A 53,073-nucleotide genomic window follows, 5' to 3' on the forward strand; every position below is an offset into this window, starting at 1 on the left:
ACGGCAATCATCCGTTGGCGGGACGGGATCTGGTGTTCGACGTCGAGCTGGTCGAGATCGTTCAGGCGGCGTAGCGTACGGCAAAGGCCGTGGTGGCTATGACTTCGGGTGACGCACTTCCGCCGGGCGGTTTCGGCGGTGCGTCACCTGTCGGAGGCAAAGACCGCAACGGCGGAAATCGTGTAGCTTGCAGCAACCCATAGAGACATTCGGCATCTGGAATGTCCAAGTCAGCGTCGCAGTTTCGAGGACCTGTAGGCTCACGCCAACGCGGTCGCCCTCCACTTCATGTATTACAACTTTGTCCGCATTCATGCTTCACTGCGCATGACGCCGGCGATGGCCGCTGGCGTGACTGGCAAGCTTTGGGAGATCGGCGATATCGTTGCGCTAATCGGAGCCAATGAAGCCGAGAAGCCAATAGTGCGCGGACCGTACCAGAAGAAAGGCGTCTCAATTGATTGATCCTAAACCCATCACGAACGAAAATGTTCTGATGGCGCTTGGCATCGTTCTCGTCGAAATTCGCGCGACCGATGATCTATCCAAAGCACGGATGCTCGCTGACTCATTTCACAACGCACCGGCCATGATCGCGTCTGGCGCCAGTCCTCAGGATACCTGGGCAAGTGTACTTGGAACCGCTCGCAGGCTTGATATGGAACGATATGTCGTCTGGCTATTAAGACACGTTCAGGCGAGACAGATTTCAAACTGACCCACTACCTGTGGAAGACCTCGCTTGACAGCCGACTTCTCGTGACCGCAAAGTCTCGTGATGCGGGCAATTGGTTGGAATAGAATTGCGCGTGCCGGGGTAATCGTGCTGATGATCGGCACAAATGTTCCTGTGCCGGCACGTTCCGACTCACTCCTTCTCACAAGCCCGTCCCAGCCAGCCAATGTCGGCGATGCGATGCTGGCGGCTGCCAATTATCATGATTCCGGCGACTATGATCGCGACCTTGCCGCAGTAGCGAAGCAGGCCGGCGACTGGGTCGTAAAGCGCGCGACGGAGGTGCCTCGCCCCGCACTGGTGCTCGATATCGACGAGACGGCTTTGGCCAACTGGGAAGTGATCACACGTGACAATTTCGGCCGCCCGATCGGCGGCGCCTGCGACATCGCAATCGACGGTCCCTGTGGCTGGGCCGCCTGGGACCAGCTTGCGAAGGATCCGGCCATCGACCCGGTGCTGGAGGTCTTCCGGCAGGCACGAACGGCGAAAGTCGCGGTGTTCTTCATCACCGGACGTCCGGAGGACCAGCGTCAGGCAACCGAACAGAACCTGCAGTCGGCCGGCTATGCCGGCTATGAGCAACTTTACATGGTCCAGCCTGGGGCCAAATATGGTTCCGCCGCAGATTTCAAGGCACCCATAAGGGCCGAAATCGAAAAGGCCGGCTACACGATAATTGCCAATGTGGGTGACCAGCCATCCGACCTGTTCGGGGGGCATGCCGAGAAGCTGTTCCTGCTGCCAAATCCATTCTACCGGGTTCGCTGACGGCCTGCACGGCACAAGCCCGGATCCTCGGCTCTTGCCGAGCACCTACTAAGGTATCAAGACGACTTTGCCGGTCGCGCCGCGCTCCTCCAGCAGGCGATGCGCGTGGCTGGCCTGGTCGAACGGGAAGCGACCGCCGTTGATCACTTTAAGCTCACCACTTGCCGCCAGATTGAAGAGCTCCGACAGGCCATCACGGAGCATGTCTGCAGAGAGCAACGGAAGCAGGGCAAAACCTCTCAACGACTGGTTGCGGCCGATCATCGCCTCCATCTGCGGGGCGCCGAGCGCATATCTGCCAAGTGCGGCAAAGACCAACTCTCCGCAAGGCGCCAGAGCCTCCAGCGCAACCGCCGTCAACGGGCCGCCGACAATGTCGTAGACGATGTCGACGCCAGCGCCGCCTGTCGCTGCCCGGACGCGCTCCGGCCAATCCGTCTTGCTATAATCGACGGCAGCGTCGGCCCCCAGCGACAAAGCATGATCGAGCTTGGTCTTGCTGCCGGCAGCCGCGACGACACGGCCCGCGCCGGCGCGCTTGGCAAGCTGGACAAGCAGGGAGCCGACGCCGCCCGCGGCAGCGGCGACCAGCACCGATTTGCCGCCGGGCGGGCTTTGCCGCGATAGATGCAGCGCCGTCAGTCCTTGCACCATCAATGCCGTCGCGTCTTCGAACGAGAGCGCGTCCGGCAAAGGCACGGCCAGGCTTGCGTCGATCGTCACATACTCGGCATAGCCGCCAAAAGGCAGGCTCGAGGCGAACAACGGCGCGGCGACGCGCGTGCCGAGCAAGGAAGCGTCCACCCCCTGCCCAAGCGCCTCCACGATCCCGGCAGCCTCGACGCCAGGGATCATCGGCAGTTGCGGCGTCACCGCATAGCGATCCGCGCGCATCAGCACTTCGAAGAAATTCACCCCGGCCGCATGAACGCGGACCAGGACCTCGCAGGCTTGCGGCTCGGGCTTCGGCACCGCGACTATGTCGAGAACGTCGGGCCCGCCGAAACGATTCAGTTGAATGGCTCTCATCGCATGCACCGTTCGTTATTGGCATCGGCCGCTGTTTGCCACTATCTGCCTGGCTTCGACTACACACCGATTTGTCGGCTGCTGACCGGGAGGTGACCATGGCCAAGCTGATCAAGAGGCTGCCGATGCTGCCGGCGGAGCGCGCGCTGAAAGTGATTTCGGGCCGCTGGAAGGCGGTCATCCTGTACCATCTCTTCGACGGGCCGCGGCGGCTGTCGGCGCTGCAGGCGCTGATGCCCGGCATTACCCAGAAAGTGCTGATCCAGCAGCTTCGCGAAATGGAAGAGCACGGCCTCGTGCGCCGCGAGATCTTTGCCGAGATCCCCTCGCGCGTCGAATATTCGGCGACGCGGCTCGGCCTCAGCCTCGAGCCGATCCTGCTGGCACTTTGCCAGTGGGGCCAGCATCACGCCGACGAGCTGAATGAGATGGACCGCCTTGCCGATTGCATCATCAGGCCACGGCAGGCGCAGGACGCGCATGCCGTGTGAACAAAAAGGGCGGCGCATGCGCCGCCCCAATGCTTGGGAGAATTAATCCTTGGGAGGACTGTTCGACCTGCTCAGGCCGCCTTGACTTCGTCGGCGACGGCATCGGCCTGACGCGCCGTCTTCAGCACCCTGGCCCACCATGCAATGTCGTTGACCAGCGCGGTTGCCGCCTGGTTGAGGTGCTCGAACTCGTCGAGCTTCTTGTCGCCTTGCTTGACGGCAAGGAAATCGGCCCAGGCGATGTGTACGGCGGACTTTACCGGCGCCATCTGCAACTCGACCGCATGCAGCCTCAGCTGCTCGACCGCGCGCGCGCCACCGACGCTGCCATAGCCGACGAAGCCGGCCGGCTTCTTGTTCCACTCGTTGGCGGCGTAGTCGATGGCGTTCTTCAGCACGGCCGTCGGGCCATGATTGTATTCCGCGGCGGTGAAGATGAAGCCGTCGAATCCGGCGACCTTCTTTTGCCAGCGCTGCGCCTCTTCGTTCTGCGACGGCACCCAGGCGGAGGATGCGACCTCATCGAAGAACGGCAGCGGGAAATCGCGCAGGTCGACGACTTCGACGTCGATGTCGGCGTGCGACTTGGCGATCTTGGCAATCCATTGGGTTGGGACGTCGGCAAAGCGCGCCGCGCGGGTCGAACCAATGATGATGGCGATCTTGGGTTTTGACATAGAGGGGGCTCTCCTTACGGGAATACTGGTATCGTTTAGATACCTGAGCTATATGAGTAACTGGCTGCTCAATGTGCAAGGAGGCACTTTTTTGTTACCAAGGCACCCGCACCGCACCGAGGACTGCCGCGCCATCTCGGAAATCCTGCAGCGCGTCGGCGACAAATGGACCGTGCTCGTCGTTGGCAAGCTCGGCAACGGGCCGCTGCGTTTCAACGAGCTGCGCAGCGCCGTCGGCGGCATTTCGCAAAAGATGCTGACCACCACTTTGCGCGGGCTCGAGCGCGACGGCTTCGTCACCCGCACCGTGTTCCCGACCATCCCGCCGCGGGTCGACTACGAATTGACCGATCTTGGCTACGAGCTGCTGGTGCCGGTCGATGCGCTCGGCGAATGGGCACGCAAGAACACCGAGCGCGTCAAGGCCGCGCGCGAAAAATTCGACGCCATGCACAGTTGATCCCTTGCGCTGCAAGGGTTTGAACCTGTCGGGAATCCTCCGGATGAGCCCTACTGCTGTAACTGCATCTTGCTCTTCGGCAGCTTCTCGATCCGGTTCCATTTCGGGTTGGGACTGACCACCTTGCCGCCAATCGTGCAGGTCGTGGTCGTCTCCTTGCGGCAATTGCTCACCGTCGTGCCGCTGGTGTCGCATTTCGTCGCCGAGCAGATCTCGCACTTGGCCGCTTGCCCGTTGATGGTGCGGTTTTCCGACGTGCAAGTGGCGCCTGGATCGCCTTTTTTGACCTCGGCAAAAGCACTTGCGGACGACAGGCAGAGCAAGGCTGCAAAGGCACCGGCCAGGGCAGCGTTCAGCATGTGTTGACGCATTGTCTTTCCTCCCAATATCCCGCCGGTCGCGCTGCAGGCGCATGCGGGAACCCGTTGGCCAAAAACCACGCGGGATCGCTGCCCGCATCCCCCGCGCGGGAGAGACGGCTGTTTAAATCCGTCTATGGAATCAGCCGATCAGCCTTCGGCCGGAACCGCTTTCGGCTTGCCTTCGCCGTCCAGCGCCACCATGACGAAGTCGGCATGGGTGACCTTCTCCATCAGGTCGGAGAGATAGCGCTGCGCCCAGGCCTCGACCTTGAGCGTCATCGAGGTGCGGCCGACCCGTTCGACATGCGTATAGATGCACAGCGTGTCGCCGATCTTCATCGGCTTGGCGAAGGACATTTCCTTCACCGCCGCCGTCACCACGCGGCCCTTGGCGCGCTCGGCGGCGCGGATGCCGCAGGCGAGATCCATCTGCGCCATCACCCAGCCGCCGAAAATATCGCCCGCCGCATTGGCGTCGGAAGGCATGGCCAGCGTCCTGAGCGTCAGATCGCCGATCGGCCGCCCGTCCGCGTAATGCACCATTTGGCCAATCCTCTCGAAGCCGATCGCCCGATCCCGTATCGTCATGGCACGGACAGGTCAACGCCGCTGAATGGTGGCAACTAGTAGGATTGCGTTCCATGGCCGAGGTGAGAAAGCTGGCGCGCCCGAGAGCTTACCTAGGCGCGCTTCACAAAGCGGGCCAGGGCGTCGGCACGTAGGCGTAGGCGTTGCCTTCGCGGATGACATGACCGATGCCTGGGAAGGGCAGGTGCATGCCTGCGACGAGCAGGCCATCCGCTGACACCATGTCGAGCACCTTCTTGCGTGTGGCGATTGCGGCCTCCTGGTCCACGTCGAAGGCGATTGCCCATTCCGGATGTGCAAATTGCAGCGCGGAGGCGTGGATTACGTCAGTCAAGAGCAGCAGGTTGGCGTCACCAGAACCAATTCGAAGCGCGAGATGCCCCGGCGTGTGTCCAGGCGCAGGCAACGCGCTGATCCCGGGTGCGATCTCGACCTCGCCTTCGATCTTCCGGACCTTGCCATAGTAAGGCACCAGCGATTTGCGCGCTATTTCGAAGTACGGCTTCATCTGGTCGGGCGCCTTGGATAGGATCGCGTCATCGTGCCAGAAAGCGAATTCCGGCGCGGCAACCACGACCTCCGCTGCCGGGAAGGCGGCATTGCCGCCAATACCGACAAGGCCGTTGGCATGGTCGGGATGGAGGTGGGTGATGATTACCGTGTCGATTTCTTCCGGCCTGACGCCGGCGGCGGCGAGCGCGTCAGGTATATGTCCCAGTATGGGCCCCATCGCCGATGCCGAGCCGGTATCGATCAGCACCCGTCTGTCGCCCCTGGTGACAAGGTAAGCATTGACCGAGGTCGGGAGTGGTTTTGGCAGGAATGCCTTTGCCAGCAGCGCTTCAGCGGCAGCCGGATCTGCGGAAGGGAAGAGTTCGAGGCCGAGATTGAGATAGCCGTCGCTCAGTGCAGTAACCTCGAGGTCGCCGAGCATGAACCTGTGGGCGCTCGCAAGCGAAGCCGGAGACGGGGCGGCGATAGCCGCAGCGTTGCTCCCAAAGAGGCTGATCGGAGAAAGTAGTAAGGCGCCGGCACTAAAGGTGCCGATGCCGAACGTTCGACGGTCGATATTCATGGTCTTGTCCTTCGAGTTGCGGATGAAGCTGGGCGCAGGCTACGGGATCGCCGCCAGGGCGGATGCCGACCGTTGGACTGCCCCGCGGGAAGTGGAAATCTTCGGGCGGGTCGGCGCGGTTCACGGCGAACTCCTTGCGACATCAATAATCCGCCTCATAAACAGCGGAAATAGCGACGGGATGCAGTTCACTGCTGCAGATTATGCAGCAATCAATTCAAGCGGGTAAGGCCGCTGGTTTGGCCGTCCGCTGAACGGCCTCCGCCTACTGGATAGGTTGCCGAGGTTCGAGCGCTCGGCGCAACGTCGGCGCCTCTTGCTCGATATAGTCCCACAGACGGTTCGAGATCGGCCCGTGCGGCCGGTCGCGGCGGCGCGCAACCACCAACTCCTCAGTACGGCCTGGCAGATGACGACCGGCAATGGATTGCAGGCGTCCGTCGCGCAGCTCTTCCTCGACCAGGAAGCGGGGCATGTGGCCCCATCCGAGGCCCTGCAGGATGATTTCCTTCTTCATGCCCTGATCGGCCACCATGCATTGAGGCGCACCCTCGATCATGAAGTAGTCTTGTTGTGGTGAATGGCGGGCCGTGTCGTGCATGACACATTGGGTGAACGCGTGCATTTGATCCGGCGTGATTGGGTGCTTGATGCGCTCCGGCAGAAAGCCCGACGCCACTACCGGAACGAATTGCACCTTGCACAGATCGATCCATTCCACCCGTGGGTCGCTCTTGTCGATCCAGTGCAGGATCAAATCGGCTTCGTCGTCGAAGAGGCGCTCCCACGGGCCGCCCACCGCCTCGAAATGCAGATGCAGGCGTGTGCCCGGACACTGGGCGAAGAACCGTCCGAGCATGCCCAGTGCCTGCGGGCGCGGGCACAGGTCGCCGATCACCACATGGATCTCGGTTTCTTCGCCCATTGACAGCTGAGCAGCATGAAGCCGCAAGCCCTCGAGCTCGCGCAGCAGCGATTGTGCCCTGCGATGGAACGACAGCCCTGCCTCGGTGGGGCGCACGCGATAGCCGCCGCGATCCAAAAGAACGAGGTCGAGTTGCCGCTCCAGCTTTGCCACGGCGGCGAACACAGCCGGGTGCGAGCGATGCAGCATTGCCGCCGCAGGCTGAAAGCCGCCGCAGCGGACCACGGCATCGAAGCATTGCAGGTCGTGTAGGGTGAATTCGGCCATGTCAGCTTCTATTACAGAGATAGTCCTATCTTTGTAATATCGTCAAAAGCGCGCCGCAGCTAGGCTTTGCCACATTCAGCGCTTCAAAAAGGAAGGTGTATTCACCATGAATGAGCTGGATTTCGTGACCGTCGGCGATGGCACACGCATCGCCTACCGCATCGACGGCGACGCCGGCAAGCCTGTGCTGATGCTGTCGAATTCCATCGGCACCACGCTGCGGATGTGGGACATGCAGATCGACGAGCTGTCGAAGCATTTCCGTGTTCTGCGCTATGATTTTCGCGGCCACGGAGGGTCGAGCGTTCCGGCCGGTGCTTATTCGCTCGACCGGCTTGGCCGCGACGTGATCGAGTTGCTCAATGCCCTGGGCATTGAACGCGTACACTTCCTCGGTCTGTCGTTGGGCGGCTTCGTCGGGCAGTGGCTCGGCATTCATGCGCCCGAGCGGATCGAGCGCTTGATCCTGAGCAACACCTCATCCTACCTCGGACCGGCAAAGCAGTTTGATGAGCGCATTGCCGCCGTGCTGCAGGCGCCGGACATGTCGGAAACCGCCGAGATGTTCCTGGGCAACTGGTTTCCTGCGCGTATGCTGGCGGCCAACGAGCCCGTCATCGAAGAATTTCGCGCCATGCTGCTGGCCATCGACCGGCAAGGCCTGGCTGGTTTATTTGCGGCGGTTCGCGATGCGGACCTTCGCCGAACCATAGCGCTGATTTCCACGCCGACGCTGGTGATCGCCGGCCGCCACGACACGGTGACAGCCGCCAGCCACAGCGAGCTGATCGCGGCGACGGTGCCCGGCGCGAAACTGGTTGTCCTGCCCGCGGTCCACTTGTCGAATGTCGAGTACTCCGCCGAATTCATAGAGGCCGTGCTCGGTTTTCTGCGCTGAGCCGGAGCACGGCGGGGATGCTGAGTGAAGGCCGTTTCGAACATCACCGCATGGACCGCAACCTATGATGCACTAACGCGTAGCTCGGGCTAGACTGGGCAACACAGGTAGCGGATGACGGCTGACATGGAACTTGGCTTTCGCCCACTGACGCCCGATCTGTGGCCGGCGCTCGAGGACCTGTTCGGCGACAGCGCCGTCTGCAGTCGTTGTTGGTGTATGTACGGGCGGATCGGTCGTTCTTATCGAAAGCGGCCCGACGAGGAAAACAAGGCAGCGTTCCGGCAAGCCGTCCAGCATGGTCCGCCTCCAGGTTTGCTTGCTTTCGACGGCGATGTGGCTGTCGGCTGGTGCCAGGTGACGCCGCGAGACGCCCTGCCCTGGCTCGATCGGCTATGGCAGCTCAAGCGCGTGGACGACAGGCCGGTCTGGTCCGTGTCCTGCCTCTACGTGCGAAAACAATACCGCCGGCGGGGCGTAACATCCCAGCTGATTGCATAGGCCCTGGAAGTCGCAAGGCGCGCAAATGCTCCGGCACTCGAAGCCTATCCTTTCGACGCCGACGTATCGCCGAGCGCTTCCGGCAGCGGATATGCCTCCACCTTCGCGCGCGCCGGGTTCAGGGTCGTTGCCCGCAGGACGCCGGCCCGCCCGATCATGCGCTATGATTTCAAGCAGATTGCCGATCATCGCCTGTGATCGCAGCTTGAAGTTTCGGCTATGGGTGGAAAGTTGTCATCCAACCGCTATTGCGCCCGCTTCGCTTCTCGCTTTTGCGAGGATGGTCGTCTCCGGGGCAACGGCAAATTGCTCACAAAATGCATCGATGTGATGCTGGCCCCGATCCGCGTCTCCAACGGCAACAAGGGCCAAGCCCCAGGCGAGGTCTGTTTGCACATAGTTTTCCAACGAAAAACGTCGAAATTTCATCTTGGACCGTCGTTCGAAACTAGCAGCAACGTCCTTTAGTGCGGTGATTCTGGACCAGTCCTGCTGGGCAGCATTGAGCGCCGCCAAAGCGGCGCGTTCAACCTGATCGGCGCTATCGTTACTATAGAATGAGCACCAGTTGGGAATCCGGCCCGATGAATCAATCGGGTCAATGCAAAGATCAAAATTCGCCGACTTCGCCGTTCTTTTCCACCGGAGGCTTCCGCCTCTGAAAATTGGTACAAAGTCGATCGAGACGCCCCAACAGGCGGAGAAGGTCATGCCTTTCAACGCCTGAAATTTCAGCAGATAGCGTATGTGATCTGTTGGACGGCCAACCCAGAACAAATCCCCTACTCGCTGAAAATCGGATGCCAAGCCGCCTTCCAATGCTGCAGCGGCAATGTCGCCCAAGGCTTTACCACGCTGAGGCGCACGACCGAGGTCTGGTTGCCGACGAAATCTTTCGATCAAGCTGGAGAACATCTAACCTCTTCAACGGCAATCGTGAGGGTCGTCAGCAAACATTACTGATCGCACGGATCAATTCAATGACCGAGCGCGAACGGCAGCCTTCGGTCATCCCTGCTCGAACACATCGGCATTGATTGCTAAAACGCGTATGATTGTTGCCGTAGCAAAACTAACTCCGGCAACAAGCGGCCATTCAAACCGAATATCACCAGTCGCTTTTTTCACATCGGATGCCGGAAGACCCGGCGACGCCGCGTCGCGCCGAAGCCTAGGTTAGAGCCGAATTCCGGAGCCAGCCGCAGCCACCATGCAAACCTATGACTTCATCATCGTCGGTTCCGGCTCGGCCGGCTCGGTCCTGGCCGAAAGGCTGTCGGCTTCCGGCCGCTTCTCGGTGCTGGTGCTCGAGGCCGGCGGCAGCGACCGCCGCTTCTACGTGCAGATGCCGCTCGGCTACGGCAAGACCTTCTTCGACCCGGCGGTAAACTGGAACTACAAGGCCGATCCGGACCCCGGCCTCGCCGGCAATGTCGACCACTGGCCGCGCGGCAAGCTGCTCGGCGGCTCGAGTTCAATCAATGCCATGGTCTGGATCAGGGGCGCGCGCGAGGATTTCGACGCCTGGCGGGATGCCGGCAATCCCGGCTGGGGCTTCGACGACCTGCTGCCCGCGTTCAAGGCGCTCGAGGACAACCAGGCCGGCGCCGACCAATGGCGCGGCGTCGGCGGGCCGCTGCATATCACCGACTGCTCGACCTCCGTCCATCCGCTCACCAAGCGCTATCTCGCGGCCGCCAATCAAGCCGGCCTGCCGCTCAACCCGGATTTCAACGGCGTTTCGCAGGAAGGCGTCGGCGTCTATCAGATCACCACCAAAAACGGCCGCCGCATGTCGGCGGCGCGCGCCTTCCTGCGCCCGGCAATGAAGCGCAAAAACGTCCGCGTCGAGACCAACGCGCTGGCGACAAAAATCCTGTTCGAGGGCAAGCGCGCCGTCGGTATCGAGTATCTCCAGAATGGCGAGACGAAAACCGCCCGCGCCGGCCGTGAGATCATCCTGTCGGGCGGCTCGGTCAATTCGCCCCAATTGCTGCAGCTTTCAGGCATCGGCCCGTCGGCGTCGCTTGGTGCGCTCGGCATTCCCGTCATTTGCGCCAACGAGAATGTCGGGGCAAACCTGCAGGACCATGTCGGCATCAACTACACCTTCAAGGGCAGGCAGCCGACGCTCAACCAGATCCTGCGCCCGTGGTGGGGCAAGCTGCTGGTCGGCATGCAATATGTCCTCCTGCGGTCGGGTCCGCTGTCGCTGTCGATGAACAATGCCGGCGGCTTCTTCCGCACCGACCCGGCCGCGGCACGGCCCAACATGCAGCTCTATTTCCAGGCGTTTTCGACCGTCATTCCGAAGAGCGGCGAACGCCCGATTCTGACGCCCGACCCATGGCCGGGTTTTTCCATCGGCCTGTCCAATTGCCGCCCGTCGAGCCGTGGCGAGATCATGATCCGCTCCAGCAATCCGCGCGATTATCCGAAAATCGTCGCCAACGCGTTGTCGACCGAAGCAGACGTCGCCGAAATGCTGGCGGCGGTGAAATTCGTCAGGAAGATCGCATCGATGCCGGCGATGGCCGAGATCATCGAAGAGGAGGTTTTGCCCGGTCCGTCGATCACCTCCGATGCGGATCTCGTTCAGGATTTCAGGAAGCGCTCGGGCACCGTCTATCACCCGGTCTCGACCTGCCGCATGGGGCCGAACCCGGCGCGCGCCGTCGTCGATCCGCGCCTCAGGGTGCATGGCCTCGACGCCTTGCGCGTCATCGATGCCTCGATCTTTCCCGACAACATCACCGGCAACACCAACGCCGCCGCGATCATGACCGGATGGACGGGCGCCGAACTGGTTCTGGAGGATCAGAAATGAAAATCACCGACGTCAAGACCTGGGTTGTCGGCAATCCGCCACCCGGCATCGGCGGCAAGTATTTCATTTTCGTCAAGCTCACCACCGATGGCGGCGTGGTCGGCTATGGCGAGGCCTACAACGCCACCTTCTCCGCCCATGTCACGGCGAAAATGGTCGAGGACATGGCCGAGCGTTATCTGATCGGCCGCGATCCGCACGACGTCGAAAATTTCTTCCGCCGCGCCTATTCGTCCGGCTTCACCCAGCGCCCCGACGTGTCGGGCATGGGCTGTTTCTCGGCGCTCGAAATCGCCTGCTGGGACATCATCGGCAAAGAGGCGGGCAAGCCGGTCTACAAGCTGCTCGGCGGCCAGGTGCACGAAACGTTGCGTTCCTATACCTACCTTTATCCGCACAGCGGCAGCGTCCACTCGGAGGATGCGCGCGGCAAGAACGTCTACAACGATCCAGATCTGGCTGCAGCCTGCGCGCTCGAATATGTCGAGCAGGGTTTTAATGCGGTCAAGCTCGACCCGGCCGGTCCCTACACCGCCTTCGACGGCCACCAGCCGCGCCTCGTCGACATCGACCTCTCCGCCCGCATGGTCAAGGCGATCCGCGAGGCGGTCGGCACCAGAGCCGACATCCTGTTCGGCACGCACGGCCAGTTCACCGCATCGGGCGCGCTGCGCCTCGCCCGCGCCATCGAGCCCTATGATCCGCTGTGGTTCGAGGAGCCGGTGCCGCCCGACATGCCCGAAGTGATGGCTCAGGTCGCAAGGGGCACTTCTATCCCGATCGCAACGGGGGAAAGATTGACCACGAAATTCGAATTTGCCCGGGTCATCGAGAACCGTGCCGCGACCATTCTTCAGCCCGACCTTGGCCGCTCCGGCGGCATTCTCGAAACCAAGAAGATCGCCGCCATGGCCGAGGCCTATCACATCCAGGTCGCGCCGCATTGCTATTGCGGGCCGATCGTCGGCGCCGCCAACATCCAGCTTGCGGTGACGCTGCCCAACTTCCTCATTCTGGAATCGCTGAAGCAGTGGGACGGTTTTCACGAGAAGCTGCTCAAGAAGAAGATCGAATGGCAGGACGGTAACGTCATCCCGTCGAAGGAGCCCGGCCTCGGCGTCGAGCTCGACGAAGCCGTCTGTGACGCGCATCCCTGGACCGGCAAGGACCTACATTTGCAAATGATGCAGACGCCACTGATGCCGTGACCTGTCGAGCGGGCGACAATGTCACGCGATTTCAACGTGTTGGACGTAGGACCGGAATTACCGCCGAAAGAACTTTAATCAAGCCCTCAACGCCTTGATTCAATATCTCAGCGTCAAGGCGCCGGGCAGGATCTCGAAGGTCGCCGGTATGCGACCCGGCGATTCGCCGTCTATGTCGATCAGCGCGGCGTTCTTTTGCAGATCGCCGAGCGGCTCGACAACCACTTTCTTGCCGCGCAGGATGGTGATCGCCGGATGGTTGCGGTGCCGCCCGCCATAGAGCAGGCGGATGTCCCAGATCAGCTTCAGCTTGCCGGCGGCGCGCAGGATGACGATGTCGAACTCGCCGTCGTTAAGCTCGGCGTCGGGCGCGATCATCATGCCGCCGCCGAAGAATTTTCCGTTAGCCACCGCCACCAGTGCCATGCGCGCCTCGACCGGGGCACCGTCGTCGATGGTGATCGCAACGTCCTGGAAGCGGTAACGGAGGAATTCCCAGACCGTGCGCCAGTAGAACAGCGCCTTGGCCGAAACCTTGCCCTTGCGCTTGTCGGCGTTGACGGCACGGTCGGTAGCGCCGGAAAGCCCGAGGCTGGCGATATTGATGAAATGGCGGCTGGCCAGCGCGCCGTGGTCGTCGACATAGCTGATGCAGCCGGCATCGACCTTGCGCGGCTTGGCCTCGGCAATCCGCTTCAGCGTCAGGTCGACATCGTTCGACAGGCCGAGCCCGCGGGCGAAGTCGATGCCGGTGCCGCAAGGCAGCAGCCCGAGTTCGGCCGTCCGGCCGCTTTCCCGGAAAGCCTTCAGCAGCCCGTCGGCAACCTCGCTGGCGGTGCCGTCGCCGCCGGCCGCGATCACCAGCTCGAAGCCGATGGCGGCAAGGTCGAGCGCCAGCCGTTCGGCATCCCCCTCGGCCTGCGTTTCACGCAGCTCGAAATCGCCGAAATGTCTTTTCAGCGAAGCCGCAACCTCGGGCCAATGCCGCTTGAGCCTGCCGCCGCCGGCGATCGGATTGAGAATCACCGCGACCTTCAAGCCTGCCTCCCCAAGGCCATCGAACACGCCTTCCAATCATTTGCCGGCATTGAAGCCTGCGCCGGCCCGCGGGGCAAGATCGAATGTCCGACAATGCGGTTTCGGCATCGACGGCAAATCCCGGCTGCCGGTAGGCGGCCGGCGACGAAGATCGGAATTCGCTCCATCGCTGGGTTCAGTCCCCGATAATCCCGCTATCCACAGGCTCGCGGCGGTTTCGCCAAACGCTTATCCGGCGTACGTTAAACCCATCTCAGGCGGCTACCGATCGCCACGCCGAAAGGCAAAGCGGAACGGCGGATTTCCTGAGGCCCGTACGGCCCTGAACGAGAACAGGCTTGCTTGTTGGAGGGATGGAAGCCGAGACCTACGGGGCCGCGGAAAGCGTGCGAACGCCAACGGCGGACCGATGCTGCCATGAAGGACGGCAAAAACCTTCGATGGCGCGCTGGGCAAAGCTCGCAAGAGCGGAGACCGGCGTGGTCCGGAACGGACGCTGCCCTCGGGTGGCGACTGGCAGGACCGTCAAAATCAAGGCCGGAATGGCGCGACATCTTTCGGGAGTTGCTGCCGCGACCGTGTCCTGATCTGACAGGGAGGCGCTGGGAGAAATCCCGGCGCCGACTGTCTTTGTGGCCCCGCCTGACGATTTTGCCGGCGACGCTTCACGCTGCGCCAAAATCAGCTACTATCCATTTGCCGTCGGGGACCGTTTAAAAGGGCTAACGGCAGGGGGACATTTCATGACGCTCATCCAGAAGCTTGCTGTTGCCTATGCTTTCCTGTTCTTCGGTGTTGTTGCGATCGGCTATGTGCCGGCCTTCAACGATGCCGGCGGCAATCTGTTCGGCCTGTTCTCGCTGCAATGGTATGACGATTTGCTGCACGCCTTCTCCGGCGTCTGGGCGCTGGCGGCCGCCTTCATCTCGCACCGCCAGGCGGTGTTCTATTTCAAGCTGTTCGGCTCGGTCTATCTGTTTGACGGCGTGCTCGGCCTGGTCACCGGTTCCGGCTGCCTCGACGGCGGCATTTTCATCAACGGCTTCCGCTCCTTGAACGACATCGAATTCCCGGCCCGCTTCTTCGCCAACCTGCCGCACATCGTCATCGGCGGCTTCGCCGTCTATGTCGGGTTCTGGCTGTCGAAACGTGTGTACGACCATTTCGCTACGGCCTGACCGGCCATGTTCCTGTTCCGCTGGCTGAAGCGCATCATCAAGGCGATCCTCTGGCTCGTCGTCATTGTCGTGTTGATCCCGATCGCCGGGCTGGCCTACGGCTTTCTCACGACGCCGTCGCTGGACACAACACCATTGCCGGGCGTCACTGAGGGTGCCCCGCCGAAGGCGCTGGCCGACAAGGTCCGTGCCGAGATCCCCGGCTACCAGCGGCCGGAGGAATCGACCTTTCTCACCTATCCAGAATGGGCCATCGTCTACGCCGCCCGCGAATATGCCGGCTTCGTCGACAAGAACCAGCCGAGCGGTTTTCCCTATCTCTCCTATATTGGCCGCTTCTGGCAGGACTATGCGATGGTCATCCGCGCCAGTTCCACCTACAAGTTCAACCTCGACAACCACCAGATGCTGGTGGTCATCGGCACCAGCCACACGATCGAGCACGCTATCCAGTGGGCCTATGAAAATACGGTCGGCCGCGTCACCGAAGCGACAGCCGGCAAGCGCACCGCGGTCGACATCTACCAGGCCAAGGTGGTGGCGGACTATGCCGGTTTTCTCGACCAGGTGCCGTGGTACCAGTTTCCCTATGCCGAAAAGCGTGCCGGCCTGTTTGCCGTCCAGCCGGCGGCGGACGACAGCGCCGTCCGCACCAGCGAACGCAAGCTCGCCTTCGGCCTCGCCGACACCATCAAGCAGGGCTACGCCGATCTGATCAAGTCGGCGCTCGCCGCCACCACCGACCCGGCCTTGCTCGACATTCACGTCTGGGCCAAGGGTCCGGTCAGCGAGGTGACGCGCAACGAGCCCGACACCTTGCTGGAGCGCGATCTCGGCGCCGACGGCACGGTCTTCGTCACCAGGCGCTATCAGGTGTTCACCGACATGATCCCGCGCCTGATCGACAAGGGCGTCTCCTTCGTCGAGATCGGCGGCAATGACGAGATCATGGTCACCATGCTTTCCAATGACGAGATCAATGTTCCCGAAGGCGCACGCACCTTGTTCAGCTACCCGCTTCCGGCGGAACCTTCGACGCGCCGCACCGGCCTGACCGTCGCCGTGCGCAAACTGCACCTCGTGCTGCCGGCGCTGATGACGGCGGGCGCCAGGCTCGAGCACGTCTACGATTACTGAGGCCTTTCGGTCACAGCCGGCCTCGGCAAGACGTTGCGTGATGCTCCGCCACGCTCATTCCACAATCGCGGCCAAATCCCGCCTTGTTCCGCAACGATTGATGATGCCGTAGCACTTTGTCTTGCGCACATCGCCAGGCAACTCGGAGGGACAAGACCGTGATCAAGACCGCCCTTGTCGCCATGACCATCGTCGGCTGCGATTGCGACGCCAGGCTTTGCGAATATATCGGCGAGACGCCCGCCAAATGGTCGACCATCGCCGAATGCGAAGCGGCGATGAAAAGCCAGATGCTGCACGAGCGCAATTTCGATTATCCGCTGGTCTCGGGCATCTGCCGGACACAGAACTCGTCTTCGTCATCGCAGCTCGTGGCGACCACTTCGGAGCCCGAATTGACGACGGCCAGTACGGCAGCGACAGACCCGCTGCCACCGGAGCTGAGCCATCGGCCCAGTCCTGCCGTCGGAACGCAGGCCACGGCGACGGAAACGGAAGCCGTCAGGCCGGTCGCCTATGAAGCGGCGGTCGATGGCGGCCGCGCCGTGCTCTACCGCACGAAGACCGGCTACGCCGTGGTCAAGACCGATCTCGGCCGCGCCGCAGCGGCAACGATCGGCATCGCCAGGCGTTCGGCGAACTGGCTGGCGGCGAAGCTGCCTGACGGTCTGTAGCCGCCGCTCAGGCCGTGCCGATCAGTGCCTTGACGGCGCGATAAAACGTCGACGAAAACAGCTCGTCCGGATCGTATTGCCGCTTCTTCGCCAGGAAGGACGGCAGTTCCGGATAGGAGGCAAGCAGTTCCTTGCCCGTATAATGAAGCTGGTAGGGCAGGAAAAAACGCCCGCCATGCTTGATCGTCACGTCGATCAGCGCCCTTGTCAGCGCCCGCATCCTGGCATTGCCGTCGGCGTCGGTCGGCTGATTGATGTAGAGCACCAGCGAATAGGCCGGCTCCGGCGCATAATTCAGCGCCACATCCTCCTTGTGGACGATGCGCACCGACGCGTTGAGCACCGGCAGGCTCTGGTTGCGCAGGATCTCGCGCGCTTCCGCGATGAACGGGTTATACGCCGCCCGCGGGATGAAATATTCGTGCAGTATGTCGGTCTCATCGAGCAGATCGTTGAACAGATAGGGCACTGAATCGTGCATCGGATTGTTGCGGGTGACGAGGCAGGCCTCGCCCTCGGCCATTGCCATTGTCCGCGCCACTGTGCAGCTCTCGAATTGCGGCTCCAGCGTCTTTTCGGTGAACCATTTCAGCTCCTGGAACAGGCTGCCCCACTTCGCCAGGTTGATGATCACCCGCTTCAGCCCAACCGAACCCGGCTCGCCGATTGCCGGCTGGTCGGCCGGCGGCTGGTCGGCCACCTTGTCATAGCGGTAGACGATCATATCCTCGAGGAAATTGCCCGGCGCAGTCGACAGATGCCCATAAAACAGACCGATCGCCCTGTTTGGCTCCAGCACCTCGGCGAAGAACTTTGGAAAGTCGTCCGATTTGATGATCTCGCGCGAGGTCCGGTAGACGGCGTTGTCGACGATGTCGAGCGTCGCCTCCAGCACCACGCCGAACAGGCCGTAGCCGCCGACGACGTGGCGGAATAGCTCGGTGTTTTCAGCCGGTGAGCAGGTTGTCACCGAACCGTCCGCCAGCATCACCCGCATCGAACGGATCGAGCCGGCAACGGAGCCGGCCTGGTGGTCCATGCCATGCGCGTTGACCGACAGCGAGCCGCCGACCGAAAAGATGTCAGTCGACTGCATAGCCTTCACCGCAAAGCGCGGGTGCAAAAGGTTCTGGATGTCGTGCCAGCGCGCGCCCGGCTGCAAGGTCATCGTCTTCGCCGCCGCATCGACGCTGACCTTGTTGAATTTGCGCATGTCGAGGACCAGTGCGTTGTCGTCGAAAGCGTGGCCGCCCATCGAATGGCGCACCGCCGCGATCGAGACCTTCAGGCCATTGGTGCGGGCAAAGGCCAACGCGCTCGCAATGTGGTCTTCCTCGCTGACTTCGATGACGCCGTAGACTGGCGTCATCGACAGGCCGCTGGCATCGTTGATGTCGCCGCCCTTGGTCAGCCATGGCAGCGACGTATCGTAGGCTGGCAGGCCCTCCAGCGGCTTCTGAGCCAGGTCGATCCCGTCAATGTCGGCAATGCGCCCGGAATTCTTCTGCCCGGACGGACCGCGCGCCAGCCGCGCCACGGTCGTGCCGCCCCACAGCATCGCGCCGCCCACCACCGCCGCACCCAGCAGCAGCCGCCGCGACAGGCGAAACCCCTTGCGTTCTCCGATCATGAACCCCTCGCTGCCTCAGAGATAGCGCGAGCTTCCGGCAAAAACCATAGCCGGAGTGCGTAGCAGAACTACAGCGGCAGTTCAGGAGCATTTTCTTATGGTTGCAATGAAGGTATTTTTCGCGCTATGATTGAAAAAACGAACGGATCCATGATGATGCTGACCATTGTAAGGGCGCCCATTCCATGAAGCACGTGTCCCGCGCGATACTGTCCCTGATGCTAGCGCTTGCTCCGATATCCGCCGAGGCTCAGGACTCCAGTCAGGGCGACGACAGCGTCGTCGCAGTCGCGCCTGACGATCCAGATATGGCGGCGACGACTGCACAGGCACGTGCCGGCCTGGATGAATTCCTAGCATTATCCCAGACACCGCCACCTGGAACGGACACATTCAAACTGAAGGTGATGATCAAGGACGGAAATGTGACCGAACACTTCTGGGTCATCCCGTTCCAGCGGAACGAAACCGGATTCGTGGGGATATTGGCGAATGAGCCACATAGTGTCCACAACGTCGTGGCTGGCCAGTATATCGAATTCAACCGGGACGATATTTCCGACTGGGGATACACCAGAAACGGTCACCAGGTTGGCAGTTTCACCGTTTGTGTGATGTTCAGGTCGATGTCGAAGGAAGAAGTCGACTACATGCGAAGCGAACGCGGCTTCGATTGCTGACCGCCCAGCCGGACTAACCCGCCTCCTCGTCCCTCGCCCCGATCTTGCGCACCAGCGCCGCTGTCGCCAGCATCGCGCCCATGTCGGCGATCATCGGCGCGACATGCTTGGTGTAGTCGAGGCGCGTGGGGATATCCGGCAGCTCGAAGAAATTCCTTTCCTGCGGCAGCAGCAGGAAGCCGTCACTGCCGCTGAGCGCCACGCGTGCCGGATCGTTCGGCCGGGTCTCGCCGAGCCATTGCAGCGCCTGCGCCAGCCGGCCGGTCACCAGCGGCCGCGCCGCCTCGATGTTGTCGGTGCGGAACTCGTAGGCGGCATCGAGCTCCGGCACGCCGCTGGACAATTCCTGCATCTTGCTGCCGAAGATGCCGCGGAAGAAGCCGACGGCTTTGTTGGTCCGGCGCGCGGCGACCAATGTGCCGGGGAACGGCACGATCGTCTCGAAGGCGACGATGACGCCCTTGAACACTGCCGTCGTGCTCTTGCCCGTCCCTTCCCGGAGCTCTGCTTCGTACAGCTCGAACGGAAACCCTTCATAGCGGCCGGAAAAAGCATCGTCGAAAGACTGTCGGTTGAATGGGCCAACCGTCTCGCGCGGCAGCCGGTCGAACGAATTCGGCTTGACGCTGTGCCGATACTGCATGTCCTCGATGAAGCCGAAGATGATCGGCAACAGCGTGCTGCGAAACGACTGCTGCAATTTGCTCGCTGGCTTGATCGCCCGGAAATAGAGCAGGATCGCCGCCAGGAATCCGCCGATATAGAGGAACACATGCGGGGTCGAGAACCACTGCTCGCTCGGGTCGGCAACCCCGTTGAAGAGCCAGGCCACAAACACCACGAACACCAGCACCAGCCCGATGAACAGCGGCACCCGCCAGCGCGTCCGGCGATGGGCCGAAGCTCTTTCGGCCTCATAGGCCTCGATGTTCTTCCTGAGGCCGGCGATCACCGCTTCGCTCGGCATGAAATCCGCAGTTTCCATCACCCACCGCCGCCACAAGCCTGCCCGCGTTGAGCATGATAGCCGGTTTGGTGGACCGCGTCAGCGCAGCCGTCAGCGCCCGGCACCGAAGATCGCATCGAGGCGGGCCAGAACCCTTTGCCTCGATTTTCCCGCCAGCGCTTCGACCGGGACCAGGCGCTCGTGATCGCCGGCGCGCAGCCGCATGAAGGCATGCAGCCGGTAGGCGGCGATGGCCCCGCGCGTGCCGGGATCGTCGCTGATGTCGACGACGAGAATGGCGCCGATGCGGCCGGGCCATGGCTGGCTCGAAAATGCGGTACCGAAGAAATCGCCGAGCCCATAGGCAACGAGCGTCTTGCCGGTCCGCTCGATCGGCTGCACGACATGCGCATGATGTCCGGCGACCAGGCCGACGCCATGTTCGGCCAGAAGCCGCGCCAGTGCCCGCGTCTTCGCACGTGGAAAATGCCGGAATTCCCAATCCCAATGTGGCACTGCGCAGAGGAGGTCGACACCCGAAGCGGCGTCGCGCGGCCATTGCGTCGGATCGCCTTGCATCGAGACTCGGCCCGCAAACTGAGCCGCGCCGACATTGCGCCACAAGGTAAAGGCGGCAAGGCCGATTGTCAGCGCCCCGACTGCAAACCGCTCGACCGGAACCGCAGTGCCGATCGTGCGGATGCCGAGCCGCTCCAGGGCGGCGACCGTCTCATCGAAGCCGGCAATAGCCTGGTCGAGCACATGGTTGTTGGCCAGCGACAGCACCAGTTTTTCACGCGAAATGCCGGCGGCGGCCAGCGCCTCGGCAAGGAACCGCTCGCTCATCGCGTGGCGCGTGCCAAGCCTGGTGCCCAAAACAGCGCTCGGCCGTTTCACCACCGGGCTTTCGCAATTGCCGACCACCAGATCGGCCGAGGCAAGCAGTGCCGCAATCGCCGGATCGCAGTCCGGCGCGCGGCGATTGGCCACCGCCGAGATATCGCCAACGAAAGCCAGCCGCACCGTCCGCGCCGGCAGCGGTTCGAGCAGGGCTGCGGCCGCCGGAGCAAAGCCGCGCGCGTCGCCATCGAGCGAAGGCCGGAGGAAGCGTGGCAGCCACGACAGTTTGTAGGAAAGCGGATAGTTCGACACGCGACGGCCCAATGGTTTGCCTTGTGTAGACCGCCAGCCGGATTGATTGAAGCGCAGACTGTTATCGGTGAACCACAGGGCTACAGGCGCGCGAACCAAATGCGTGTATGATCCACTGGGGAGCGACAAAAGGGGCGATCACGATGAAGCGTTTTTCCAGGCTGGTGGCGTGCGCCATCATTCTTCTCCTCCCGCTGGCTTCACCCAGCGCCGCGGCTCCCGAAGCGGCGGCCCTGTTTGAGGCGAAAACCGTAGCCGAACGCGACAGCGCTCTTGCCGCCCTGGAAGCCGCCGCGCCCGGCGATCCGGCAGCGACCTACGCCGCCGGCGCCGGCGAATTCTTCACCGCGCTGGAGATCCTGGCCGGCGGGCTGCACCGCCACGGTTTCGAAAGCCCGCAATCCTTCATGCTGCCGCTGATGCGGTTGCCGGTGCCGGACAACCCTGATCCCGAGCCGCTGAGCTACGAACAATTCCGCGCCATTCTCGTTGCCTTCCGCGACCGGCTGGAGAAATCCGCAGCCACGCTGGGTTCGGTACCCGCCGACACGGACATCGGTATGGTCATCGACCTCACCCGCCTCGGCATCGACCTCAACGAGGACGGCACGATCGCGCCGGACGAAAGCGCTGCGGCGATCATGGCCTCTCTGTCGGGCACGGGCGGCGCGCCGGCCGATGCCGCCCTCGCCTTCCGCTTCGACCGCGCCGACGGCTATTGGCTGCAGGGCTATGCCGAATTTCTGATGGCGCAGGCCGATTTCTGGCTGGCGCATGACTTCAGCAACACCTTCGACGGTTCGTTCCATATGCTGTTCCCGCGCGCCAAACTGCCGCTGCAGGACACGCTCGTTCCGCCGGACGGCGGCATGAGCGGCGGCATTCTGTCGTCCGAATGGCGCATCGCCGATTTCATCTCGCTGGTCCATCTCATCAACTGGCAAGTGGTCGAGCCGGAGCGCCGGCAAGCGGCACGCCGCCATCTCATGGAAATGATCCGGCTGTCGCGCGAGGACTGGAAAGCCATCCGCGCCGAAACCGACAATGACCGCGAATGGCTGCCCGGGCCGCAGCAGAAAGGCGCCAGCCCGCTGACCGGTCTGGAAGTCGGCGAGCAGCAGGTACAGGCCTGGCTCGCCGCCCTGGCTATGGCCGAGGATCTGCTGGAGGGACGCACCTTTCTGCCGCATTTCCGCATCGCCGACAAAGGCATCAACATGAAGCGCTTCTTCGACGAGCCGAAGCCCTTCGACCTGGTGCTGTCGATCACCGGCCCGGCCATCGCGCCCTATCTCGAGCGCGGCAAGATTCTCACCAGCGAGGAGTTCAATCAGATCCAGCGCCAGTTCGGCGGCGCCGGGTTTCTGACGTTCGCGCTGTGGTTTAATTGAGGGGGAAACTCGGATGGTGCTCCTGACAGCCTGCTGTCAGCAGCCAAATTGCGCCTCGCGCCACCCGCCACTCGGCTCTTTCCATTTTGGCCGATACCTCCCATATTCGGGCCATGGCCAGACTCCCCGACAAGAAAACGCCGCCGCCGGCGAATGACGATCGCGCTTCGCCGCCCAAGCGGCGCAGTCCGCTGACCGATTTCCTCGACGCATCGGAGCCCCTGCACGGCTTTGCCGAGGCGCCGCAGGCCGAGTTCACCGGCGCGCCGCTGACCGGCTCGATCGCCGACTGGGCCGAACAGATCGAGCAGGAAGCCGAGAAGGAAGGGCGCCAAATCTCCCCCCTCGAGGGGGAGATGTCACCGAAGGCGACAGAGGGGGTCGGCAAAGGAAGCGCTCGGCATCAAGGGTCGCCGAGCCCGGACGCACCGACCCCACCCGGCGGCTCCGCCGCCACCCTCCCCTCGAGGGGGAGGGAAGGCGCCAAGCCGGCGAAGAAAATCCCGGAACGCTCCTCTTCCCCCGGCCGTACGGCACGCGGCACCTCGATGGGCGGTGCGGCCTCGGCGCGGGAGCGCACTGCGGCCGGTCTCAACCCTGTCGCCGGCCTCGATGTCTCCCTGGAAGATGCCGAGACCATGGCCTCGGGCGGCGTCACCGCCACGGTCGCGGCACTGTCGGCACTGATCGAATCCGGCAATCCGCTGCACAAGGACGGCGTGCTGTGGACGCCGCACCGCCCTGCCCGGCCGGAGAAATCCGAAGGCGGCATCGCCATCAGGATGGTCTCGGATTTCGAGCCGGCCGGCGACCAGCCGACGGCGATCAAGGATCTCGTCGAGGGCGTCAACAGCAACGACCGCACGCAGGTTCTGCTCGGCGTCACCGGCTCGGGCAAGACCTTCACCATGGCCAAGGTGATCGAAGAGACGCAGCGCCCCGCTCTGATCCTGGCGCCCAACAAGACGCTTGCCGCGCAGCTCTATTCCGAGTTCAAGAAGTTCTTCCCGGAAAACGCCGTCGAGTATTTCGTCAGCTACTACGACTACTACCAGCCTGAGGCCTATGTGCCGCGGACCGACACCTACATCGAGAAGGAATCCTCGATCAACGAGCAGATCGACCGCATGCGCCATTCGGCGACGCGCTCGCTGCTCGAGCGCGACGACGTCATCATCGTCGCCTCGGTGTCCTGCATCTATGGTATCGGCTCGGTCGAGACCTATACGGCGATGACCTTCCAGATGCAGATCGGCGACCGGCTCGACCAGCGCGCGCTGCTCGCCGACCTCGTCGCCCAGCAATACAAGCGCCAGGACATCAATTTCGTCCGCGGCTCGTTCAGGGTGCGCGGCGACACGATCGAGATCTTCCCGGCCCACCTCGAGGACCGCGCCTGGCGCATCTCGCTGTTCGGCGACGAGATCGAGGCGATCACCGAATTCGATCCGCTGACCGGCCAGAAGACCGGCGAGCTGAAGGGCGTCAAGATCTATGCCAATTCGCACTATGTCACGCCGCGCCCGACCTTGAATCAAGCCATCAAGTCGATCAAGGAAGAGCTCAAGCACAGGCTGGTCGAACTCGAACGGGCCAGTCGGTTGCTGGAAGCGCAGCGGCTGGAGCAGCGCACCCGCTTCGATCTGGAGATGCTTGAGGCGACCGGTTCCTGCGCCGGCATCGAGAATTACTCGCGCTATCTGACCGGCCGCCAGCCGGGCGATCCGCCACCGACCTTGTTCGAATACATCCCCGACAATGCGCTGGTCTTTGTCGACGAAAGCCATGTCACCATACCGCAGATCGGCGGCATGTATCGCGGCGACTTTCGCCGCAAGGCGACGCTGGCCGAGTATGGTTTCCGCCTGCCGTCCTGCATGGACAACCGGCCGCTGCGCTTCGAGGAGTGGGACGCCATGCGCCCGCTTTCCGTCGCGGTTTCGGCAACGCCCGGCGGTTGGGAGATGGAGCAATCCGGCGGCGTTTTCGCCGAACAGGTCATCCGCCCGACCGGCCTGATCGACCCGCCGGTCGAAGTGCGCCCGGCCAAGACGCAGGTCGACGATGTCGTGGGCGAAATCCGCGAGACCTCGAGGGCCGGCTACCGCACGCTGGTCACTGTGCTCACCAAGCGCATGGCCGAGGACCTGACCGAATATCTGCACGAGCAGGGCATTCGCGTGCGCTACATGCACTCCGACATCGACACGCTGGAGCGTATCGAGATCCTGCGCGACCTGCGCCTCGGCGCCTTCGACGTGCTGGTCGGTATCAACCTGTTGCGCGAAGGCCTCGACATTCCCGAATGCGGCTTCGTCGCCATTCTCGATGCCGACAAGGAAGGTTTCCTGCGCTCCGAGACATCGCTGATCCAGACCATCGGTCGCGCCGCCAGAAACGTCGACGGCAAGGTCATCCTCTATGCCGACCAGATCACCGGCTCGATGGAGCGGGCGATGGCCGAGACCAACCGCCGTCGCGAAAAGCAGATGGAGTGGAACGCGGCCAACGGCATCACCCCGGAATCGGTCAAGTCGCGCATTTCGGACATCCTGGACTCGGTCTACGAAAAAGATCATGTCCGCGCCGACATTTCGCAGTTCACCGACAGCGCCGGCGCCATGATGGGCAACAATCTGAAGGCGCATCTCGACGCCCTGGACAAGCAGATGCGCGACGCCGCCGCCAACCTCGATTTCGAGAAGGCGGCCCGCATCCGCGACGAGATCAAACGGCTGCGCGAGATGGAGTTGTCCATCTCCGACGACCCGCTGGCCAAATATGCCGACATGGAAAGCCCGGTTTCGGGCCGCGAAAAGGGCAAGCACAACAAGGGCGTGGCCAAACATCGTACGTCAGAGGAACAGGAGCGTTTCCGCAAGCTCGACGAGGCACGTGCCACCGAAGAAGCGGCCAAGGCTGCCCGGCCCAACCTCTTCCGCAAGCCCGCGCTCGACGAGATGGGCGCCGACGGCGCCGTGCCGGTCAAGAAGCCGCTATTCGCAAAACCTTCGCTCGACGCCATGGGCCCGGGCACCGACATGCCGACGCCGGCCGGGGCGGTGTCCCGTTCGCTGTTCAAGAAACAGTCGGCCGAAGAGGCGCACGGCTCCGATTTCGGCATCCCCGGCGAGCCGATCAAACCGCTGTTCAAGAAAAACTCGCTCGACGAGATGACGGTGCGGCGGACCGAGAAGCCGGTCGAGGGAAAAGTGCCGGCCAAGCCACAGCCGATCTCCCCCCTCGCGGGGGAGATGTCAAATGGTGGCAAAGAGGGCAGGACAGCGGGAGGCGCGAAGGAACGCGATGATTCGGCCAAACCCATTGTCCGCCAGCGTGCCGGCATCGGCTCTTACGAAGATCCGGCCGATGCTCGCCGCGAAAAGCGCCGACCCGGCAAGACTGGTCGGCCGGGACGGTAATTCTGCCGTGGCGTTACTTGAGCGCCGCATGTATCTTCTCGCCATCGGCTGGGTGGCTACAGATGATAACACGCCGTTTCTTTGGGCTTCTCGCCGCAGGGTTCTTGCCGTCCCGCGCGGCGTCTCAAACAACAAGCGCACCGCGGCGCTTGCAAGACGACATTCCGATAGCCGCGCAGTGGATATCCAACGCACTGCAAAGTTCGGGCTTCGGCGCGGATTTCTCACCGCAGAGCATATCCGAGGTGGAACGGTTTTTTCGCGAGCAGACGAAGGATGGAGAGCCCATCTCCGGCGGTTTGATATCACAAGATATCGGGCCGCGTTTGTTTGCATTGGGATGCTACTGTGGCGAGGTGCTTCGCAAGGAACTCAGCGGGCATTGGCTGACGAATGACGACGATCCCGAAGGGGAAATTAACGCGGCTCTCGAAGTCGGAAGCGGCGTTACTTGCTGGCCCATGCAACGAGTCATGAAGCGGCTGCGCAACAGCGAAGACGACCTGGTGGCTTGGGCCGAAGGGATCAGGCGGGGCTGAAAGGCCGAGTATCCAACCTACGACAACAATTGGCAGCAAACCTAGGTTCGATGCGGCAACAAGGCAAACTCCACATTCTGCCCCTGATTTTAGGCAGTAAAGACACGCCTTTGCGGGCTGGCGCCGATCTTGGACCGGTGCAGAAACACCTTGGCTTTCCGAAATGGCTGTATGTCTATCAGGATCAGCCATGCGGCTTTCTTCTGGGTTATGGCGATCTGGAAATCAACATTTTGATCAGGCGCGATCGAGCGCGAGTGCACCGTATCAGCATCAAACTTTGGCACATGCCTCATGTGCCCAAGTCCTTGCCTTTGAAATGGAGCGGCAACAGCCAAATCGATCTCGACGGCTTTAGTCCAGCCATGACGTTTTCGGCCGCCAAGACGCTCCTCGCAAGTCTAGGGCTGCAAGCCGAGGAATATAAGATGGAAAGCGGATATGAAACTGTCCGTCGGCTCGTGCTCCCTCATGCCGAACTTCATTTCTTCAAGGGACCGGAAGAACCGATCCTGATGGAGATTCACTTCGAAACGCCACAGGAAATCCAGCGAACCAAGGGTGACTTTATATTCCCTCTGCCAGACTAAGGCCTGCCTGCAGAGGACACACTTGCAACCCACCCCGCCTTTGGTGTAATCGCTCCGCACACTCGACCGTCTTGAAAGGAGGGCTGCGTGTCTTTCGACCACCACCGTCAGCGCGGCCCTGTCTCTGCCCTGCGAGCTTGCTTGCAGGGCTGACCAGAGACGGTCCGGGTTTTTCTTCCCGCTTCGATTTTCTTGGTCTGCCCTTCGTGGTGCTGCAACGCCGAGCCTGATGGCCAGCTTGCGCACCGTCAAAGTGCATTGAACCGGAATCCACTCCGGACAGACCAGAGAAATCGACATGGCCCTGATCAGCCTCAAGTCTCTCGGTGTCACCATGAGTGCGCCGCTCTTCTCCAACCTTGATCTCACCATCGGCACCGGCGACCGGCTCGGCATCGTCGCCGCCAACGGGCGCGGCAAATCGACTTTGCTGAAGTGCCTGACCGGCGACATGGAGCCGACATCAGGCGACATCACCCGCACGCGCGGCCTGCGCGTCGGCTATGTCGAGCAAGTCATCCCCGCAGCGCTGGCCGGGCGCAGCTTTCATGAGGTGGTGGCAGACGCCTTGCCGGCCGAGCAGGCCGAAAGCGAGCAATGGCGCGTCGATGTGGTTCTCGACTCGCTCGACGTGCCGCAGCCGATGCGCGAGCGGCCGATGCGAGCCTTGAGCGGTGGCTGGCAAAGGCTTGCGCTGGTCGCCCGCGTCTGGGTCACCGACCCCGACGTCCTGCTTCTCGACGAGCCGACCAACCATCTCGACCTCGGCAAGATCAGCCAGCTCGAAACCTGGCTGAACGCCCTGCCGCGCGAGGTGCCGCTGGTGATTGCCAGCCACGACAGGGCGTTCCTCGACGCCACGACCAACCGCACGCTGTTCCTTCGCCCTGAACAATCGCCGGTGTTTTCGCTGCCCTATTCGCGGGCGAGGCTTGCGCTGGACGAGGTCGACGCCTCAACCGAGCGCAAATTCCAGCGCGACATGAAAGTGGCGCAGCAGCTGCGCCGGCAGGCGGCCAAGCTCAACAACATCGGCATCAACTCGGGCAGTGATCTGCTGACGGTCAAGACCAGGCAGCTCAACCAGCGGGCAGAGCGCCTGGAAGAAGCGGCAGCGCCGGCACACCGCGAAAAATCGGCGGGCGCGATCAAGCTCGCCAATCGCGGCAGCCATGCCAAGGTGCTGATCACGCTTGACGATTTGGCGGTCGGAACCCCTGACGGCACGCTGTTGTTCAGCACCGGCAAGCGCCATATCTGCCAGCGCGATCGCATCGTCCTGCTCGGCCGTAACGGCGTCGGCAAATCACGGCTGATCGGCCTGATCCGGAACGCCATCGTCGAGCCGGAAACGGCGGCGCAAAGCCTGAAGGTGACGCCGTCGACCGTGCTCGGCTATAGCGACCAGGCATTGTCGGGCATCAGCGGCGACGACACGCCGCTGGCGATGCTGTCGCGCAGATTCGATGTCGGCGAGCAGCGCGCCCGCTCGCTGCTGGCGGGCGCCGGCGTCAACATCGACATGCAGGAGCGCAGGATCGGCGTGCTGTCGGGCGGCCAGAAGGCGCGGCTGATGATGCTGGCGCTCAGGCTCGCCAATCCCAATTTCTATTTGCTCGACGAGCCGACCAACCATCTCGACATCGATGGCCAGCAAGCGCTGGAAGCCGAACTGCTGGAACATCAGGCAAGCTGCCTGCTCGCCTCGCACGACCGCTCCTTCATCAGGGCAATCGGCAACCGCTTCTGGCTGATCGAGAAGCGGCGGCTGACCGAGGTCGACAGTCCGGAAGATTTCTTCCGCTCGGTGGCCGAAGCGGGAGATTGACGATTTTGCCCGATGAATGGCGAGCGGCTCAGCACACTTTCCCGCTCGCCGGAAAAGGCGCATCCTGAGGTCTCGCAAACCTAAGGAGGAAACCGGTCATGCGTGGGGCGGATGTCGTCAGGAAGCTGTATGATGCCTATGCAAAACGTGACATCGAGGGCGCGCTGGTCGACTGCGCCGATGATGTCGTCTTTCGTTGGATCGCCGATCCGGTGCAGTCGCGCTATGCCGGAGTGGCCCGCGGCAAGCAGGAGTTCCTTGCCAGGCTTGTGGCGCTGGACAGCGATTTCGAATACCGGCGCTTCGTCCCGGTTGAGATCATCGATGGCGGCGACAAGGTTGCGGCGCAGGTCGAGATCCATTTGACGCGCCGAACCACCGGTGACGAGTTTGTCTTGCGCACCGCCGATTTCTGGACGGTACGCGACGGCAAAATCATCGAACTGGTGGAATATTACGACACCGCTCTGGCCGCATCTGTCATCTGAGTCCAGTCCGTCGGACGGCACGCAGCTAAGCTTCCGGTTGGATGTGCGCTGACTTGGCGGTCGTCGCTCGATTCCCGGCAGGTGAGAAACGCCGTCTTCGATTGAATCCGGCCTTGCGGAAAAAAATCTGACGCTCTGTCGGATGATGATCGCCTGCCACGTCCTTGGGTTGCCGACACGGTGATGCCGGCGCCAATTGAGGAGAAAGCATCATGTCTATTCTGTCATCCATAGGTCACGCCGTGACCCGTTACTCGGCGGCTCGCGCCCGTTACCGCAGCGAACGCGCCATCCTTTCATTGCCGATCGAGCTGCGCAAAGATATTGGCTGGCCGGAAATCGTCGTCGACGCGCAAAACAGCCCGCGGATTCGCATCGAAGGTTGAAAGGTGCCAGTTGGCCGTGGCAGCAACGCGCCATTTCGGACCCGCGCCCGGCATTTGAAAAAACCATCGGCCGTGTAGGATCGTCGCCGTTTCGTTCGTCCTGTGGTTCGCAAAGGCAAACCAGAAGCAAAGAGGAGTATGACATGAATGACCAGCCGCAGACCCAGCCCGCCGCCAAAGTGCTTGGCGGGTTGACGCCCTACCTTCAGCTGGACGGCGCTTTCAAAGCCGCAGAATTTTACCAAAAGGCCTTCGGTGCCGAGCAGGTCTTTGCCTATCCGCCGGACGAACAGGGCCGCACCATGCATATCCATCTCTACATCAACGGTTCGACCCTGATGCTTTCCGACTTCTATCCCGAGCATGGAATGGCCGCTGTGAAGCCTCAGGGCTGCACCATGCAGCTCCATCTCGGCAGCGACGACATCGACGCCTGGTGGAAGCGGGCCATCGAGGCAGGCTGCGAGGAAGTCGTGCCGTTGCAGGTGATGTTCTGGGGCGACCGCTGGGGCAATATGCGTGATCCGTTCGGCGTCGAATGGGCGATGAACGCACCGGTGAAGAAGGCTTAGCACATTCTTCCTTCGCCCTTTGCGGGAGGAGGAAAAACCTACCCAGGAGGAAATCCAATGTCTTATGTCGATGGTTTCGTACTTGCCGTGCCGAAGGCAAAGCTCGATGCCTACAAGAAGCTGGCGGAAACCGCCGGCAGCGTCTGGAAGGAGCATGGCGCGCTTGCCTATGTCGAATGCGTCGGCGACGACGTGCCCTATGGCGAGATCACCTCGTTCCCGCGCGCCGTGCAGGCCAAGGACGACGAGATCGTCATCTTCTCATGGATCGTCTATGAATCCAGGCAGAGCCGCGACGCAGTGATGGCCAAGGTGATGGCCGATGAGCGCCTGAAGGCCGACTGGTCGACCATGCCGTTCGACGGCAAGCGCATGATCTTCGGCGGCTTTCAGCCGTTTATGGAGCTTTAGATGCATGTCGCGCAAAAGTGTGCAGCGGTTTTGCGATAACGACATGCATAAACAGGAATCTAAAGCGCGTCGCATGAGGCCGATCGAGCGCGACGCGCTTTAGGCGCAGCGGCGCTCTAAGCCAGCCTGTCGAGCAGCGGCTTCAGCCGGTCGCCATAGCGCTTCCACAGATCGACCGAGCCCTGATACATCGGCTGGCGTACCTGCGCGGCGGACGCCGTGCGCACCGGCCGGTCGGTCTGGTGGAACGACAACACGGCATCGTCCCACGGCAGGCCGAGATGGGCGATCAGCGCCCGCGACTGGGCTTCCTGGTCGGCGACGAAATCCTCATAGCGAACGTCGTGCACGACCTCAGGCAGCACGGCGTGCCAGTGCGCCATGATATCGGTGTAGAGATTGTGGAAATCGGCGAGTTCGCCGAGATCGTAGCCGTAGCGATGGCTGTCGCCGCGGAAGTGCACCTTGTAGATCGACAGGCAGGTCGCCGCCGCATCGCGCGCGCAATGGATGATCTTGGCCTGCGGCAGCATCATGTGGATGAAACCGATCAACAGGAAATTGCCGGGCATCTTGTCTGTGACGTGCCGAAAACCTGGATAGCGGGTGTGCAGCATGTCGAGATAGGCCTGGCCGGCCTCGGCATAGGCCTTGTCGGGCATGTCGGCGATGCCCCAGGGAAAGCCGCCCTTCATGCTGAGCGGAAACTGCTTGCCGACCGCCGTCTTCAATATGCTGAGCTCGCCCGCGCCATAGACCTGCGGATGGCTGGCGATGATCTGCTCGACCAGCGTGGTGCCGGAACGCGGCATGCCGACAACGAAGATCGGCGTGTCGTCGGCGATCCCGCTCGGCCTGTGCCTTTCAAAAAAGGCCTTGTCGAACACCGCCTTCATCGCCTCGAACTCGCCGCGCGTCTTGCCGGCGTCGTAGTCGATGCCCTGGCGGCGGATCGCGTTGCCTTCGGCGAAATAGTCGAAGGCGCGGCCATACTCCCTGAGGTCGTCATTGGCCTTGCCGAGGCCGAAGGAAAGCTGCATGCGCGCCAGGCTGCCTTGCGGCGCCTTGGCGTGCTCCGCCTCCATGCGGGCAAGCTCGGCGTCGCGCTCCTTCTGGCGCTTGACCTGGGTGAGCATCAGCCAGGCCCTGGCCATGCCGGGGTCCACCGCCAGCGCCTGCCTGAAAAGATCGGCAGCCTCGTCGAGATTGCCCTTTTCCATCAGCCCGACACCCAGGCCGTGCAAAAGATCGGCATCCTTCGGCCGGATCGTCAGCGCCTCGCGAAAAACAGCCAGTGCCTCATCCAGCCGGCCCGCTTCCTGCAGCGTTTCGGCAAGCCCGACGCGGGCGCGGACATGGAACGGGTTGCGGCCGATCGTGCCGCGATAAATATCTTCGGCGCCTTCGAACTGGCCGAGCTGCTTCAGCGACGAGCCGAGATTGTCACGCGCCGCCAGCTGGTCCGGCCGAATCGCCACCACCTTGCGGAAGAGATCGGCGGCGGCCGCTACCCGGCCGAGGTCGCGCAGCACGGTGCCGAGATTGTTGAGGAAATCCGGATTGCTCGGCTGCAGACGCACCGATTGTTCGATCAGCGCCAGCCCCTCGGCGCTGCGCCCGGTCTGGTGCAGCAGAAGCCCGAGGAAATGCGCAGCAGCCGGGTGGTTGGCCTTTTGCGCCAGCACCTGTCGGTAAAGCGCCTCGGCTTCCTGCCGGCGCCCCGTCTGGTGCAACTGCAGCGCCTGCTGCACGTGCTGGTCGAGCCCCAGCGGCGGCTGTCCGCCTGAGCCGTAACGTGCGCCTGCCGGTTGTCTCGGATCTCTGTTGATGGGAAACCTGCCGTGTTGTCCGCCTGCCGCGATCTAGGCCATCGCTGCGGCACGTGCAAGAGCAGACGGCGGTCGCTACGAAGCAAACCTCCGAACTCGGGGAGCTTACCGAAAGTCTGCCGGCGTCAGCACATACATGTTCTTGCGGCCGTGCGAGTAGGCTTGGCGCGCAATATCGTGGATCGACGAACGCTTGGCGTCAAAGGCGCTGAGAAATTCGGCCTCGGCTCCGCTTGCAGCCGGGTTGGCCGCCGAAAGTGCCGCAACCTCGACAAAGAACGGGACTTCGAACATGCCGTCATGGCCGACGAAACGAATGCGCTTGGCCGCCGCGTCATAGGAGCGGCTGGGATTGGGAAAATTGAGCGTCATGGCTTGCGCGTCAAATCAGGCGATTGCTTTCGGCAAGCTGGCGCGCCCGCCGCGCCGTTCCGTCAGTGTCGGCAATCCTTCGCCTTGCCGCCTCGTCGCTTCTTATCGTGAGGCGCGGCGACAAGACCTTTATCGGCTTGGTGACGGGACTAACTGCAACTGTCGGGACATCCGGTGTTCTTTCGGAGTTCATGACTCTCTTCCTTTCATACCTAAATAAATACAAATGCCGGAGGAATTTTTCCGGAAGTTCTTCAAACAATTTTTGAGGTGCACCGGGACCGTATCATCGTTCTGCAGATAACTATAGAAAAGTAATTTTAGGTTGGTAGGGGTAAGAGGCCGAAAACTTCTTGAATAAGCCGTATTTTCAGACTAATGGTATAAAACCGTTTTGGGTCATGCTTGGCCCTGCGGCGTCAGGGTTCTCGGCCCGCCAAACTTATCCAAATCGCCGACACCTGGTACCGCAATGCAGGCTCCGCTTCCGGAGCAGGCCGGAAAGAAACTTCAACGCACGAGAACTTCAAGGCACAAGCGAGAACTTCGAGGCACAAGAATGTCTGCCCGCACCACCCATTCCATCGCGCATTTCGCGGCACCTTTCGTGCTTGGCGGGCTGGATGGCGTGCAGCCGGCCGGCGACTATGACATCGACCACGACGAAGAACTGATCGACGGCATGTCGTGGCCTGCATGGCGCCGTGTCGCCACTTTCATCCATCTGCCGGCAAGGACGGTGAAAAGCGCGACCAGCCAGCTTGTCGCCGTCGACCATGCCGAGCTCGAGGCAGCGCTTCAGCACGACCAGGAGAATGTCACATGATCCGCTTCCAGCAGAGTGCGCGGCGCACGGACACGCCGGCGCATATCTTCACCGTCGGCCAGACCGTCCGCATGAAGAGCCGCACCGGCCTTGCCCAAAAGACCGCGGAGCTGTTCCAGATCAAGAGCCGGTTGCCGGTCAAGGACGGCTCGCCGCAATACCGCATCCGCAGCGAGCTGGAGACCTATGAGCGGGTCACCACGGAAGACAATCTCGAACCGGTCGACAACCCGGCCAGTTGAGCCGAAAGCAATCCGCAACACGTATAAGGGATCAGAAAATGGCCAAGGGTCAACAGCGCAGCAATCGCGAGACACGCAAGCCCAAGAAGGACAAGGTGGCGGCAAAACCGGCCTCGCCCTTCGGCTCGGCGGTCAAGCAGGCGGAGACCGCTGTGAAACCCAAGTCCAAAGGCTAGGGTTCGATCGCACGACAATCTGCCTGGAGGCGTGCTTGAACTCCGTCATCGAGTTCTACCGCTCGCGCGATGCCGACGAAGCGATACTCGATCGAGTGTCGCTGGAGGCACCGAACCTGCGCGCCGCCCTGCAAGGCGCCGCCACGCTACTTCACACGCTGATGATGCCGCAGATCCCCGATCGCCTGCGCATCTCCAACGAGGACGGCGCCGAGCTCTACGTCGGCCCCGCCGATGGTGCCTATCCGGACGAACAGTGAGGCCGGTGCGCTAGCAAGGCCCGTCATCGACGACGCGATAATCCGCCGCGCGGGCTTCGCATTCGTTGGGGAATGTCCGCAGCTCGCCATGGCGACGGGCACAGACCGGGCGGTATTCGCGGGTGCAGAATGTCTGCTCCTCACCGCCACCACCACCGCTGCGGCACTCGCCCTCGCGAATGATGCGGTATCCGGCCCGTTCGGCAAGGCAGGCATTGGCGAAGGTCTGGCGGTCGCCGCCGCGCCGGGCACAGACCGGGTCATATTGCTTGGTGCAGAATTGCGGCCCCGGCCGTGGCGGGCGCGGCCCTGGCCCCTCATCCACCACGACGGTGCAGGCTGCGAGAATTGCCGACAGGAACAGGATGGAAAAAACCTGCCGCGGAAAGATTGCCGCAAGAAGCCGCATGAATGTTTCCCTCCCTCGAAACTCCTGCCTGCACAATGGTGCCTGCGTCCGGCCGATCCTCGTCATTACGCTGCCAAATGCAACCCCTGTTTGCAACTGGCGAGCCAGGGCGGTATGCCGGCGCAAGCCAAGATAGCACCTGCCCCGCTTGCTGGACCATGCCTGGGTGGCGTCTGGCCGATGACCGCGCGGAGAACCGGGGCTATCGGTGCGATGCGTCGGGATGCGCCTGTTGGTCCGCCCGCGGCTCTATCTTGCAAGCATCACGTTTCCGTGCGATAAATTTTGTGTTCGGGCATTTGCGACCCGGAGAGCGGAACGTTTTGGACGACCTTTCCCCGATACTGTGAATCTCTGACAGCCCCGTTTTCGGCGGGGGGTTTTACCATGCGCCAATGCATGACTGCCGAAGCAACCACCGGGACTTGCCCACGGCGCCAGGCGGCGGGCGGAACCACCAAGACTGACACGGGTGAAGGAGTTTCCCCAATGGCCCAGACCGGCACCGTTAAATTCTTCAACGCTACCAAAGGCTTCGGCTTCATCACGCCCGATGGCGGCGCCAAGGATGTGTTCGTCCACATCTCGGCAATCGAGGCTTCCGGGCTGCGCACGCTCGTCGACGGTCAGAAGGTCACCTTCGATGTCGAGCCCGACCGTATGGGCAAGGGTCCGAAAGCGGTCAATCTCCGCGCTGCCTGAACCACAGCGTGCCGCGCGTCCTTTCGGGGTGTGAGGATGCTGCAAGGCTTTTGGAGTGAACGTGAATTCTGTAAAGGCGCGGCGGTCTTCGCCGCGCCTTTTGTGTTCTGGGATGCTTGCAGACGCCCGCAAAACTTTCTCTTGCCGATGGCACTAAAATAAAGGACAAATTTCCGTCCGGGCATTTGCCGGCCCGAGACTGGACTTGTGGGATCAAAGGAGCTTCCCATGCCGCAGACCGGCACCGTCAAATTCTTCAATCACGCCAAGGGCTTCGGCTTCATCACGCCGGACGACGGGGCAAAGGATGTCTTCGTCCATATTTCGGCCGTGCAGGCGTCGGGTCTTCCCGGTCTCGAGGATGGGCAGAAAGTGACATTCGACACCGAGCCGGACAAGCGCGGCAAGGGTCCGAAAGCCGTCAACCTGTCGATCGGCTGAACCAGCCCTGGACAGAATGGACGTGGGCCGGTCTGGCCTGCGGTGTTTGCGGCACGCTTGAACCGCCCAGTTAGATGAACCGCCTGGTCAAATTTCGTTCAGCCCCCGTTCAGCCACGGTCGCATATCAATCTTCGTTAAAGCCGGACCGCATCCCCCGAAAACGACCCGGGCCGGCACGAAGGAGACCGACATGAACCGAATTTTCAAGACTGCCATCCTGTCCGCTGCGGTCGTTGCGACCACGCTTGCGACCTTGCCCGCGGCCAGTGCCGATGAATGGCGCCATCACCGCCGTCACCACGGCCACGGCGACGCCGTTGCGGCCGGCGTCCTCGGCCTTGCGGCAGGTGCCCTGATCGGCGGTGCGCTCGCCAGTCCGCAGCCCCGCTATTACGACCCGGCCTATGATGATGAATACTACCGGCCTGCCCCGGTGCGCCGTTATTACGTGCAGCCGCGAGTGGCCTATGCCGAAAGCTATGCGGAGCCCTGGACCCGCGGCTGGTACGAATACTGCTCGGACCGCTACCGGAGCTTCAACGCGCGTACCGGCACGTTCACCGGCTATGACGGCGAACAGCATTTCTGCACCGCCAATTAACGGAGGCAATTTCCGCCGGAAAAAAGCGCGGTCGCACAGGCCGCGCTTTTTTTGTTTCCGGCAAGCGGTTTCAGATCAGGAACGGATTGCTCCGCCGCTCCTCACCAAAACGGCCGCCGGGACCATGGCCGCAGATGAAGCCGATGTCGTCGCCCAACGGCAAAAGCTTCTCCTTGATCGAGGCGATCAGCGCGGCGTGGTCGCCGCCCGGCAGATCGGTGCGGCCGACCGAACCGCGGAACAGCACGTCGCCGACATGGGCGAACTTCGCGGCCCGGTTATAGTAGACGACGTGGCCGGGTGCGTGGCCTGGACAATGGAGCACCTCGAACACGTGTGAGCCGAACGAAACGGTCTCGCCTTCGGCAAGGAACCGGTCGGGGACACAGTTGCGCACGGAATCGGTGATGCCATAGCGCTTTGCCTGGTACTCGAGATTGGCGAGCAGCGGCCGGTCGGCGGCATGCGGGCCGATGATCTCGATACCGAGCGCCTCCTTCAGTTCCATGGCCCCGCCGGCATGGTCGATATGGCCATGCGTAATCCAGATCGCGCCGGCAGTGATCGCATTGTCCTCGAGCGCCGCCAGCACCTTGTCGATGTCACCGCCCGGATCGACGACAACGCCTTGTCTGTCGTCCATGTCGAAGAGGATGGTGCAGTTCTGCTGGAACGGCGTGACCGGCACGATGCCGGCGTTGAGCTGACCCATATTCGTCCTTTCACGCTGTCGGAGCGCTGCGCGTCCCCTCGAACGCGTCAGGAAAGCCCCAACCTTGAATCAGGCCCTGATGTAGAGACACACGCGAACGGCGTCCACCGCTCCCACAAACGGCAAAACGAAATGGGCGGCTGAAGCCGCCCATTTGAAAACCTGAAACGTCGAAGCCTATTTCTTCATCGCGTTCATGACCGCACCGATGATGCCGGTCAGGATGGCGCCGCCGCCGGCACCGCCAACGATGTTTGGAATGTTCAACGCGCTGCCGGCTCCTGCCGCCGTGGCGGCTGCTGCCGGATCGACCGCGCCACCCAGCAGACTGTTGAGAATGAGCCCACCGCCGACGCCGCCAACAGCGCCGCCCAGGATTTTGGTAAGCTGCCCCATCGCCGCAGTCTTGATAGCCGCACCCACCGCCTGACCACCGATGATACCCGTAATCACCTGAATAATGATCGGAAGAAGCGTGTTCATATCCATATTTCCAGTCCCTCCATAGCTGCCAGCCTCCCGGGCCGACCCCATCATGAGACGCCGAATTGTGTGAAAGTCAAATGCAGAAGCGCTTAAATAAAAGGGGCGGCCCGAAAACCGCCCTTACTAGTTAAAAAAGCTGTGACTTTCGTTATTCTGCAGCGATTGCGTGCTTGGGCTGAACGGCCGCAGAATAGTCATTCATCAGCGTCTTGGCGATTTCGCCAACCTCGAATCGGTAGGGACCGATCTCCGAAACCGGCGTCACCTCGGCTGCCGTCCCGGTGAGGAAGCACTGCTGGAAACCATCAAGCTCTTCCGGCATGATGGCGCGCTCGATCACCTCAAAACCGCGGTCCTTAGCAAGGCCGATGACCGTGCGGCGGGTGATGCCGTCGAGGAAGCAATCGGGCTTGGGCGTATGGATCTTGCCGTCCTTGACGAAGAAGATGTTGGCGCCTGTCGCTTCCGCCACCTGGCCACGCCAGTCGAGCATCATGGCGTCGGCATAGCCCTTGGCCTCGGCGGCATGCTTGGACATGGTGCAGATCATGTAGAGGCCGGCCGCCTTCGATTTCGACGGTGCGGTGCGCGGGTCGGGGCGGCGCCATTCGGCCATGTCGAGGCGGATGCCCTTGAGCTTCTGCGCCGGGTCGAAATAGCTTGGCCACTGCCAGATGGCGATGGCGCAGTTGATCCGGCTGTTCTGTGCGGAAACGCCCATCTGTTCGCTGCCGCGCCACGCGATCGGCCGGACATAGGCGTCCTGGAAACCTTGCTTCTTCAACAGAGTGCGGCAGGCGTCGTCGATCTCGGCGACCGAGTAGGGTATCTTGAAGCCAAGCAGGCGCGCCGATTCATGCAGGCGTTCGGTGTGGTCGGTCAGCTTGAAAATTTCGCCGCCATAGGCGCGCTCACCCTCGAATACCGCGCTGGCGTAATGCAGCCCGTGGGTCAAGACGTGGATCTTGGCGTCGGCCCATTTGACGAATTCGCCGTTCATCCAGATAAAGCCGTCCAGTTGGTCGAAGGGAACGGATGCCATGGTAACCTCCCGCGGGCGGCAGCCCGCACATCATTGTGTCATTGCGTGTTTCGTTTCGGCCGCTGCAGGCGGCCATTGTCTTAAAGCGTAGGCGGATATTTAAGGTCTGGCAAACTCAGGAAGTTCCGGAAAAAACGGCTTCGCTTGCCTTTTCGTTCGCAATCCGCCGAAAAGCTTGGCAAAAATTACCATCGCGCGGAAAATACGTCAATAGTGCTGACATAATTTCCTGCTTCACACGGAGAAAAGATGACGAGCCACGCAGCCGCAGAGCCGATCAGGACGGCGATCACCGACGAGGACGGCATCGATTTCGCCATCATCGAGTTGTTCTTCTTCGCCTATCGCGACTTTACCTCCGATCCGGACCAGATCCTGGCCGATTACGGTTTTGGCCGCGCCCATCATCGGGTGTTGCATTTCGTCAATCGCCGGCCCGGGCTGACGGTCGCCGAACTCCTCGACGTGCTCAAGATTACCAAGCAGAGCCTGGCGCGCGTGCTCAAACAACTGATCGACACCGACCATATCGTGCAATTGCAGGGCCCTCGCGACCGCCGCCAGCGCGAGCTTTATCCTACGGCCAAGGGCCGTGCGCTGGCGCTGGCACTGGCGCGGCCACAGTCGCGCCGCATCCATGCTGCATTGGAAGATTCCGGAGCCACCGAACGCGCCGTCATCGAACGGTTCCTTGAAGCGATGGTCAATCCGGAACTAAGGGCGCAGATCGACATTGTGCCCGCAAAGATGTCAGGGAAAAGCCATGGAGACCATTGAGAGGGTTGATCATCCGACAGCACCGGAAGACGACGCGCCGCATCTGCTGGTGGTCGACGACGACACCCGAATCCGCAATCTTCTGAAACAATATCTGACCGAAAACGGCTTTCGCGTTACCGTCGCCGGAAATTCCGGCGAGGCCCGGCGCAAGCTCGCCGGCCTCGATTTCGATCTGATCGTGCTCGACGTCATGATGCCGGGTGAAAGCGGCGTCGATCTCACCAAGGCGCTGCGGGCGGAGAAAAACGTGCCGATCCTGATGCTCACCGCACTGTCCGAAACCGACAGCCGGATCACCGGGCTCGAGGCCGGCGCCGACGACTATCTGCCAAAACCGTTCGACCCGCGCGAGCTGATCCTGCGCATCAACAATATCCTGCGCCGCGGCGGCCCCGCGACGACGCCCAAGGTCGAACAGCTGGTCTTCGGCCCCTATACGTTCCAGATCGCCAGGCGTGAGCTGAAGCGCGGCGGCGAGGCTCTCAAGCTGACGGACCGCGAGCAGGAAATCCTGGCGATCTTCGCTGCGCGCGCCGGCGAGACGATACCGCGGCATGAGCTTGTCGGCGACGAGTCCGAGGTCGGCGAGCGCACGATCGATGTCCAGATCAACCGGCTGCGCCGCAAGATCGAACGCGATCCGTCCAATCCGGTCTGGCTGCAGACTGTGCGCGGTATTGGGTATCGGCTCAGCGTGGAATAGAATGCCGCCGACAGCGGTCCTTTGCCGGGCCGCCGGTGAGCGAAAAGACGAATGGCGACCACGCAACTCGAACGGCCGGAAGATGGCGGCTTGAGCGCCCGCGCGACGCGGGCGCTCAAGGCCGTGCCGCGCGCTTGGAACCGTTTCTGGCGCCTGGTGTCGCTTTACATGCCGAAGCGGCTCTATGCCCGCTCGCTGATCATCGTCATCGCGCCGATGATCATGCTGCAGTCGGTCGTCGCCTTTGTCTTCATGGAGCGCCACTGGCAGACCGTAACGCAGCGCCTGTCGCAGGCCACGGTGCGCGACATCGCCGCCATCATCGACCTGATAGAGACCTATCCGCACGACGCCGATTACGCCAACGTCATCCGTATCGCCCAGGATCGCATGCAACTGAAGGTCGACCTCCTACCGCCCGACCCGCTGCCGCCACCCGGGCCAAAGCCGTTCTTCTCGATCCTCGACGAGATCCTTTCGTCCGAGATCACTCGCCAGATCAACCGTCCGTTCTGGATCGATACGGTCGGCAATTCCAATATCGTCGAGGTCCGCGTCCAACTTGAGAACAAGGTGCTGCGGGTCTTCGTGCGCCGCAGCCAGGCCTATGCGTCGAACACCCATATTTTCCTGATCTGGATGGTCGGCACCTCACTGGTGCTGCTGATGATTGCCATTCCTTTCCTGCGCAACCAGATCCGGCCGATTCTAACGCTGGCCGAGGCGGCCGAGAGCTTCGGCAAAGGCCGGCCGATGCCGCGCGATTTTCGCCCGCGCGGCGCCGAGGAAGTCCGCCGCGCCGGCTTTGCCTTCATCCAGATGCGGGAACGCATCGAACGCCAGCTCGAGCAGCGCACGGCCATGCTGAGCGGCGTCAGCCACGATCTGAGGACCATCCTCACCCGCTTCAAGCTGCAATTGGCACTGGCCGGGACCAAGGCGGCCGACACCCAGGCACTCGACCAGGACATCGACGACATGCAGTCGATGCTGGAAGGCTATCTTGCCTTTGCACGCGGCGAAGCGTCGGAAGACGCCGGCCAGTTCGATCTCGAAGCCTTCTTCGACAAGCTTCGCGAGGAAGCCACGCTGCGCAAGCGCAAGCTATCGACCGTGCTTGTCGGCGATCCGCACGTCCATGTGCGCCCCAATGCCTTTGCCCGGCTGCTGTCCAACGTCGTCGGCAATGCATTCCGCTATGCCAAGACGGTGGAGATCAATGCCAATCATGGACGCGGTTCGCTGCTCGTCACCATCGACGATGACGGTCCGGGCATTCCGCCCGAAAAGCGGGAGGATGTATTCAAGCCTTTCGTGCGGTTGGACGAGGCCCGCAACCTCGACGCCAGCGGCACCGGCCTTGGCCTCTCCATCGCACGCGACATTGCCCGCAGCCATGGCGGCGACATCGTCCTCGAGCGCAGCCCGCTCGGCGGCCTGAGGGCGGTGATCAAGGTTCCGGCTTGACGGCAGCGAGACCCGGCCGTTCATCGGCCCGTCATGAAACCATGGTGAAGAGCACCAATGAAGCGCGCGATCCTGATTGATTCGGCCCTGCGGCCTCATTTCGACCCCGCGCCTGTCCGGGTGCGCCGGTGCGAGGCCAGAGCTGCGGCGTGGTCGCCGTTCAGGCATCGCGGCGAGGCAATCAAGCTCTCCGCCAAGGGACCGCCATGCGCATCCTGATGGTCACCGACGCCTGGCGCCCGCAAGTCAACGGCGTCGTCCACACGCTGGAGCGCCTCTCGGAGACGCTGAAATCCTTCGATGTCGAGACGGACTTCCTGACGCCGAACATCTTTCGCACCCTGCCGCTGCCGACCTATCCGGACATCAGGCTGGCGCTGACGACTCCTCACCGCGTGGCGCAGCTGATCGAGGCACGCAAGGTGGACCACATCCATATCGTCACCGAAGGACCGCTCGGCATTATGGCCCGGCGCTACTGCCGTAACGCCGGCCGCCCCTTCACGACCAGCTATCACACACGTTTTCCGGAATATCTGAGCGCGCGCCTGCCGGTGCCTGAAGCATGGGCCTATCGCTGGCTGCGCGATTTCCACAATTCAGGACAGGGCACGCTGGTCGCCACCCAGTCGCTCGCCGACGATCTTGCGGCGCGCGGCTTCACCAAGCTCCGGCCATGGACGCGCGGCGTCGACACAGATCATTTTCGACCGGATAAAAGAAAGGACCTGGGATTTCCCGGACCGATCTTCCTCTGCGTCGGCCGCGTCGCGATCGAAAAGAACCTGCCGGCCTTTCTCGACCTCGACCTGCCCGGCAGCAAGGTGGTCGTAGGCGAAGGGCCGGAATTGGCGAAGCTGAAGGCCAGATATCCCGATGCCCATTTCCTCGGCCATCGCCCGAACGACGAACTGGCCGAGATCTACGCCTCGGCCGATGCTTTCGTCTTCCCCAGCCGCACCGACACATTCGGCAACGTCATCATCGAGGCGCTGGCCAGCGGCACGCCGGTCGCAGCCTATCCCGTCACCGGACCGATCGATATTGTGGGTGACGGCATCGGCGGCGCGGTATCAGACGACCTGCGGCAAGCAGCGCTCGCCGCCCTTCACGTCGACCGCGCCGCGGCGCGGCAACGTGCTATGCGCTACAGCTGGAAGGCCTGCGCGGAAATGTTCATGGAAACGGTCGAAGAGGCGCTGGGTACCACGCGTAAACTGGCTGCCTGAGCAACAGCGCAGTTAGAACAGCTTGCCGCCGTCCGGCACCTTGCGCTCGATCGCACCAAGGACGACGGCACCCTCGTCATCGGGAAAGCCGAGCGTCAGCACTTCCGACATGAATGATCCGATCTGACGCGGCGGGAAATTGACCACAGCGAACACCTGCCGGCCGATCAGGGTTTCGGGCGTATAGTATTTCGTGATCTGGGCCGAGGATTTCTTCACCCCGATCACGGGACCGAAATCGATTTTCAACTTGATCGCCGGCTTGCGCGCCTCGGGAAAAGGCTCGGCCTCGACGATCGTGCCGGCGCGGATGTCGACGCGGTCGAAATCGGCAAAGCTGATCTCGGGTTTTCGCGCGTTGCTCAAACTCATCGACTGTCACGCGTTTCCGTAGGTTTCGAACAGCACGCCGGCCAACGCATCCTTGGCCGAAGTCCCCGACCAGACGACGAACTGGAACGCCTGGAAATAGCATTCGCAGGCCTCCAGCGCCGACGACAGCAGCACCTCGACCTGCTGGCTCGACGGCTCGACCCCACCGGCCAGCAGCAGCGACTGGCGGAACATGATGGCGCCTTCCTGCTCCCAGAGATCGAAATGGCCAAACAGCATCTGTTCGTTGATCAGCGAAAGCAGCCGCATCACCTCGAGCGCGCGCGCCTCAGGCACCTTGATGTCGAAAGCGCAAGCCAGGTGCAGCGCCTCGTAGTCCTCCATCCAGGAGAATGAAACGTGGTAGTCGGTCCAGCTTCCGGCAACCGAGATCGAGATCTCGTCGTCGCCGGCCCGCTCGAAGGACCAATCGTTGTTGTGCGCCACCTGCTCGATAACATCCACCGGATGGATTTCGCGGGAGAATTCGAGTTCGAGAAGTTCCATGAAATGCTTCCTGTCGTTCTGGGAGCGCCACCACACGCTCCGCGGGAGAGGCACACTCGAACAATTCTGCCTAGAACTCGGACGGCCAGGACTTCGTCAACGCAAAGACCCCGGACCGGACCCCACCGCCCGGCGCATGACCCTGCTCCGAATCATGCAACAAATTCAGTCTATTGATCGGGAGTCGCGTGACCAGCCCAATTTTTCGCACTGCGTCATTCGCATGTGGAAAGGCGCTGTCACAAAGATCCACGCAGTACCGGTAAGCGATTCACGACAAAGCGCTTTTTGCGATCCGGCTTTGTGGAAAAGTTTACGATTTATTTCTTATTATTTTTTTGCACGCGGCTTTGCCGCCGCCGCAGGCGCTACTTGACCGGTCAATTCGGCAAGCCTGGCCTCGAGCGCCTCGATGCGAGCGGCGAGGCGGGTGTTTTCTTCCCTGGCCTTCGCCGCCATGTCGCGAGCGGCCTCGAATTCCTCGCGCTGCACCACGTCCATGGAGTTGAGTATGCGCTCGGCCTGGCCCCTGAAGGCAGTCTCCACCTCGCGCCGCACGCCTTGCGCGGCACCGGCTGCGTCGGTCATCAGCTTGGCGAATTCATCGAGAATGCGGTTCGGTCCGGTCGCCATGGCAAATCCTCGCTTGGTCGAATTGACGTAGTGGCGCACGATGCGGAATGCAAGCACACGCTTGCCTTGACCCTGCCAAAACCCTGCCGCATGGTCCGCGCCCGAACCTGATCGGAACCGGGAGACCCTGTTGAGCGAATATTTGCTGCCGCTGGCTGCCCTGCCCTTCCCCAACATCGATCCGGTCATCGTCCGGATCGGACCGCTGGCGGTGCATTGGTACGGCGTCGGCTACATCGTCGGCATTCTGTTCGCCTGGTGGTATGCCAAGCGCCTCGTCACCAACCCAAAACTGTGGCCAGACGGCACCCTGCCGATGAAGCCCGTCGACCTCGACGACTTCATCGTCTGGGCAGCCATCGGTGTGGTGCTCGGCGGACGCACCGGCTACGTGCTGTTCTACGATCTGCCGCGCTACATTGCCAATCCGCTCGATATCGTCGCCGTCTGGCAGGGCGGGATGTCGTTTCATGGCGGCCTGCTCGGCGTCATTCTTGCAATGACGCTGTTTTCCCGGTCTCGCGGCATCCGCACATGGTCGCTGTTCGACGTGGTTGCCGCCGGCGTGCCGGTGGGGCTTGGCCTCGTTCGCCTGGCAAACTTCATCAATTCCGAACTGTGGGGCCGGCCGACCGACGTTCCATGGGCATTCGAATTCCCCAATGGCGGCCCATTTGCACGCCATCCAAGCCAGATCTACGAAGCGCTGCTCGAAGGGCTGGTGTTGTTCCTTATCCTGCGCTTCCTCACCCATTCGCGGCTCAAGCTGAAGACGCCGCGTTTCGTCGGCGGCGCCTTCATCGCCGGCTATGGCGCCTCGCGCATCTTCGTCGAATTCTTTCGCGAGCCCGACCAGCAGCTTGGCTACCTCCTTGGCACGAGCTGGCTGACCATGGGAATGGTGCTGTCGCTGCCGATGGTGCTGGCCGGCATCTGGGCGATGGCTACAGCCAAGCCGGTGACAAAACCGCAGCCGGCATGACGCGGCTGAAAACCCGCATCGCCGAGCTGATCGGTGCGGTGGGACCGATCCCCATCAGCGAATATATGGCGCTCTGCCTGTTCGATCCGCAGGACGGCTATTATACGACACGCGAGCCGTTCGGCGCCGCCGGGGACTTCGTCACCGCACCGGAGATCAGCCAGATGTTTGGCGAGCTGGTCGCCGTTTGGGTCTACCAGGCGTGGCTGGCGATCGGCCGGCCGACGCCGGTCGCCATCGCCGAAATAGGCCCCGGCCGCGGCACGCTGATGAGAGATATGCTGCGCACGCTTTCGCGGCTCGATCCGACGCTTACCGCCAGTGCATCGTTCGCTTTGATCGAGACCAGTCCGCGGTTGACCGAGGTCCAGAAACGGACACTTGCCGGGACGTCGGCCACCATCGCCTGGCATGAGGCCGTTGACACACTAGCGCAGGGGCCGCTTCTGATTGTTGGCAACGAGCTGTTTGACGCGGTGCCTATCCGCCAGTTCGTCCGCGCTGGAGCCGGCTGGCGCGAACGGATGATCGGTCTCGACGATACGAACCGGCTGCGCTTTTTCGTCGGCGCCGGCTCGCTCGACCCGATGCTGCTGCCGGAGGGTGCCGAGAATGCGCCGCAAGGTGCCATCGTCGAGGTGGCGCCAGCCCGCGCTGCCCTGATGGCGGCCATCGCCGGGCGACTTGCCGGATTTGGCGGCGCCGGCCTGTTTCTCGACTACGGTCACTTCCAGCCCGGGATCGGCGACACCTTGCAGGCCTTGCGCAAGCACGGTCATGAGGACGTGCTGGCCAATCCGGGGCAGGCCGATCTCACCGCCCATGTCGATTTCGCTGCCCTCGCGGCAACCGTTCGGGCACACGGCCTCGATGCCCACCTCTCAACGCAAGGTGAATTCCTGCTCAAGGTGGGGCTTCTCGAACGGGCTGGCCGGCTCGGCGCCAATGCCGATGAGGCAGCTCGCGAAAAGATCGCGGCCGACGTCGAGCGCCTCGCCGGCCCGCTGGCCATGGGCGAACTCTTTAAGGTGCTTGCGGTCCTCCCCGCCGGCATTGCCGTTCCGCCGTTTCCAAGCACGGATTGACTTTTCGCTGCCGCCTCTCCCACTCTCCCATCTCCGGCTAGCGCCCGACATCAACTGCGCCAGCCTTAACTGACCAGCTTTCAAGTGCGCCCGTCTTCAACTCGCCGGTCTTCAACTCACCCGTTTTCAACTCGCCCGTCTTCAACTCGCTTGACGAAATCGCCCATACGGACAACAAAGCCGCCATGCTGAATCAGACCAAACCGGATCCCGTTCGGTCGCCCTTGCTGGAAACGGCGCAAGGCATCCGCCACGGCTACTTCACACGCGTCGGCGGCATTTCCAGCGGCATCTACCGGGGCCTCAACATCGGCACCGGCTCGAACGACGACCAGACGCTGGTGCGCGAGAATCGCCGCCGGGTCGCCGAATGGATGGGCGTGCCTGCAAACCATCTGCTGAGCGCTCACCAGGTTCATTCGCCGGACGTTGTCATTGCCAGGGAGGTTTTTGCCGGCGAGCGGCCCAAGGCCGACGCCATTGTCACCGACCGGCCGGGCATTGCCGTCGGTGCCTCGACCGCCGATTGCGGACCGGTCCTCTTCGCCGACGCCGAGGCGCGCATTATCGGCGCCGCCCATGCCGGCTGGAAAGGCGCTTTCACCGGCGTGCTGGAAAACACCATCGCGGCAATGGAAAGCCTCGGCGCCCGGCGCGACCGCATCGTCGCAGTGCTCGGTCCGTCGATCGGCCCACGGAATTACGAAGTCGGACCGGAATTCGTCGCCCGCTTCGTCGACGCCGATGCCGGCAATGCTCGCTATTTCGCGCCCTCCGCAAATGCCGGACACGCGATGTTCGACCTCAACCGCTACACGGTCGACCGGCTGACCAAGGCTGGCGTCAACGCCGAAGGACTCGATCGCTGCACCTATGCCGAGGAAGAGCTTTTCTACTCCTATCGGCGCAGCACGCATCGCAACGAGCCCGACTACGGGCGGCAGGTTTCGGCAATCGTTTTGGAGGCTGACTGATGGCGCTGCATTTCGAACGCTCGGAATTCGACGCGCGGCGCGATCGACTGATGATCGAGATCGCCGAAAAGAAGCTCGACGCCGTCCTGCTGTTTGCCCAGGAAAGCATGTATTGGCTGACCGGCTACGACACCTTCGGCTTCTGCTTTTTCCAGTGCCTGGTGGTCAAGGCCGACGGCTCGATGGTGCTGCTGACGCGTTCGGCCGACTTGCGCCAGGCGCGCCACACCTCGATCATCGACAACATCGTTTTGTGGACGGACCGCAACGGCGCCAACCCGGCGGTCGACCTGCGCAATCTGCTCAACGAGCTTGACCTGCTCGGCGCCCGCATCGGCGTCGAATACGACACCCACGGCCTGACGGCCTATAATGGCCGGCGCCTCGACGAGCAGTTGCAGACCTTCGGGCAGATCGCGGATGCCTCCGGCATTGTCAGCCGGCTGCGGCTGTTCAAGAGCCCGGCCGAAATCGCCAAGGCGGAAAAAGCCGCCAATCTGGCCGACGACGCGCTGGACGCAGCACTGCCGCTGATCAAGCAGGGCGGCGATGAGGCGCTGATCCTGGCCGCCATGCAAGGTGCGATCTTTGCCGGCGGCGGCGATTATCCGGCCAACGAGTTCATCATCGGCTCCGGCGTCGACGCCCTGCTTTGCCGCTACAAGGCCGGTCGACGCAAGCTCACCAAGAACGACCAGCTGACGCTCGAATGGGCCGGTGTCTTCCACCACTACCATGCGGCAATGATGCGCACGGTGTTGACCGGCAAGGTATCGAAACGCCACCAGGAATTGTTCGATGCCGCCCGCGCCGCGCTACTTGCAGTCGAGAAGGCGATGACACCCGGTAACACGTTCGGCGACGTGTTCGACGCCCATGCCCGCACGCTCGAGGCCCACAATTTAACCAAGCACCGGCTCAATGCCTGCGGCTATTCGCTCGGCGCCCGCTTCACCCCGTCCTGGATGGATATGCCGATGTTCTATCAGGGCAATCCCGAACCGATCGCGCCGAACATGACGCTGTTCGCCCATATGATCATCATGGACTCCGAAACCGAAACCGCGATGACGCTTGGCCGCACCTATCTGACCACCGAATCCCAGCCGAAGCCGCTGTCCCGCCATGATCTCGACTTGATCGTGCAGTGAATCCATAATGGAAAGAGTGTGAGGGGCGTTCGTCGCCAAGGAGTTTTCAGGCTAATGAGACGATCGCATGTGACGACCGTGTCATTGCTCGTGGGGCTGGCACTGGTGGCCTGCACCAATGCGAAGGACGTTCTCGAACCCTCGGCCATTGCCCCGCAATCGACGCAATCGCTCTCCGGAGCCGGAGCTGCCGCAACACCCCCCTCAACTCCGGCTCAGCCTGCCGGCACCGCGCAAACTGCAGGTACAGCGCAGCCTTCCGCTGCAGCAGCCGTGCCGCCCGCCAAAAGCGCGGCTGCCATTGCGCGGACCCGGCTGCAGGTGGCGCCGATCGTCGGCGCCTCGGTAGAAGCCGCGACACCGCTGACCGCCGAGCTTCAGACACGCGCCAGGCAGCGCGGCATCACCTTGGCCGGCAGCACCGACCAGACCCCAACGCATGTGCTCAAGGGCTATTTCTCGACCATGACGGAAGGCAAGGACACCACCGTCATCTACGTCTGGGACATCTATGACCCGGCCGGCAACCGGCTGCATCGCATCAATGGCCAGCAGAAGGCGCCGTCCGTCGGTGGCGGTGAAGGCTGGGCGGCGGTTGCGCCGGCGACCATGCAGGCCATTGCCGACCAGACAATCGACCAGTTCGCCACCTGGCTTGGCGGTGGCGCCGGCTGACCTGGAGCATGATTCCAAAAGTGGAATCCGGTTTTCGGAAAAGACCATGCTCAAACACAAAGATAGCGCCAGCCCGATTCCGCCGGCATGGAACTGGCTCTATCGCCGCATGCTCAAGCCGTAAGCGTTTATTGAGATTAGCCGGCGGATTCCCATTCACGACGCTTGCAATACCGGCGCGGGCCGCTAAAAGCCCGACTAAGAGGCTGGAGTGTCTATCGGAGTCTCTCAATCCTTCGCCAGGAACGGTGCATGAAGCTCTTCGCGGGCAATTCCAACAGGGTGCTGGCCGAATCAGTCGCCCGCTACCTCAACATTCCGCTGGGCAAGGCCAGCGTCAGGCGCTTCGCTGACCAGGAAATCTTCGTCGAGATCCAGGAGAATGTGCGCGGCGAGGACGTCTTCATCCTGCAGTCCACCTCGTTCCCGACCAACGATCATCTGATGGAACTGCTCATCATGATTGATGCCTTCATGCGCTCCTCGGCCAAGCGCATCACTGCGGTTATTCCTTATTTCGGCTATGCCAGGCAGGATCGCCGTGCCTCTGGCCGCACGCCGATCTCGGCCAAGCTGGTCGCCAACATGATCACGAGGGCGGGCGTCGACCGGGTGCTGACCCTGGATCTCCATGCCGGCCAGATTCAAGGCTTCTTCGACATCCCGACCGACAATCTGTTTTCCGTGCCGGTCATGGCCCGCGACGTGAAGGCGAAATACAAGCAGCTTGCCAATGTCATGGTTGTGTCGCCGGATGTCGGCGGCGTGGTCCGCGCCCGCGCGCTCGCCAAGCGCATCGACGCCCAGCTTGCCATCGTCGACAAGCGCCGCGAGCGCCCCGGCGAATCGGAAGTCATGAACGTCATCGGTGACGTGCGCGGCAAGGATTGCCTGTTGATCGACGACATCATCGATTCGGGCGGCACGCTGTGCAATGCGGCCGATGCGCTGCTTGCCGACGGCGCCACCAGTGTCACCGCCTATACTACCCATGGCGTTTTGTCCGGCGGCGCCATCGCCCGCATCGGCGCCTCGAAACTGCAGGAACTGGTCATTACCGATTCCATCCAGCCGACCCAGGCAGTGCTCGACGCCGCCAATATCCGGGTCATCTCCATCGCCGAACTGATGGGTGAGGCGATCTCGCGCACGGCGACCGAGGAATCGGTGTCGAGCCTGTTCGATTAATGCGTATCGCGCAAAAGTGTGCAGCGGTTTTGCGATAACGAACATGCATAAAAACAAGAACCCAAAGCGCGTCGCATGAGGCCGGTCGAACGCGACGCGCTTTAGGACTGCGACTCAGGCCGAGCCGGACCGCTTATTCGCCGCACACCTTCGCCAGCATCACGGGCGCCGCGCATATAACCGCGTGGCGAGGCTCCCAGCATGCGCTTGAACATGGTGATGAAGGCCGGCACACTGTCATAGCCGAGATCGAGCGCCACCCTTGTGATCGGTTCGCCGTCGGCCAGCCGCGGCAGCGCCGCGAACAGGCAGGCCTGCTGGCGCCAGGTCGACAGCGACAATCCGGTCTGGCGATGAAAGGCGCGGGTGAAAGAGCGGCGGCTCATGCCGACGATAGCGGCCCATTCATCGATCGTCGCATGCGGTGACGGTGCCGAGACGAAGCGCCGGCACAGCGCTGCCAGCCTTGCGTCGGACGGGAACGGCAGTCCGAGTGGCCGTTCCGGCAGGTTCGGGATTTCGTGCAGCAGGAGCTTCATGATCAGCCCACCCCGCCCCTCCAACTCGGCGCCCTGCGGCAGCTTTTCCGATTCCACGATCAGGCTGTGCATCAGGTCGGTGATGCCGACAACGCGCAACCTGTCCGGCAGGCCGGGAATGGCCTCCGGCATCACATAGACGGAGCGCATGCTGACGTCGCCCAGCATCTCGACGGAATGTTCGGTGCCGGCGGGGATCCACATCGCGTGGTCCGGAGGCACCATCCAGCGCCCATGCCGCGTCGTTACCAGCACGACCCCGACCAGCGCGTGCAGCAACTGGCTGCGGCTGTGATGGTGCCGTGGCACATGATACCCGTCCGGATATTCGGTCGGCAGCGCCACTGCCGGCCCGACGGCCTGCTCCAGCCATTGCCAGCGACGCTCATGCAACAGCCCGAGATCGGTGTCGCCCGCTCTGAACATTTCCCTGCCATGCGGCATCAGCTATGGCCCACTTGCGAAACTATTGGACCAAACCACGAAAGAAGTCGCGTGACAAGCAACGTATAAGGCAGCCGGCCTATAAGACCGACTGCGGGAGCGCCCGCCAAAAAGACCACGGAGCCTGCCTTGACCGATACCACAGCAACCGCCGACGCCAAGCCGGCAGCGGCCAGCCACATTTCAGCTCAGGCGACGGCCTTCACCGTTATCCTGGCGGTGAGCTTCTGCCATTGCATCAACGACATCATGCAGTCGCTGCTGTCGGCGATCTATCCGCTGCTGAAGGACAATTACGGTCTCGATTTCTGGCAGATCGGCCTTTTGACTTTCACCTTCCAGGTGACCGCATCCTTGCTGCAGCCGGTGATCGGCATGATCACCGACAAGCGGCCGATGCCCTATTCGCTGCCTTACGGCATGGCGTCTTCGTTGATCGGGCTGGTCGTGCTGGCCTATGCCGGACATTACACGCTGCTCCTCATCGGTGCCTCGCTGATCGGCATCGGCTCGGCGATCTTCCATCCGGAATCCTCGCGCATCGCCCGCTTCGCCTCCGGCGGCCGGTTCGGTCTTGCACAGTCGCTGTTCCAGGTCGGCGGCAATTTCGGCCAGGCGATGGGGCCGCTGCTGGCAGCCTTCATCGTCGTGCCCTTCGGCCAGACCAGCATCGCGTGGTTTGCCGGCGGCTCGTTGATCGGCATCATCGTGCTGTGGCAGGTCGGCGGCTGGTACAGCCGGCTGCGCGCCGCAATCGGCAACCGCAAGGCGGCAAGCTTCGTTTCGCCCTTCCCACGCCGCAGGGTGATAAGTGCACTGCTGGTGCTGACGCTGCTGGTACTGACCAAGAACGCCTATATTTCCAGCCTTGCCAGCTACTACACCTTCTATTCCATCCACAAATTCGGCGTTTCGGTGCAGATGTCGCAGGTCATGCTGTTCCTGTTCCTCGGCGCCTCGGCTCTGGGCATCCTGCTCGGCGGCCCGTTCGGCGATCGCTACGGACAGAAGGCGATGATCTGGTTCTCGATCGTCGGCGTGCTGCCCTTCACGCTGGCCTTGCCCTACGCCAATTTCGAGTGGACGATGGTGCTGACCGTGCTGATCGGCCTGATCTTGTCCTCGGCCTTCTCGAACATCGTCGTCTTCGCCCAGGAGCTGGTGCCCGGCCGGGTCGGCATGATCGCCGGCATCTTCTTCGGCTTCGCCTTCGGCATGGGCGGCATCGCGGCCGCCGTGCTTGGCGTCGTCGCCGACATGAAAGGCATCGATTTCGTCTTCCAGGTCTGCTCGTATTTGCCGCTACTCGGGCTACTGACGGTCCTCCTGCCTAACATGAAGGAAGCGAGGAAGGTGGAGGCGGCGGC

63 protein-coding genes and 1 pseudogene (2 of these 64 running past the window's edge) are annotated in these 53,073 nt (G+C 62.4%); 42 read left to right on the forward strand and 22 right to left on the reverse strand.

Annotation, left to right across the window (positions count from 1 at the left end):
* From NKH13_RS10960 to NKH13_RS10975, 4 genes and pseudogenes are all read left to right on the forward strand, one after another.
* Nucleotides 1-74, forward strand: partial view of an FKBP-type peptidyl-prolyl cis-trans isomerase gene (locus tag NKH13_RS10960; RefSeq protein WP_352456956.1) — the end only. 361 nt of this gene lie to the left of the window's left edge; 74 of the gene's 435 nt are visible here — the last part of the coding sequence; the start codon falls outside the window, past its left edge; its stop codon occupies nucleotides 72-74.
* 187 nt (nucleotides 75-261) lie between these two features.
* A pseudogene (locus NKH13_RS10965) lies at nucleotides 262-465 on the forward strand (IS1 family transposase); the annotation flags it as partial.
* Entirely contained in the window at nucleotides 458-718 is a 261-nt protein-coding gene (locus NKH13_RS10970) for a hypothetical protein (protein ID WP_352912502.1), read from the forward strand. The pseudogene NKH13_RS10965 and the gene NKH13_RS10970, both read left to right, overlap by 8 nt.
* A 111-nt stretch (nucleotides 719-829) precedes the next feature.
* Nucleotides 830-1,507, forward strand: coding sequence for an HAD family acid phosphatase (locus NKH13_RS10975; RefSeq protein WP_352912503.1), 678 nt, complete (start codon nucleotides 830-832; stop codon nucleotides 1,505-1,507).
* A gap of 48 nt (nucleotides 1,508-1,555) precedes the next feature.
* Here NKH13_RS10975 and NKH13_RS10980 read toward each other — a convergent pair whose 3' ends face one another.
* Nucleotides 1,556-2,536, reverse strand: a complete 981-nt coding sequence (locus NKH13_RS10980) for a quinone oxidoreductase family protein (protein WP_352912504.1) — start codon at nucleotides 2,534-2,536, stop codon at nucleotides 1,556-1,558.
* A 98-nt stretch (nucleotides 2,537-2,634) separates the two neighbouring features.
* Between NKH13_RS10980 and NKH13_RS10985 the strand changes: the two genes are divergently transcribed.
* Nucleotides 2,635-3,027, forward strand: coding sequence for a winged helix-turn-helix transcriptional regulator (locus NKH13_RS10985; RefSeq protein WP_352713058.1), 393 nt, complete (start codon nucleotides 2,635-2,637; stop codon nucleotides 3,025-3,027).
* A 71-nt stretch (nucleotides 3,028-3,098) separates the two neighbouring features.
* Here NKH13_RS10985 and NKH13_RS10990 read toward each other — a convergent pair whose 3' ends face one another.
* On the reverse strand, nucleotides 3,099-3,704 hold the full coding sequence (locus NKH13_RS10990; protein ID WP_352912505.1) for an NADPH-dependent FMN reductase: 606 nt from the start codon (nucleotides 3,702-3,704) through the stop codon (nucleotides 3,099-3,101).
* A 91-nt stretch (nucleotides 3,705-3,795) separates the two neighbouring features.
* Between NKH13_RS10990 and NKH13_RS10995 the strand changes: the two genes are divergently transcribed.
* Complete coding sequence (locus NKH13_RS10995; protein ID WP_023678378.1) at nucleotides 3,796-4,164, forward strand: winged helix-turn-helix transcriptional regulator; 369 nt, start codon at nucleotides 3,796-3,798, stop codon at nucleotides 4,162-4,164.
* A 50-nt stretch (nucleotides 4,165-4,214) separates the two neighbouring features.
* Here NKH13_RS10995 and NKH13_RS11000 read toward each other — a convergent pair whose 3' ends face one another.
* The 3 genes from NKH13_RS11000 to NKH13_RS11010 form a co-directional block, all read right to left on the reverse strand.
* Complete coding sequence (locus NKH13_RS11000) at nucleotides 4,215-4,535, reverse strand: hypothetical protein (protein WP_023719143.1); 321 nt, start codon at nucleotides 4,533-4,535, stop codon at nucleotides 4,215-4,217.
* Between the two features lie 138 nt (nucleotides 4,536-4,673).
* Entirely contained in the window at nucleotides 4,674-5,069 is a 396-nt protein-coding gene (locus NKH13_RS11005; protein WP_023678380.1) for an acyl-CoA thioesterase, read from the reverse strand.
* 148 nt (nucleotides 5,070-5,217) lie between these two features.
* Nucleotides 5,218-6,048: an MBL fold metallo-hydrolase gene (locus NKH13_RS11010; RefSeq protein ID WP_352912506.1), complete on the reverse strand. Its 831-nt coding sequence runs from the start codon at nucleotides 6,046-6,048 to the stop codon at nucleotides 5,218-5,220.
* On the opposite strand from NKH13_RS11010, the gene NKH13_RS11015 reads away from it, so the two are divergent.
* Nucleotides 6,047-6,418 (forward strand): hypothetical protein, encoded by a 372-nt coding sequence (locus NKH13_RS11015; RefSeq protein WP_352912507.1) that lies wholly within the window; start codon nucleotides 6,047-6,049, stop codon nucleotides 6,416-6,418. The genes NKH13_RS11010 and NKH13_RS11015 overlap by 2 nt on opposite strands.
* Nucleotides 6,419-6,454: 36 nt before the next feature.
* Here the strand turns inward: NKH13_RS11015 and NKH13_RS11020 are convergent, their stop codons facing one another.
* Nucleotides 6,455-7,381 (reverse strand): LysR family transcriptional regulator, encoded by a 927-nt coding sequence (locus NKH13_RS11020; RefSeq protein ID WP_352912508.1) that lies wholly within the window; start codon nucleotides 7,379-7,381, stop codon nucleotides 6,455-6,457.
* 106 nt (nucleotides 7,382-7,487) lie between these two features.
* On the opposite strand from NKH13_RS11020, the gene NKH13_RS11025 reads away from it, so the two are divergent.
* Entirely contained in the window at nucleotides 7,488-8,279 is a 792-nt protein-coding gene (locus NKH13_RS11025; protein WP_352912509.1) for an alpha/beta fold hydrolase, read from the forward strand.
* Between the two features lie 126 nt (nucleotides 8,280-8,405).
* Nucleotides 8,406-8,780: a GNAT family N-acetyltransferase gene (locus tag NKH13_RS11030; protein WP_352912510.1), complete on the forward strand. Its 375-nt coding sequence runs from the start codon at nucleotides 8,406-8,408 to the stop codon at nucleotides 8,778-8,780.
* 234 nt (nucleotides 8,781-9,014) lie between these two features.
* Here NKH13_RS11030 and NKH13_RS11035 read toward each other — a convergent pair whose 3' ends face one another.
* The gene (locus NKH13_RS11035; RefSeq protein WP_352912511.1) at nucleotides 9,015-9,695 is read right to left on the reverse strand and encodes a hypothetical protein; all 681 of its coding nucleotides are present in this window, start codon (nucleotides 9,693-9,695) and stop codon (nucleotides 9,015-9,017) included.
* A gap of 295 nt (nucleotides 9,696-9,990) precedes the next feature.
* Between NKH13_RS11035 and NKH13_RS11040 the strand changes: the two genes are divergently transcribed.
* Together NKH13_RS11040 and NKH13_RS11045 are read left to right on the forward strand one after the other, a co-directional pair.
* Nucleotides 9,991-11,607 (forward strand): GMC family oxidoreductase, encoded by a 1,617-nt coding sequence (locus tag NKH13_RS11040; RefSeq protein WP_352912512.1) that lies wholly within the window; start codon nucleotides 9,991-9,993, stop codon nucleotides 11,605-11,607.
* The gene (locus tag NKH13_RS11045; protein ID WP_352912513.1) at nucleotides 11,604-12,815 is read left to right on the forward strand and encodes a mandelate racemase/muconate lactonizing enzyme family protein; all 1,212 of its coding nucleotides are present in this window, start codon (nucleotides 11,604-11,606) and stop codon (nucleotides 12,813-12,815) included. The genes NKH13_RS11040 and NKH13_RS11045 overlap by 4 nt, the downstream gene beginning before the upstream one ends.
* A 99-nt stretch (nucleotides 12,816-12,914) precedes the next feature.
* On the opposite strand, the gene NKH13_RS11050 is transcribed toward NKH13_RS11045, so the two are convergent.
* Complete coding sequence (locus NKH13_RS11050) at nucleotides 12,915-13,853, reverse strand: diacylglycerol/lipid kinase family protein (RefSeq protein WP_352912514.1); 939 nt, start codon at nucleotides 13,851-13,853, stop codon at nucleotides 12,915-12,917.
* A 743-nt stretch (nucleotides 13,854-14,596) separates the two neighbouring features.
* On the opposite strand from NKH13_RS11050, the gene NKH13_RS11055 reads away from it, so the two are divergent.
* The 3 genes from NKH13_RS11055 (at nucleotide 14,597) to NKH13_RS11065 (ending at nucleotide 16,842) form a co-directional block, all read left to right on the forward strand.
* Nucleotides 14,597-15,031: a DUF4383 domain-containing protein gene (locus NKH13_RS11055; protein ID WP_023719157.1), complete on the forward strand. Its 435-nt coding sequence runs from the start codon at nucleotides 14,597-14,599 to the stop codon at nucleotides 15,029-15,031.
* A gap of 6 nt (nucleotides 15,032-15,037) precedes the next feature.
* On the forward strand, nucleotides 15,038-16,168 hold the full coding sequence (locus NKH13_RS11060; protein ID WP_352713090.1) for a hypothetical protein: 1,131 nt from the start codon (nucleotides 15,038-15,040) through the stop codon (nucleotides 16,166-16,168).
* Nucleotides 16,169-16,326: 158 nt separating this feature from the next.
* A complete protein-coding gene (locus tag NKH13_RS11065; protein ID WP_352912515.1) occupies nucleotides 16,327-16,842 on the forward strand; it encodes a hypothetical protein in 516 nt (171 codons plus the stop codon).
* A 7-nt stretch (nucleotides 16,843-16,849) separates the two neighbouring features.
* Here NKH13_RS11065 and NKH13_RS11070 read toward each other — a convergent pair whose 3' ends face one another.
* Nucleotides 16,850-18,472 carry an FAD-binding oxidoreductase gene (locus tag NKH13_RS11070; RefSeq protein WP_352912516.1) on the reverse strand — a complete coding sequence of 541 codons (1,623 nt, stop codon included), beginning with the start codon at nucleotides 18,470-18,472 and terminating at the stop codon, nucleotides 16,850-16,852.
* 185 nt (nucleotides 18,473-18,657) lie between these two features.
* On the opposite strand from NKH13_RS11070, the gene NKH13_RS11075 reads away from it, so the two are divergent.
* Entirely contained in the window at nucleotides 18,658-19,152 is a 495-nt protein-coding gene (locus NKH13_RS11075; protein ID WP_352912517.1) for a YegJ family protein, read from the forward strand.
* A gap of 13 nt (nucleotides 19,153-19,165) precedes the next feature.
* On the opposite strand, the gene NKH13_RS11080 is transcribed toward NKH13_RS11075, so the two are convergent.
* Together NKH13_RS11080 and NKH13_RS11085 are read right to left on the reverse strand one after the other, a co-directional pair.
* Nucleotides 19,166-20,137, reverse strand: a complete 972-nt coding sequence (locus NKH13_RS11080) for a hypothetical protein (protein WP_352713099.1) — start codon at nucleotides 20,135-20,137, stop codon at nucleotides 19,166-19,168.
* A gap of 72 nt (nucleotides 20,138-20,209) precedes the next feature.
* On the reverse strand, nucleotides 20,210-21,250 hold the full coding sequence (locus tag NKH13_RS11085) for a CapA family protein (RefSeq protein WP_352912518.1): 1,041 nt from the start codon (nucleotides 21,248-21,250) through the stop codon (nucleotides 20,210-20,212).
* Nucleotides 21,251-21,393: 143 nt separating this feature from the next.
* Here NKH13_RS11085 and NKH13_RS11090 point away from each other — a divergent pair, with 143 nt between their 5' ends.
* The 9 genes from NKH13_RS11090 to NKH13_RS11130 all read left to right on the forward strand — a co-directional run bounded on the left by NKH13_RS11090 (nucleotide 21,394) and on the right by NKH13_RS11130 (nucleotide 30,877).
* Complete coding sequence (locus NKH13_RS11090; RefSeq protein ID WP_352713101.1) at nucleotides 21,394-22,641, forward strand: hypothetical protein; 1,248 nt, start codon at nucleotides 21,394-21,396, stop codon at nucleotides 22,639-22,641.
* Between the two features lie 113 nt (nucleotides 22,642-22,754).
* Complete coding sequence (uvrB, locus tag NKH13_RS11095; RefSeq protein WP_352912519.1) at nucleotides 22,755-26,063, forward strand: excinuclease ABC subunit UvrB; 3,309 nt, start codon at nucleotides 22,755-22,757, stop codon at nucleotides 26,061-26,063.
* 62 nt (nucleotides 26,064-26,125) lie between these two features.
* Entirely contained in the window at nucleotides 26,126-26,602 is a 477-nt protein-coding gene (locus NKH13_RS11100) for a hypothetical protein (protein WP_352468440.1), read from the forward strand.
* A 29-nt stretch (nucleotides 26,603-26,631) separates the two neighbouring features.
* Complete coding sequence (locus NKH13_RS11105) at nucleotides 26,632-27,192, forward strand: hypothetical protein (RefSeq protein ID WP_352468439.1); 561 nt, start codon at nucleotides 26,632-26,634, stop codon at nucleotides 27,190-27,192.
* 298 nt (nucleotides 27,193-27,490) lie between these two features.
* On the forward strand, nucleotides 27,491-29,020 hold the full coding sequence (locus NKH13_RS11110; RefSeq protein ID WP_352912520.1) for an ABC-F family ATP-binding cassette domain-containing protein: 1,530 nt from the start codon (nucleotides 27,491-27,493) through the stop codon (nucleotides 29,018-29,020).
* Between the two features lie 98 nt (nucleotides 29,021-29,118).
* A complete protein-coding gene (locus NKH13_RS11115) occupies nucleotides 29,119-29,508 on the forward strand; it encodes a nuclear transport factor 2 family protein (protein ID WP_352713106.1) in 390 nt (129 codons plus the stop codon).
* A gap of 212 nt (nucleotides 29,509-29,720) precedes the next feature.
* Nucleotides 29,721-29,894, forward strand: coding sequence for a hypothetical protein (locus tag NKH13_RS11120; RefSeq protein ID WP_023719167.1), 174 nt, complete (start codon nucleotides 29,721-29,723; stop codon nucleotides 29,892-29,894).
* A gap of 143 nt (nucleotides 29,895-30,037) precedes the next feature.
* Nucleotides 30,038-30,466, forward strand: a complete 429-nt coding sequence (locus tag NKH13_RS11125) for a VOC family protein (RefSeq protein ID WP_352713109.1) — start codon at nucleotides 30,038-30,040, stop codon at nucleotides 30,464-30,466.
* A 57-nt stretch (nucleotides 30,467-30,523) separates the two neighbouring features.
* Nucleotides 30,524-30,877: a DUF1428 domain-containing protein gene (locus tag NKH13_RS11130; protein WP_352713111.1), complete on the forward strand. Its 354-nt coding sequence runs from the start codon at nucleotides 30,524-30,526 to the stop codon at nucleotides 30,875-30,877.
* A gap of 116 nt (nucleotides 30,878-30,993) precedes the next feature.
* Here NKH13_RS11130 and NKH13_RS11135 read toward each other — a convergent pair whose 3' ends face one another.
* The 3 genes from NKH13_RS11135 to NKH13_RS11145 all read right to left on the reverse strand — a co-directional run bounded on the left by NKH13_RS11135 (nucleotide 30,994) and on the right by NKH13_RS11145 (nucleotide 33,271).
* On the reverse strand, nucleotides 30,994-32,628 hold the full coding sequence (locus NKH13_RS11135) for a tetratricopeptide repeat-containing sulfotransferase family protein (RefSeq protein ID WP_352713113.1): 1,635 nt from the start codon (nucleotides 32,626-32,628) through the stop codon (nucleotides 30,994-30,996).
* 183 nt (nucleotides 32,629-32,811) lie between these two features.
* Entirely contained in the window at nucleotides 32,812-33,078 is a 267-nt protein-coding gene (locus NKH13_RS11140) for a DUF1488 family protein (protein ID WP_352713115.1), read from the reverse strand.
* Between the two features lie 10 nt (nucleotides 33,079-33,088).
* Nucleotides 33,089-33,271, reverse strand: a complete 183-nt coding sequence (locus tag NKH13_RS11145) for a hypothetical protein (protein WP_352664703.1) — start codon at nucleotides 33,269-33,271, stop codon at nucleotides 33,089-33,091.
* Nucleotides 33,272-33,637: 366 nt separating this feature from the next.
* On the opposite strand from NKH13_RS11145, the gene NKH13_RS11150 reads away from it, so the two are divergent.
* Genes NKH13_RS11150 through NKH13_RS11165 form a run of 4 tightly spaced genes read left to right on the forward strand, consistent with a single transcriptional unit; the run spans nucleotide 33,638 to nucleotide 34,582 of the window.
* Nucleotides 33,638-33,904 carry a hypothetical protein gene (locus NKH13_RS11150; protein WP_352713118.1) on the forward strand — a complete coding sequence of 89 codons (267 nt, stop codon included), beginning with the start codon at nucleotides 33,638-33,640 and terminating at the stop codon, nucleotides 33,902-33,904.
* A complete protein-coding gene (locus tag NKH13_RS11155) occupies nucleotides 33,901-34,146 on the forward strand; it encodes a hypothetical protein (protein WP_292661264.1) in 246 nt (81 codons plus the stop codon). Before NKH13_RS11150 ends, NKH13_RS11155 begins: the two co-directional genes overlap by 4 nt.
* A 38-nt stretch (nucleotides 34,147-34,184) precedes the next feature.
* Nucleotides 34,185-34,322, forward strand: a complete 138-nt coding sequence (locus NKH13_RS11160; RefSeq protein WP_023719175.1) for a hypothetical protein — start codon at nucleotides 34,185-34,187, stop codon at nucleotides 34,320-34,322.
* Between the two features lie 35 nt (nucleotides 34,323-34,357).
* Entirely contained in the window at nucleotides 34,358-34,582 is a 225-nt protein-coding gene (locus NKH13_RS11165) for a hypothetical protein (RefSeq protein WP_352912521.1), read from the forward strand.
* 10 nt (nucleotides 34,583-34,592) lie between these two features.
* On the opposite strand, the gene NKH13_RS11170 is transcribed toward NKH13_RS11165, so the two are convergent.
* Complete coding sequence (locus tag NKH13_RS11170; RefSeq protein ID WP_352912522.1) at nucleotides 34,593-34,991, reverse strand: Kazal-type serine protease inhibitor family protein; 399 nt, start codon at nucleotides 34,989-34,991, stop codon at nucleotides 34,593-34,595.
* Nucleotides 34,992-35,480: 489 nt separating this feature from the next.
* On the opposite strand from NKH13_RS11170, the gene NKH13_RS11175 reads away from it, so the two are divergent.
* The 3 genes from NKH13_RS11175 (at nucleotide 35,481) to NKH13_RS11185 (ending at nucleotide 36,737) form a co-directional block, all read left to right on the forward strand.
* Complete coding sequence (locus tag NKH13_RS11175; protein WP_006202520.1) at nucleotides 35,481-35,693, forward strand: cold-shock protein; 213 nt, start codon at nucleotides 35,481-35,483, stop codon at nucleotides 35,691-35,693.
* Between the two features lie 228 nt (nucleotides 35,694-35,921).
* The gene (locus NKH13_RS11180; protein WP_006202521.1) at nucleotides 35,922-36,134 is read left to right on the forward strand and encodes a cold-shock protein; all 213 of its coding nucleotides are present in this window, start codon (nucleotides 35,922-35,924) and stop codon (nucleotides 36,132-36,134) included.
* A gap of 192 nt (nucleotides 36,135-36,326) precedes the next feature.
* On the forward strand, nucleotides 36,327-36,737 hold the full coding sequence (locus NKH13_RS11185) for a BA14K family protein (protein WP_352713124.1): 411 nt from the start codon (nucleotides 36,327-36,329) through the stop codon (nucleotides 36,735-36,737).
* Between the two features lie 70 nt (nucleotides 36,738-36,807).
* Here the strand turns inward: NKH13_RS11185 and NKH13_RS11190 are convergent, their stop codons facing one another.
* The 3 genes from NKH13_RS11190 to NKH13_RS11200 all read right to left on the reverse strand — a co-directional run bounded on the left by NKH13_RS11190 (nucleotide 36,808) and on the right by NKH13_RS11200 (nucleotide 38,977).
* Nucleotides 36,808-37,449: an MBL fold metallo-hydrolase gene (locus NKH13_RS11190; RefSeq protein WP_352912523.1), complete on the reverse strand. Its 642-nt coding sequence runs from the start codon at nucleotides 37,447-37,449 to the stop codon at nucleotides 36,808-36,810.
* A gap of 177 nt (nucleotides 37,450-37,626) precedes the next feature.
* The gene (locus tag NKH13_RS11195) at nucleotides 37,627-37,938 is read right to left on the reverse strand and encodes a hypothetical protein (protein ID WP_352912524.1); all 312 of its coding nucleotides are present in this window, start codon (nucleotides 37,936-37,938) and stop codon (nucleotides 37,627-37,629) included.
* Nucleotides 37,939-38,083: 145 nt separating this feature from the next.
* Nucleotides 38,084-38,977, reverse strand: a complete 894-nt coding sequence (locus tag NKH13_RS11200; protein WP_352912525.1) for a branched-chain amino acid aminotransferase — start codon at nucleotides 38,975-38,977, stop codon at nucleotides 38,084-38,086.
* A gap of 249 nt (nucleotides 38,978-39,226) precedes the next feature.
* Here NKH13_RS11200 and NKH13_RS11205 point away from each other — a divergent pair, with 249 nt between their 5' ends.
* The 4 genes from NKH13_RS11205 to NKH13_RS11220 all read left to right on the forward strand — a co-directional run bounded on the left by NKH13_RS11205 (nucleotide 39,227) and on the right by NKH13_RS11220 (nucleotide 43,156).
* Entirely contained in the window at nucleotides 39,227-39,754 is a 528-nt protein-coding gene (locus tag NKH13_RS11205) for a MarR family winged helix-turn-helix transcriptional regulator (RefSeq protein ID WP_023719182.1), read from the forward strand.
* Nucleotides 39,741-40,460: a response regulator gene (locus NKH13_RS11210; protein WP_023678415.1), complete on the forward strand. Its 720-nt coding sequence runs from the start codon at nucleotides 39,741-39,743 to the stop codon at nucleotides 40,458-40,460. Before NKH13_RS11205 ends, NKH13_RS11210 begins: the two co-directional genes overlap by 14 nt.
* A 51-nt stretch (nucleotides 40,461-40,511) precedes the next feature.
* The gene (locus tag NKH13_RS11215) at nucleotides 40,512-41,927 is read left to right on the forward strand and encodes an ATP-binding protein (protein ID WP_352713132.1); all 1,416 of its coding nucleotides are present in this window, start codon (nucleotides 40,512-40,514) and stop codon (nucleotides 41,925-41,927) included.
* A gap of 206 nt (nucleotides 41,928-42,133) precedes the next feature.
* Nucleotides 42,134-43,156 (forward strand): glycosyltransferase family 4 protein, encoded by a 1,023-nt coding sequence (locus NKH13_RS11220; protein WP_352713134.1) that lies wholly within the window; start codon nucleotides 42,134-42,136, stop codon nucleotides 43,154-43,156.
* 12 nt (nucleotides 43,157-43,168) lie between these two features.
* Here NKH13_RS11220 and NKH13_RS11225 read toward each other — a convergent pair whose 3' ends face one another.
* The 3 genes from NKH13_RS11225 to NKH13_RS11235 all read right to left on the reverse strand — a co-directional run bounded on the left by NKH13_RS11225 (nucleotide 43,169) and on the right by NKH13_RS11235 (nucleotide 44,668).
* Nucleotides 43,169-43,528 (reverse strand): tRNA-binding protein, encoded by a 360-nt coding sequence (locus NKH13_RS11225; RefSeq protein WP_352912526.1) that lies wholly within the window; start codon nucleotides 43,526-43,528, stop codon nucleotides 43,169-43,171.
* A gap of 6 nt (nucleotides 43,529-43,534) precedes the next feature.
* Nucleotides 43,535-44,035: a type III secretion system chaperone family protein gene (locus NKH13_RS11230; protein ID WP_023678420.1), complete on the reverse strand. Its 501-nt coding sequence runs from the start codon at nucleotides 44,033-44,035 to the stop codon at nucleotides 43,535-43,537.
* A 330-nt stretch (nucleotides 44,036-44,365) separates the two neighbouring features.
* Nucleotides 44,366-44,668, reverse strand: coding sequence for an accessory factor UbiK family protein (locus NKH13_RS11235; RefSeq protein ID WP_352469177.1), 303 nt, complete (start codon nucleotides 44,666-44,668; stop codon nucleotides 44,366-44,368).
* A 130-nt stretch (nucleotides 44,669-44,798) separates the two neighbouring features.
* Here NKH13_RS11235 and lgt point away from each other — a divergent pair, with 130 nt between their 5' ends.
* The 6 genes from lgt (at nucleotide 44,799) to NKH13_RS11265 (ending at nucleotide 50,723) form a co-directional block, all read left to right on the forward strand.
* Nucleotides 44,799-45,650: a prolipoprotein diacylglyceryl transferase gene (gene lgt / locus NKH13_RS11240; RefSeq protein WP_352713138.1), complete on the forward strand. Its 852-nt coding sequence runs from the start codon at nucleotides 44,799-44,801 to the stop codon at nucleotides 45,648-45,650.
* Nucleotides 45,647-46,735, forward strand: a complete 1,089-nt coding sequence (locus NKH13_RS11245; protein WP_352912527.1) for a class I SAM-dependent methyltransferase — start codon at nucleotides 45,647-45,649, stop codon at nucleotides 46,733-46,735. Before lgt ends, NKH13_RS11245 begins: the two co-directional genes overlap by 4 nt.
* A 185-nt stretch (nucleotides 46,736-46,920) precedes the next feature.
* Nucleotides 46,921-47,709 carry a peptidoglycan editing factor PgeF gene (gene pgeF / locus NKH13_RS11250; RefSeq protein ID WP_352713141.1) on the forward strand — a complete coding sequence of 263 codons (789 nt, stop codon included), beginning with the start codon at nucleotides 46,921-46,923 and terminating at the stop codon, nucleotides 47,707-47,709.
* The gene (locus NKH13_RS11255) at nucleotides 47,709-48,860 is read left to right on the forward strand and encodes a M24 family metallopeptidase (RefSeq protein ID WP_023678425.1); all 1,152 of its coding nucleotides are present in this window, start codon (nucleotides 47,709-47,711) and stop codon (nucleotides 48,858-48,860) included. Before pgeF ends, NKH13_RS11255 begins: the two co-directional genes overlap by 1 nt.
* Before the next feature lie 54 nt (nucleotides 48,861-48,914).
* Nucleotides 48,915-49,535, forward strand: coding sequence for a hypothetical protein (locus NKH13_RS11260; RefSeq protein ID WP_352713143.1), 621 nt, complete (start codon nucleotides 48,915-48,917; stop codon nucleotides 49,533-49,535).
* 252 nt (nucleotides 49,536-49,787) lie between these two features.
* A complete protein-coding gene (locus NKH13_RS11265) occupies nucleotides 49,788-50,723 on the forward strand; it encodes a ribose-phosphate pyrophosphokinase (RefSeq protein ID WP_254819191.1) in 936 nt (311 codons plus the stop codon).
* A 101-nt stretch (nucleotides 50,724-50,824) separates the two neighbouring features.
* Here the strand turns inward: NKH13_RS11265 and NKH13_RS11270 are convergent, their stop codons facing one another.
* Nucleotides 50,825-51,706, reverse strand: coding sequence for an AraC family transcriptional regulator (locus tag NKH13_RS11270; RefSeq protein ID WP_352912528.1), 882 nt, complete (start codon nucleotides 51,704-51,706; stop codon nucleotides 50,825-50,827).
* A gap of 129 nt (nucleotides 51,707-51,835) precedes the next feature.
* Here NKH13_RS11270 and NKH13_RS11275 point away from each other — a divergent pair, with 129 nt between their 5' ends.
* Nucleotides 51,836-53,073, forward strand: the 5' portion of a protein-coding gene (locus tag NKH13_RS11275) for an MFS transporter (RefSeq protein ID WP_352912529.1). The gene runs 7 nt beyond the window's last position; only the first 1,238 of its 1,245 coding nucleotides appear in the window; it begins with the start codon at nucleotides 51,836-51,838; the stop codon falls past the right edge of the window.

The sequence above is a fragment of the Mesorhizobium sp. M1348 genome, assembly GCF_040317925.1.
In the GTDB taxonomy this organism is placed as follows: Bacteria; Pseudomonadota; Alphaproteobacteria; order Rhizobiales; family Rhizobiaceae; genus Mesorhizobium.

What these genes read in the sequence shown, in the direction of transcription:
- NKH13_RS11205 (WP_023719182.1), top strand. Translation starts at nt 39,227, where the DNA reads ATGACGAGCCACGCAGCCGCAGAGCCGATCAGGACGGCGATCACCGAC.
- NKH13_RS11015 (WP_352912507.1), top strand. Translation starts at nt 6,047, where the DNA reads ATGAACCTGTGGGCGCTCGCAAGCGAAGCCGGAGACGGGGCGGCGATA.
- NKH13_RS11045 (WP_352912513.1), top strand. Translation starts at nt 11,604, where the DNA reads ATGAAAATCACCGACGTCAAGACCTGGGTTGTCGGCAATCCGCCACCC.
- NKH13_RS11075 (WP_352912517.1), top strand. Translation starts at nt 18,658, where the DNA reads ATGAAGCACGTGTCCCGCGCGATACTGTCCCTGATGCTAGCGCTTGCT.
- NKH13_RS11125 (WP_352713109.1), top strand. Translation starts at nt 30,038, where the DNA reads ATGAATGACCAGCCGCAGACCCAGCCCGCCGCCAAAGTGCTTGGCGGG.
- NKH13_RS10985 (WP_352713058.1), top strand. Translation starts at nt 2,635, where the DNA reads ATGGCCAAGCTGATCAAGAGGCTGCCGATGCTGCCGGCGGAGCGCGCG.
- NKH13_RS11160 (WP_023719175.1), top strand. Translation starts at nt 34,185, where the DNA reads ATGGCCAAGGGTCAACAGCGCAGCAATCGCGAGACACGCAAGCCCAAG.
- NKH13_RS11030 (WP_352912510.1), top strand. Translation starts at nt 8,406, where the DNA reads ATGGAACTTGGCTTTCGCCCACTGACGCCCGATCTGTGGCCGGCGCTC.
- NKH13_RS11215 (WP_352713132.1), top strand. Translation starts at nt 40,512, where the DNA reads ATGGCGACCACGCAACTCGAACGGCCGGAAGATGGCGGCTTGAGCGCC.
- uvrB (WP_352912519.1), top strand. Translation starts at nt 22,755, where the DNA reads ATGGCCAGACTCCCCGACAAGAAAACGCCGCCGCCGGCGAATGACGAT.
- NKH13_RS11120 (WP_023719167.1), top strand. Translation starts at nt 29,721, where the DNA reads ATGTCTATTCTGTCATCCATAGGTCACGCCGTGACCCGTTACTCGGCG.
- NKH13_RS11270 (WP_352912528.1), bottom strand. Translation starts at nt 51,706, where the DNA reads ATGCCGCATGGCAGGGAAATGTTCAGAGCGGGCGACACCGATCTCGGG.
- NKH13_RS11200 (WP_352912525.1), bottom strand. Translation starts at nt 38,977, where the DNA reads ATGGCATCCGTTCCCTTCGACCAACTGGACGGCTTTATCTGGATGAAC.
- NKH13_RS11255 (WP_023678425.1), top strand. Translation starts at nt 47,709, where the DNA reads ATGGCGCTGCATTTCGAACGCTCGGAATTCGACGCGCGGCGCGATCGA.
- NKH13_RS10990 (WP_352912505.1), bottom strand. Translation starts at nt 3,704, where the DNA reads ATGTCAAAACCCAAGATCGCCATCATCATTGGTTCGACCCGCGCGGCG.
- NKH13_RS11210 (WP_023678415.1), top strand. Translation starts at nt 39,741, where the DNA reads ATGGAGACCATTGAGAGGGTTGATCATCCGACAGCACCGGAAGACGAC.
- NKH13_RS10980 (WP_352912504.1), bottom strand. Translation starts at nt 2,536, where the DNA reads ATGAGAGCCATTCAACTGAATCGTTTCGGCGGGCCCGACGTTCTCGAC.
- NKH13_RS11130 (WP_352713111.1), top strand. Translation starts at nt 30,524, where the DNA reads ATGTCTTATGTCGATGGTTTCGTACTTGCCGTGCCGAAGGCAAAGCTC.
- NKH13_RS11020 (WP_352912508.1), bottom strand. Translation starts at nt 7,381, where the DNA reads ATGGCCGAATTCACCCTACACGACCTGCAATGCTTCGATGCCGTGGTC.
- NKH13_RS11245 (WP_352912527.1), top strand. Translation starts at nt 45,647, where the DNA reads ATGACGCGGCTGAAAACCCGCATCGCCGAGCTGATCGGTGCGGTGGGA.
- NKH13_RS11055 (WP_023719157.1), top strand. Translation starts at nt 14,597, where the DNA reads ATGACGCTCATCCAGAAGCTTGCTGTTGCCTATGCTTTCCTGTTCTTC.
- NKH13_RS11155 (WP_292661264.1), top strand. Translation starts at nt 33,901, where the DNA reads ATGATCCGCTTCCAGCAGAGTGCGCGGCGCACGGACACGCCGGCGCAT.
- NKH13_RS10975 (WP_352912503.1), top strand. Translation starts at nt 830, where the DNA reads ATGATCGGCACAAATGTTCCTGTGCCGGCACGTTCCGACTCACTCCTT.
- pgeF (WP_352713141.1), top strand. Translation starts at nt 46,921, where the DNA reads ATGCTGAATCAGACCAAACCGGATCCCGTTCGGTCGCCCTTGCTGGAA.
- NKH13_RS11060 (WP_352713090.1), top strand. Translation starts at nt 15,038, where the DNA reads ATGTTCCTGTTCCGCTGGCTGAAGCGCATCATCAAGGCGATCCTCTGG.
- NKH13_RS11175 (WP_006202520.1), top strand. Translation starts at nt 35,481, where the DNA reads ATGGCCCAGACCGGCACCGTTAAATTCTTCAACGCTACCAAAGGCTTC.
- NKH13_RS11010 (WP_352912506.1), bottom strand. Translation starts at nt 6,048, where the DNA reads ATGCTCGGCGACCTCGAGGTTACTGCACTGAGCGACGGCTATCTCAAT.
- NKH13_RS11080 (WP_352713099.1), bottom strand. Translation starts at nt 20,137, where the DNA reads ATGGAAACTGCGGATTTCATGCCGAGCGAAGCGGTGATCGCCGGCCTC.
- NKH13_RS11225 (WP_352912526.1), bottom strand. Translation starts at nt 43,528, where the DNA reads ATGAGTTTGAGCAACGCGCGAAAACCCGAGATCAGCTTTGCCGATTTC.
- NKH13_RS11100 (WP_352468440.1), top strand. Translation starts at nt 26,126, where the DNA reads ATGATAACACGCCGTTTCTTTGGGCTTCTCGCCGCAGGGTTCTTGCCG.
- NKH13_RS11260 (WP_352713143.1), top strand. Translation starts at nt 48,915, where the DNA reads ATGAGACGATCGCATGTGACGACCGTGTCATTGCTCGTGGGGCTGGCA.
- NKH13_RS11110 (WP_352912520.1), top strand. Translation starts at nt 27,491, where the DNA reads ATGGCCCTGATCAGCCTCAAGTCTCTCGGTGTCACCATGAGTGCGCCG.
- NKH13_RS11185 (WP_352713124.1), top strand. Translation starts at nt 36,327, where the DNA reads ATGAACCGAATTTTCAAGACTGCCATCCTGTCCGCTGCGGTCGTTGCG.
- NKH13_RS11180 (WP_006202521.1), top strand. Translation starts at nt 35,922, where the DNA reads ATGCCGCAGACCGGCACCGTCAAATTCTTCAATCACGCCAAGGGCTTC.
- NKH13_RS11090 (WP_352713101.1), top strand. Translation starts at nt 21,394, where the DNA reads ATGAAGCGTTTTTCCAGGCTGGTGGCGTGCGCCATCATTCTTCTCCTC.
- NKH13_RS11035 (WP_352912511.1), bottom strand. Translation starts at nt 9,695, where the DNA reads ATGTTCTCCAGCTTGATCGAAAGATTTCGTCGGCAACCAGACCTCGGT.
- NKH13_RS11025 (WP_352912509.1), top strand. Translation starts at nt 7,488, where the DNA reads ATGAATGAGCTGGATTTCGTGACCGTCGGCGATGGCACACGCATCGCC.
- NKH13_RS11070 (WP_352912516.1), bottom strand. Translation starts at nt 18,472, where the DNA reads ATGATCGGAGAACGCAAGGGGTTTCGCCTGTCGCGGCGGCTGCTGCTG.
- NKH13_RS11115 (WP_352713106.1), top strand. Translation starts at nt 29,119, where the DNA reads ATGCGTGGGGCGGATGTCGTCAGGAAGCTGTATGATGCCTATGCAAAA.
- NKH13_RS11195 (WP_352912524.1), bottom strand. Translation starts at nt 37,938, where the DNA reads ATGGATATGAACACGCTTCTTCCGATCATTATTCAGGTGATTACGGGT.
- NKH13_RS11230 (WP_023678420.1), bottom strand. Translation starts at nt 44,035, where the DNA reads ATGGAACTTCTCGAACTCGAATTCTCCCGCGAAATCCATCCGGTGGAT.
- NKH13_RS11220 (WP_352713134.1), top strand. Translation starts at nt 42,134, where the DNA reads ATGCGCATCCTGATGGTCACCGACGCCTGGCGCCCGCAAGTCAACGGC.
- NKH13_RS11150 (WP_352713118.1), top strand. Translation starts at nt 33,638, where the DNA reads ATGTCTGCCCGCACCACCCATTCCATCGCGCATTTCGCGGCACCTTTC.
- NKH13_RS11235 (WP_352469177.1), bottom strand. Translation starts at nt 44,668, where the DNA reads ATGGCGACCGGACCGAACCGCATTCTCGATGAATTCGCCAAGCTGATG.
- NKH13_RS11005 (WP_023678380.1), bottom strand. Translation starts at nt 5,069, where the DNA reads ATGGTGCATTACGCGGACGGGCGGCCGATCGGCGATCTGACGCTCAGG.
- NKH13_RS11145 (WP_352664703.1), bottom strand. Translation starts at nt 33,271, where the DNA reads ATGAACTCCGAAAGAACACCGGATGTCCCGACAGTTGCAGTTAGTCCC.
- NKH13_RS11140 (WP_352713115.1), bottom strand. Translation starts at nt 33,078, where the DNA reads ATGACGCTCAATTTTCCCAATCCCAGCCGCTCCTATGACGCGGCGGCC.
- NKH13_RS11000 (WP_023719143.1), bottom strand. Translation starts at nt 4,535, where the DNA reads ATGCGTCAACACATGCTGAACGCTGCCCTGGCCGGTGCCTTTGCAGCC.
- NKH13_RS11170 (WP_352912522.1), bottom strand. Translation starts at nt 34,991, where the DNA reads ATGCGGCTTCTTGCGGCAATCTTTCCGCGGCAGGTTTTTTCCATCCTG.
- NKH13_RS11190 (WP_352912523.1), bottom strand. Translation starts at nt 37,449, where the DNA reads ATGGGTCAGCTCAACGCCGGCATCGTGCCGGTCACGCCGTTCCAGCAG.
- NKH13_RS11265 (WP_254819191.1), top strand. Translation starts at nt 49,788, where the DNA reads ATGAAGCTCTTCGCGGGCAATTCCAACAGGGTGCTGGCCGAATCAGTC.
- NKH13_RS11040 (WP_352912512.1), top strand. Translation starts at nt 9,991, where the DNA reads ATGCAAACCTATGACTTCATCATCGTCGGTTCCGGCTCGGCCGGCTCG.